This is a genomic window from Dietzia sp. NPDC055343 (assembly GCF_053645265.1).
The window spans coordinates 1-55338 of the sequence record NZ_JBSHMJ010000015.1 but is presented as its reverse complement, the minus strand read 5'-3'; the positions used below and the strand labels follow the sequence as shown (position 1 = coordinate 55338).

General features: G+C 69.7%; 58 protein-coding genes (1 of these 58 only partly in view). 23 read left to right on the top strand and 35 right to left on the bottom strand.

Translation table 11 applies throughout. From position 1 onward, the window contains the following. Positions 1 to 601, top strand: the end of a protein-coding gene (locus ACWIE7_RS09300) for a M13 family metallopeptidase (RefSeq protein WP_452100439.1). The gene continues 1406 nt to the left of window position 1, outside the view; the window shows 601 of its 2007 coding nt (coding positions 1407-2007); its start codon lies beyond the left edge, outside the window; its stop codon occupies positions 599 to 601. A gap of 44 nt (positions 602 to 645) precedes the next feature. Here the strand turns inward: ACWIE7_RS09300 and ACWIE7_RS09295 are convergent, their stop codons facing one another. Continuing rightward, a complete protein-coding gene (locus tag ACWIE7_RS09295) occupies positions 646 to 1323 on the bottom strand; it encodes a Crp/Fnr family transcriptional regulator (RefSeq protein ID WP_454057746.1) in 678 nt (225 codons plus the stop codon). A gap of 117 nt (positions 1324 to 1440) precedes the next feature. Here ACWIE7_RS09295 and ctaD point away from each other — a divergent pair, with 117 nt between their 5' ends. The 5 genes from ctaD to ACWIE7_RS09270 are packed head-to-tail and all read left to right on the top strand — an operon-like array spanning position 1441 to position 7321. Further along, the gene (gene ctaD, locus ACWIE7_RS09290; protein WP_454057745.1) at positions 1441 to 3195 is read left to right on the top strand and encodes an aa3-type cytochrome oxidase subunit I; all 1755 of its coding nucleotides are present in this window, start codon (positions 1441 to 1443) and stop codon (positions 3193 to 3195) included. A gap of 41 nt (positions 3196 to 3236) precedes the next feature. Next, positions 3237 to 4313, top strand: a complete 1077-nt coding sequence (locus tag ACWIE7_RS09285) for an NAD(P)H-dependent amine dehydrogenase family protein (protein ID WP_454069094.1) — start codon at positions 3237 to 3239, stop codon at positions 4311 to 4313. Beyond that, on the top strand, positions 4310 to 5296 hold the full coding sequence (locus ACWIE7_RS09280) for an esterase/lipase family protein (protein WP_452100443.1): 987 nt from the start codon (positions 4310 to 4312) through the stop codon (positions 5294 to 5296). The genes ACWIE7_RS09285 and ACWIE7_RS09280 overlap by 4 nt, the downstream gene beginning before the upstream one ends. Positions 5297 to 5348: 52 nt before the next feature. Beyond that, positions 5349 to 6359: an esterase/lipase family protein gene (locus ACWIE7_RS09275; protein ID WP_454069093.1), complete on the top strand. Its 1011-nt coding sequence runs from the start codon at positions 5349 to 5351 to the stop codon at positions 6357 to 6359. Next, positions 6356 to 7321, top strand: coding sequence for an esterase/lipase family protein (locus tag ACWIE7_RS09270; RefSeq protein ID WP_454069092.1), 966 nt, complete (start codon positions 6356 to 6358; stop codon positions 7319 to 7321). Before ACWIE7_RS09275 ends, ACWIE7_RS09270 begins: the two co-directional genes overlap by 4 nt. A gap of 17 nt (positions 7322 to 7338) precedes the next feature. On the opposite strand, the gene ACWIE7_RS09265 is transcribed toward ACWIE7_RS09270, so the two are convergent. From ACWIE7_RS09265 to ACWIE7_RS09255, 3 genes are all read right to left on the bottom strand, one after another. After that, positions 7339 to 8259, bottom strand: a complete 921-nt coding sequence (locus ACWIE7_RS09265) for a L,D-transpeptidase (protein WP_452100446.1) — start codon at positions 8257 to 8259, stop codon at positions 7339 to 7341. 593 nt (positions 8260 to 8852) lie between these two features. After that, on the bottom strand, positions 8853 to 9620 hold the full coding sequence (locus ACWIE7_RS09260; RefSeq protein WP_454057740.1) for a TSUP family transporter: 768 nt from the start codon (positions 9618 to 9620) through the stop codon (positions 8853 to 8855). A 52-nt stretch (positions 9621 to 9672) separates the two neighbouring features. Beyond that, a complete protein-coding gene (locus tag ACWIE7_RS09255; RefSeq protein ID WP_454069091.1) occupies positions 9673 to 10584 on the bottom strand; it encodes a hypothetical protein in 912 nt (303 codons plus the stop codon). A 153-nt stretch (positions 10585 to 10737) separates the two neighbouring features. On the opposite strand from ACWIE7_RS09255, the gene ACWIE7_RS09250 reads away from it, so the two are divergent. Next, a complete protein-coding gene (locus ACWIE7_RS09250) occupies positions 10738 to 11316 on the top strand; it encodes a DUF1990 family protein (protein ID WP_454057738.1) in 579 nt (192 codons plus the stop codon). On the opposite strand, the gene ACWIE7_RS09245 is transcribed toward ACWIE7_RS09250, so the two are convergent. Next, complete coding sequence (locus tag ACWIE7_RS09245; protein WP_452100450.1) at positions 11296 to 11910, bottom strand: TetR family transcriptional regulator; 615 nt, start codon at positions 11908 to 11910, stop codon at positions 11296 to 11298. The genes ACWIE7_RS09250 and ACWIE7_RS09245 overlap by 21 nt on opposite strands. A gap of 78 nt (positions 11911 to 11988) precedes the next feature. Here ACWIE7_RS09245 and ACWIE7_RS09240 point away from each other — a divergent pair, with 78 nt between their 5' ends. Next, on the top strand, positions 11989 to 12120 hold the full coding sequence (locus ACWIE7_RS09240; RefSeq protein ID WP_454069090.1) for a hypothetical protein: 132 nt from the start codon (positions 11989 to 11991) through the stop codon (positions 12118 to 12120). 6 nt (positions 12121 to 12126) lie between these two features. After that, positions 12127 to 12534, top strand: a complete 408-nt coding sequence (locus ACWIE7_RS09235) for a DUF2020 domain-containing protein (RefSeq protein WP_454069113.1) — start codon at positions 12127 to 12129, stop codon at positions 12532 to 12534. 10 nt (positions 12535 to 12544) lie between these two features. On the opposite strand, the gene ACWIE7_RS09230 is transcribed toward ACWIE7_RS09235, so the two are convergent. The 5 genes from ACWIE7_RS09230 to ACWIE7_RS09210 all read right to left on the bottom strand — a co-directional run bounded on the left by ACWIE7_RS09230 (position 12545) and on the right by ACWIE7_RS09210 (position 15276). Then, a complete protein-coding gene (locus tag ACWIE7_RS09230; protein WP_452100452.1) occupies positions 12545 to 13147 on the bottom strand; it encodes a TetR/AcrR family transcriptional regulator in 603 nt (200 codons plus the stop codon). 114 nt (positions 13148 to 13261) lie between these two features. After that, positions 13262 to 13528: an antitoxin gene (locus ACWIE7_RS09225; protein WP_452100453.1), complete on the bottom strand. Its 267-nt coding sequence runs from the start codon at positions 13526 to 13528 to the stop codon at positions 13262 to 13264. Between the two features lie 101 nt (positions 13529 to 13629). Then, a complete protein-coding gene (locus tag ACWIE7_RS09220; protein WP_230930571.1) occupies positions 13630 to 13908 on the bottom strand; it encodes a GlsB/YeaQ/YmgE family stress response membrane protein in 279 nt (92 codons plus the stop codon). A 157-nt stretch (positions 13909 to 14065) separates the two neighbouring features. Next, positions 14066 to 14383, bottom strand: coding sequence for a GNAT family N-acetyltransferase (locus ACWIE7_RS09215; RefSeq protein ID WP_452100454.1), 318 nt, complete (start codon positions 14381 to 14383; stop codon positions 14066 to 14068). Further along, positions 14380 to 15276, bottom strand: a complete 897-nt coding sequence (locus ACWIE7_RS09210; protein WP_452100455.1) for a universal stress protein — start codon at positions 15274 to 15276, stop codon at positions 14380 to 14382. The genes ACWIE7_RS09215 and ACWIE7_RS09210 overlap by 4 nt, the downstream gene beginning before the upstream one ends. Positions 15277 to 15528: 252 nt before the next feature. Here ACWIE7_RS09210 and ACWIE7_RS09205 point away from each other — a divergent pair, with 252 nt between their 5' ends. The 3 genes from ACWIE7_RS09205 to ACWIE7_RS09195 are packed head-to-tail and all read left to right on the top strand — an operon-like array spanning position 15529 to position 19927. Further along, positions 15529 to 16506 carry a pseudouridine synthase gene (locus tag ACWIE7_RS09205; RefSeq protein WP_454069089.1) on the top strand — a complete coding sequence of 326 codons (978 nt, stop codon included), beginning with the start codon at positions 15529 to 15531 and terminating at the stop codon, positions 16504 to 16506. A gap of 59 nt (positions 16507 to 16565) precedes the next feature. Then, a complete protein-coding gene (locus ACWIE7_RS09200) occupies positions 16566 to 17336 on the top strand; it encodes an ABC transporter ATP-binding protein (RefSeq protein WP_454069088.1) in 771 nt (256 codons plus the stop codon). Beyond that, positions 17336 to 19927: an ABC transporter permease gene (locus tag ACWIE7_RS09195; protein WP_454069087.1), complete on the top strand. Its 2592-nt coding sequence runs from the start codon at positions 17336 to 17338 to the stop codon at positions 19925 to 19927. The genes ACWIE7_RS09200 and ACWIE7_RS09195 overlap by 1 nt, the downstream gene beginning before the upstream one ends. Here ACWIE7_RS09195 and ACWIE7_RS09190 read toward each other — a convergent pair. The 5 genes from ACWIE7_RS09190 to ACWIE7_RS09170 all read right to left on the bottom strand — a co-directional run bounded on the left by ACWIE7_RS09190 (position 19917) and on the right by ACWIE7_RS09170 (position 24515). Beyond that, positions 19917 to 20420 carry a nucleoside deaminase gene (locus ACWIE7_RS09190; protein ID WP_454069086.1) on the bottom strand — a complete coding sequence of 168 codons (504 nt, stop codon included), beginning with the start codon at positions 20418 to 20420 and terminating at the stop codon, positions 19917 to 19919. The genes ACWIE7_RS09195 and ACWIE7_RS09190 overlap by 11 nt on opposite strands. Positions 20421 to 20431: 11 nt before the next feature. Continuing rightward, complete coding sequence (locus ACWIE7_RS09185; RefSeq protein ID WP_454069085.1) at positions 20432 to 21751, bottom strand: ankyrin repeat domain-containing protein; 1320 nt, start codon at positions 21749 to 21751, stop codon at positions 20432 to 20434. Continuing rightward, a complete protein-coding gene (locus ACWIE7_RS09180; RefSeq protein WP_454069084.1) occupies positions 21748 to 22383 on the bottom strand; it encodes a GntR family transcriptional regulator in 636 nt (211 codons plus the stop codon). The genes ACWIE7_RS09185 and ACWIE7_RS09180 overlap by 4 nt, the downstream gene beginning before the upstream one ends. 135 nt (positions 22384 to 22518) lie before the next feature. Further along, positions 22519 to 23118 carry a TetR/AcrR family transcriptional regulator gene (locus tag ACWIE7_RS09175; protein ID WP_452100462.1) on the bottom strand — a complete coding sequence of 200 codons (600 nt, stop codon included), beginning with the start codon at positions 23116 to 23118 and terminating at the stop codon, positions 22519 to 22521. Between the two features lie 152 nt (positions 23119 to 23270). After that, positions 23271 to 24515, bottom strand: coding sequence for a fatty acid desaturase family protein (locus ACWIE7_RS09170; RefSeq protein ID WP_454069083.1), 1245 nt, complete (start codon positions 24513 to 24515; stop codon positions 23271 to 23273). A gap of 234 nt (positions 24516 to 24749) precedes the next feature. Here ACWIE7_RS09170 and ACWIE7_RS09165 point away from each other — a divergent pair, with 234 nt between their 5' ends. Further along, complete coding sequence (locus ACWIE7_RS09165) at positions 24750 to 24875, top strand: hypothetical protein (protein WP_269075136.1); 126 nt, start codon at positions 24750 to 24752, stop codon at positions 24873 to 24875. Between the two features lie 108 nt (positions 24876 to 24983). On the opposite strand, the gene ACWIE7_RS09160 is transcribed toward ACWIE7_RS09165, so the two are convergent. After that, complete coding sequence (locus tag ACWIE7_RS09160; protein ID WP_454057728.1) at positions 24984 to 25844, bottom strand: mycofactocin-coupled SDR family oxidoreductase; 861 nt, start codon at positions 25842 to 25844, stop codon at positions 24984 to 24986. Positions 25845 to 25946: 102 nt separating this feature from the next. On the opposite strand from ACWIE7_RS09160, the gene ACWIE7_RS09155 reads away from it, so the two are divergent. Continuing rightward, positions 25947 to 27278, top strand: coding sequence for an NYN domain-containing protein (locus ACWIE7_RS09155; RefSeq protein ID WP_454069082.1), 1332 nt, complete (start codon positions 25947 to 25949; stop codon positions 27276 to 27278). A gap of 18 nt (positions 27279 to 27296) precedes the next feature. On the opposite strand, the gene ACWIE7_RS09150 is transcribed toward ACWIE7_RS09155, so the two are convergent. The 5 genes from ACWIE7_RS09150 to ACWIE7_RS09130 all read right to left on the bottom strand — a co-directional run bounded on the left by ACWIE7_RS09150 (position 27297) and on the right by ACWIE7_RS09130 (position 33302). After that, entirely contained in the window at positions 27297 to 28868 is a 1572-nt protein-coding gene (locus ACWIE7_RS09150; protein WP_454069081.1) for a DUF222 domain-containing protein, read from the bottom strand. A 91-nt stretch (positions 28869 to 28959) separates the two neighbouring features. Then, the gene (locus ACWIE7_RS09145; protein WP_454069080.1) at positions 28960 to 29460 is read right to left on the bottom strand and encodes an SRPBCC domain-containing protein; all 501 of its coding nucleotides are present in this window, start codon (positions 29458 to 29460) and stop codon (positions 28960 to 28962) included. 44 nt (positions 29461 to 29504) lie between these two features. After that, positions 29505 to 30749, bottom strand: coding sequence for an alpha/beta hydrolase (locus ACWIE7_RS09140; RefSeq protein WP_454069079.1), 1245 nt, complete (start codon positions 30747 to 30749; stop codon positions 29505 to 29507). Between the two features lie 168 nt (positions 30750 to 30917). After that, on the bottom strand, positions 30918 to 31814 hold the full coding sequence (locus ACWIE7_RS09135) for a PspA/IM30 family protein (protein ID WP_454057723.1): 897 nt from the start codon (positions 31812 to 31814) through the stop codon (positions 30918 to 30920). A 33-nt stretch (positions 31815 to 31847) separates the two neighbouring features. Next, the gene (locus tag ACWIE7_RS09130; RefSeq protein WP_454057722.1) at positions 31848 to 33302 is read right to left on the bottom strand and encodes a hypothetical protein; all 1455 of its coding nucleotides are present in this window, start codon (positions 33300 to 33302) and stop codon (positions 31848 to 31850) included. 371 nt (positions 33303 to 33673) lie between these two features. Between ACWIE7_RS09130 and ACWIE7_RS09125 the strand changes: the two genes are divergently transcribed. The 5 genes from ACWIE7_RS09125 to ACWIE7_RS09105 all read left to right on the top strand — a co-directional run bounded on the left by ACWIE7_RS09125 (position 33674) and on the right by ACWIE7_RS09105 (position 37903). Beyond that, positions 33674 to 34711 carry a hypothetical protein gene (locus ACWIE7_RS09125; protein ID WP_454069078.1) on the top strand — a complete coding sequence of 346 codons (1038 nt, stop codon included), beginning with the start codon at positions 33674 to 33676 and terminating at the stop codon, positions 34709 to 34711. A 116-nt stretch (positions 34712 to 34827) separates the two neighbouring features. After that, positions 34828 to 35316, top strand: coding sequence for an NUDIX hydrolase (locus tag ACWIE7_RS09120; protein ID WP_454057720.1), 489 nt, complete (start codon positions 34828 to 34830; stop codon positions 35314 to 35316). Positions 35317 to 35325: 9 nt separating this feature from the next. Continuing rightward, positions 35326 to 35982 carry a hypothetical protein gene (locus ACWIE7_RS09115; protein ID WP_454069077.1) on the top strand — a complete coding sequence of 219 codons (657 nt, stop codon included), beginning with the start codon at positions 35326 to 35328 and terminating at the stop codon, positions 35980 to 35982. 63 nt (positions 35983 to 36045) lie between these two features. Next, on the top strand, positions 36046 to 36654 hold the full coding sequence (locus tag ACWIE7_RS09110; RefSeq protein ID WP_454069076.1) for a copper chaperone PCu(A)C: 609 nt from the start codon (positions 36046 to 36048) through the stop codon (positions 36652 to 36654). After that, complete coding sequence (locus tag ACWIE7_RS09105; RefSeq protein ID WP_454069075.1) at positions 36647 to 37903, top strand: Dyp-type peroxidase; 1257 nt, start codon at positions 36647 to 36649, stop codon at positions 37901 to 37903. The genes ACWIE7_RS09110 and ACWIE7_RS09105 overlap by 8 nt, the downstream gene beginning before the upstream one ends. 41 nt (positions 37904 to 37944) lie before the next feature. Here the strand turns inward: ACWIE7_RS09105 and ACWIE7_RS09100 are convergent, their stop codons facing one another. The 4 genes from ACWIE7_RS09100 to ACWIE7_RS09085 form a co-directional block, all read right to left on the bottom strand. Continuing rightward, a complete protein-coding gene (locus ACWIE7_RS09100) occupies positions 37945 to 38955 on the bottom strand; it encodes an SGNH/GDSL hydrolase family protein (protein ID WP_454057716.1) in 1011 nt (336 codons plus the stop codon). 160 nt (positions 38956 to 39115) lie between these two features. Next, a complete protein-coding gene (locus tag ACWIE7_RS09095) occupies positions 39116 to 40207 on the bottom strand; it encodes an SGNH/GDSL hydrolase family protein (RefSeq protein ID WP_454069074.1) in 1092 nt (363 codons plus the stop codon). Between the two features lie 144 nt (positions 40208 to 40351). After that, on the bottom strand, positions 40352 to 41401 hold the full coding sequence (locus ACWIE7_RS09090; RefSeq protein WP_454057714.1) for a beta-ketoacyl-ACP synthase III: 1050 nt from the start codon (positions 41399 to 41401) through the stop codon (positions 40352 to 40354). 69 nt (positions 41402 to 41470) lie between these two features. Beyond that, positions 41471 to 42415 (bottom strand): SRPBCC family protein, encoded by a 945-nt coding sequence (locus ACWIE7_RS09085; RefSeq protein WP_454069073.1) that lies wholly within the window; start codon positions 42413 to 42415, stop codon positions 41471 to 41473. Between the two features lie 186 nt (positions 42416 to 42601). Here ACWIE7_RS09085 and ACWIE7_RS09080 point away from each other — a divergent pair, with 186 nt between their 5' ends. Further along, the gene (locus ACWIE7_RS09080; protein ID WP_454069072.1) at positions 42602 to 44005 is read left to right on the top strand and encodes an MFS transporter; all 1404 of its coding nucleotides are present in this window, start codon (positions 42602 to 42604) and stop codon (positions 44003 to 44005) included. Then, positions 44002 to 44784, top strand: a complete 783-nt coding sequence (locus ACWIE7_RS09075) for a fructosamine kinase family protein (protein ID WP_454057711.1) — start codon at positions 44002 to 44004, stop codon at positions 44782 to 44784. The genes ACWIE7_RS09080 and ACWIE7_RS09075 overlap by 4 nt, the downstream gene beginning before the upstream one ends. 11 nt (positions 44785 to 44795) lie before the next feature. Here the strand turns inward: ACWIE7_RS09075 and ACWIE7_RS09070 are convergent, their stop codons facing one another. From ACWIE7_RS09070 to merA, 10 genes are all read right to left on the bottom strand, one after another. After that, positions 44796 to 46058, bottom strand: coding sequence for a PQQ-dependent sugar dehydrogenase (locus ACWIE7_RS09070; protein WP_454057710.1), 1263 nt, complete (start codon positions 46056 to 46058; stop codon positions 44796 to 44798). A gap of 57 nt (positions 46059 to 46115) precedes the next feature. Further along, positions 46116 to 46346, bottom strand: a complete 231-nt coding sequence (locus ACWIE7_RS09065) for a hypothetical protein (RefSeq protein ID WP_454069071.1) — start codon at positions 46344 to 46346, stop codon at positions 46116 to 46118. Positions 46347 to 46519: 173 nt separating this feature from the next. Further along, the gene (locus ACWIE7_RS09060; RefSeq protein WP_452100484.1) at positions 46520 to 46804 is read right to left on the bottom strand and encodes a PrsW family glutamic-type intramembrane protease; all 285 of its coding nucleotides are present in this window, start codon (positions 46802 to 46804) and stop codon (positions 46520 to 46522) included. An 871-nt stretch (positions 46805 to 47675) separates the two neighbouring features. Beyond that, complete coding sequence (locus ACWIE7_RS09055) at positions 47676 to 48431, bottom strand: phosphoribosyltransferase (RefSeq protein WP_454057708.1); 756 nt, start codon at positions 48429 to 48431, stop codon at positions 47676 to 47678. 41 nt (positions 48432 to 48472) lie between these two features. After that, entirely contained in the window at positions 48473 to 49363 is an 891-nt protein-coding gene (locus ACWIE7_RS09050; RefSeq protein ID WP_454057707.1) for a DNA-processing protein DprA, read from the bottom strand. Further along, positions 49360 to 49977: a recombinase family protein gene (locus ACWIE7_RS09045; protein ID WP_454069070.1), complete on the bottom strand. Its 618-nt coding sequence runs from the start codon at positions 49975 to 49977 to the stop codon at positions 49360 to 49362. The genes ACWIE7_RS09050 and ACWIE7_RS09045 overlap by 4 nt, the downstream gene beginning before the upstream one ends. A gap of 216 nt (positions 49978 to 50193) precedes the next feature. Beyond that, positions 50194 to 50793, bottom strand: coding sequence for a cadmium resistance transporter (locus ACWIE7_RS09040; RefSeq protein WP_253002698.1), 600 nt, complete (start codon positions 50791 to 50793; stop codon positions 50194 to 50196). After that, complete coding sequence (cmtR, locus tag ACWIE7_RS09035; protein ID WP_006550697.1) at positions 50790 to 51149, bottom strand: Cd(II)/Pb(II)-sensing metalloregulatory transcriptional regulator CmtR; 360 nt, start codon at positions 51147 to 51149, stop codon at positions 50790 to 50792. The genes ACWIE7_RS09040 and cmtR overlap by 4 nt, the downstream gene beginning before the upstream one ends. A gap of 165 nt (positions 51150 to 51314) precedes the next feature. Next, positions 51315 to 51911: a recombinase family protein gene (locus ACWIE7_RS09030; protein ID WP_454069112.1), complete on the bottom strand. Its 597-nt coding sequence runs from the start codon at positions 51909 to 51911 to the stop codon at positions 51315 to 51317. A 232-nt stretch (positions 51912 to 52143) separates the two neighbouring features. Further along, a complete protein-coding gene (merA, locus tag ACWIE7_RS09025; protein ID WP_454069069.1) occupies positions 52144 to 53544 on the bottom strand; it encodes a mercury(II) reductase in 1401 nt (466 codons plus the stop codon). Between the two features lie 105 nt (positions 53545 to 53649). Between merA and ACWIE7_RS09020 the strand changes: the two genes are divergently transcribed. Next, entirely contained in the window at positions 53650 to 54039 is a 390-nt protein-coding gene (locus ACWIE7_RS09020; protein ID WP_454069068.1) for a heavy metal-responsive transcriptional regulator, read from the top strand. Between the two features lie 166 nt (positions 54040 to 54205). Next, complete coding sequence (locus tag ACWIE7_RS09015; protein WP_454069067.1) at positions 54206 to 54997, top strand: recombinase family protein; 792 nt, start codon at positions 54206 to 54208, stop codon at positions 54995 to 54997. Positions 54998 to 55338: the final 341 nt, after the last annotated feature.

Below are 55338 nucleotides of genomic sequence, written 5' to 3'. Positions count from 1 at the left end.
GCAGCCGCCGTTCTTCGACGCCGACGCCGACGACGCCGCCAACTACGGGGCGATCGGTGCGGTGATCGGGCACGAGATCGGCCACGGCTTCGACGACCAGGGATCGAAGTACGACGGCGAGGGGAACCTCGTCGACTGGTGGACCGACGCGGACCGGTCCGCCTTCAGCATCCGCGTGGACAAGCTGATCGCCCAGTACGAGGGCCTCACCCCCGACGGCCTGGACCCGGAGAAGGACCACGTCAACGGTGCCTTCACGGTGGGCGAGAACATCGGTGACCTCGGCGGGCTGACGATCGCCCTGCTGGCCTACCGGCTGGCACAGAGCGTCGACGGCGAGCCCGTGCAGGGCACCGACGTGGGCCCGGAGATCGACGGCCTCACCGGGATCCAGCGGCTCATCGCCTCGTGGGCGATCGTGTGGCGCACCAAGACCCGAGCCGAGGAGGCCGCCCGCCGGCTGGCGGTGGACCCCCACTCGCCGCCGGAGTTCCGCTGCAACCAGGTCGTCAAGAATCTCGACGACTTCCACGAGTCCTTCGGCGTGGTCGAGGGCGACGGCATGTGGATGGCCCCGGAGGAGCGCGTCAGCATCTGGTGATCCGGTGATCTGGTGAGGCGGGCGCCACGCGGTGGCCGGGCCGGTCAGTAGCGCGCGAGGAGTTCCTCGTCGAGCGTGAACTCCCGGTGCGCCCCGCGGCTGATCGCCCCGGAGTCCATGAGTTCGCGCAGGCGTCGGCTCAGCGTCTCCGGGGTGGTGCCCAGGTACGAGGCGAGGTCGATCTGCGTCAGCGGCAGCTGCACCGCGGTGCGGCCGTCCCCGCCCCGGCGCCGCGGCAGGGACAGCAGGTAGGACACCACCCGGGTCGCCACGTCCTCCGACGTGAGCGAGACCAACAGGTGCTCGCTCTCGGCGGTCTTCCGGGCCAGCGCCATGGTGATGGCGCGCTGGAGGGCCGGGTGGCGGTCGGCGATCGTCCGCAGGTCATCGAAGCGGATCTCGGTCAGCGTCGAGTCCTCGCCGGCTTCGACGAGGTAACGCGCGGCGCTGTCCAGGGCGAGCTCCACCAACCCGTAGTGATCACCCGGCCCGATGATCCGCACGATCCGGCGGCGGCCGGCCCTGTCGCTGCGCACCACGTGCAGGGAGCCGGCGGTGACGAGGAGCAGTCGGGTCGCCGGCCCGCCGACTGTCTGCAGTACCGTCCCGGCCTCGACCTCGACGGTGTGCGCGACGGCCGCCAGTTGCTGGCGGCCCTCCGCGTCGAGGGCCGCGACGAGGTCGAACTGGCCGGTGAGGCCGTCGCGGCGGGAGCTGGGCATGTGTCGAGTATCGCCGCCGGCATGAGGTCTGGCCAGTAGTAGAGAAATTGACGTCGGTCAATGCGGAGACGCAGGCGTGCGCCTAGCGTCGGCAGCAGGTCGTCTCAAGGGAGTGCCATGTCATCAACGCTTGCCCCGTCGAGTCGAGCAGTCGGCGGGGGTGGTGCACCTGTCGCCGCTCCGCGCCAGGGGCAGACGCCCTGGCAGATGCTCACCACCACCGATCACAAGCAGATCGGCGTGATGTACGTCGTGGTGTGCTTCATCTTCTTCTTCATCGGCGGTCTGATGGCGCTGCTCCTCCGCGCCGAGCTCTTCTTCCCGGGAATGCAGTTCCTGGCGAACGAGCAGTACAACCAGCTGTTCACCATGCACGGCACGGTGATGCTGCTGTTCTATGCCACCCCGATCGTGATCGGCATCGGCAACTACGTGATGCCGCTGCAGATCGGTGCCCCGGACGTGGCGTTCCCGCGGTTGAACGCCTTCGGTTTCTGGCTGTTCACGTTCGGCGGGATCATCGCGCTCTCCGGGTTCCTCACGCCCGGTGGCGCGGCCGCGTTCGGCTGGACCATGTATATGCCGCTGGCGGACAAGATCCACTCGCCGAACGTCGGTGCGGAGCTCTGGATCCTCGGGGTGGCGATCGGCGGGATCGGCACCATCCTCGGCGCCGTCAACTTCATCACCACTATCGTCTGCCTGCGCGCGCCGGGCATGACGATGTTCCGGATGCCGATCTTCACGTGGAACCTGCTCATCACCTCGGTGCTGATCCTGCTCATCTTCCCGTTGCTCACCGCCGCCGCGATGGGCGTCTTCTACGACCGGACATTCGGCGGGCGCATCTACTCGGCAGGCAACGGCGGGGCCATCCTGTGGCAGCACCTGTTCTGGTTCTTCGGCCACCCCGAGGTGTACGTGGTGGCGTTGCCGTTCTTCGGCATCGTCTCCGAGGTTTTCCCCGTGTTCTCGCGTAAGCCGCTGTTCGGCTACGCCGGCCTGGTGTTCGCGACCCTCGCGATCGCCGCGCTGTCGATGGCGGTGTGGGCGCACCACATGTTCGCCACCGGGGCCGTTCTGCTGCCGTTCTTCTCGTTCATGTCGTATCTCATCGCCGTGCCGACGGGCGTGAAGTTCTTCAACTGGATCGGCACCATGTGGAAGGGCAAGCTCACCTTCGAGACGCCGATGCTGTTCGCGCTGGGCTTCCTGGTGACGTTCTTGTTCGGCGGCCTGACCGGCATCATGATGGCCTCCGCGCCGATCGACTTCCACATCCACGACTCGTACTTCATCGTGGCGCACTTCCACTACACGCTGTTCGGGACGATCGTGTTCGCCACCTTCTCCGGCGTCTACTTCTGGTTCCCCAAGGTCACCGGGCGGATGTACGACGAACGGCTGGGCAAGCTGCACTTCTGGCTGATGTTCATCGGCTTCCACACCACGTTCCTGGTCCAGCACTGGCTGGGGAACCAGGGCATGCCGCGGCGCTACGCCGACTACCTGGCGAGCGACAACTTCACCGTCCTCAACCAGATCTCGACCGTCGGCTCGTTCATCCTGGGTATCGCGATGCTGCCGTTCATCTGGAACATGATCAAGAGCTGGCGGTACGGCGAGATCGTGACCGTCGACGATCCGTGGGGCGCGGGCAACTCGCTCGAGTGGGCCACCTCCTGCCCGCCGCCGCGTCACAACTTCGAGACGCTGCCCCGCATCCGCTCGGAGCGCCCCGCCTTCGAGTTGCACTACCCGGAGATGTCGGAGCGGATGCGCGCCGAATCCCATGTCGGCGGCCGGCGGAAGTCCCACGATCCGCACTCGTCCAAGGACGTGGCCGAGCGCGGGCCGTCGCCCAACAGGTGAAACAGGTTCTACCGGCGGCGGTGCGCGGTTAGGGTCCACCCATGACGATTCGCGTTGTGGAGTGGTCGACCGGATACCTGGGGCGGATGGCGGTCGAGGCGATCCACGCCCGGCCCGAACTCGAGTTGGTGGGCGTGTTCGTCTCCGACCCGGCCAAGGTCGGGGTCGACGCCGGACGGCTGGCCGGGCTGGACCGCGACCTGGGCGTGACCGCCACCGACGACCGCGCCGCACTCCTCGCGCTGGAGCCCGACGTGGTGCTCTACACGGCCGAGACCGAGACCCGGTTCATGGGCGGGATCGAGGACTTCACCGAATTCCTGCGTGCCGGCATCAACGTGGTGGCCTCCGGCCCGGTATTGCTGCAGTACCCGCACGGGACCATTCCCGAGGAGATGATCACCGCGCTGGCCGACGCTGGCCGCGAAGGCGGGTCGACGCTGCACGTGAACGGCATCGACCCGGGCTTCGCCAACGACGTCCTGCCACTTGTCATGACGAGCCTGTCCCGCCGGATCGATCTCATCCGGGTAGGGGAGATCGCCGACTACTCCGTCTACCACCAGGGCGAGACCATGCGGCGTCTGTTCGGATTCGGACAGTCCATGGAGACCCTGCCACCGCTGCTGCGGCCGGGCATGCTCGCCGCGGGCTGGGGTTCGGTGGTCCGTCAGCTCGCAGCCGCGCTGGAGGTGACCCTGGACGAGCCGCTGGTCGAGCGGCACGAGCGGCTCGCGGCCGATCGTGACCTGTCGCTGCTGGCGTGTGAGGTGCCCGCCGGGTCGCAGGCGGCCCTGCGGTTCGAGGTGGTGGGGCAGGTCGACGGCGAGGACCGCATCATCCTCGAGCATGTCACCCGCACCGCGCACGATCAGGCGCCCGACTGGCCGCGGCCCGACCACGGCGACGGTTGCTACCGCGTGGAGATCTCCGGCCAGCCGGAGATGCGGGTGGAGTTCACCCACCACGATGCCCACGGCGACCACAACGTCTCCGGCATGCTCATCACCGCCATGCGACTGGTCAACTCGATCGAGGCCGTGGCCGCGGCGGAGCCTGGCCTGGTCTACGCAAAGGACCTGCCGGTGATCACCGGCCGTGGCTTAATGGCCAGATGAAGATCCTCTCCAGCGCAGGGGCGGTAGTGGCCGCCGCGCTCCTCGTGCTCGCCGGCGCGGCAGCCGCCCCCGCGGCCCCGGCCCCGACCCCCGCGGCTGCCCCGGCTACGGATCCGGCGGCGCGGGCCCCGATCCCGGTGCCGACTTCGTTCGCCGAGGGTGTCGCGGGTGCGCTGAATTCGCCGGGCGGTCAGCTGCCCGGCGCCAACGACTGGTCCTGCCGGCCCTCGGCGGACAAGCCTCGTCCCGTGGTGCTGGTGCACGGCACCGCGGGTGGGGCCGTGACCAACTGGGGGACCTACGGCCCGCTGTTGCACAACGAGGGCTACTGCGTGTTCGCGCTGACCTACGGGGCCCTGCCGGGGCAGCCGTGGCCGATCAGCGAACTCGGTGGGCTGGCGGACATCCTCGAGGTGTCGGTTCCGCAGGTCGGCGGGTTCGTGGATCGCGTGCTCGAGGCCACGGGGGCCGAGCAGGTGGACCTGGTGGGCCACTCGCAGGGCACCCTCGTCTCCGGTCTGGTGGCCAAGGTCGGCCGCCCGGGGCGCGTGCACGCGGTGGCCTCGCTCGCGCCCCTCTGGGACAACTCGGAATCGGAGGCACTGGAGGGATTGGAGTCCGTGCCCGGGCTCCTGGACCAGGTCAACCGGGTCCTGCCGCCCGCGTTGAGCCAGATGGGCCCGGACTCGGCGGCGTCCCAGGCGCTGTGGGAGGGCGGCACTCCGTACGCGCCCGGCGTGCGTTACCTCAACGTGGTGACGCGCTACGACCAGTTGGTCACCCCGTACACCGCCGGGATCGTCGAGGGGCCGCTGGCCACGAACGTGGTCCTGCAGGACGGCTGCGAGGAGAACCGGTCCGAACACACGGCGATCGTCGCTGACGGTCGTGCGGCAGACCTGGTCCTCGCTTCGCTCGATCCGGCGACGCCCCGCGAACCCCGCTGTGAGTCGACAGTGGAACGGGCGCCGGGCGGTTCGTGAGCTGTCCCGGTTATCCAGGTCAGATGTCGTACGGCCGTGGCTTAATAGGCGCATGACAATCCTGCGCGCCGCTTGCACTCTCCTCGCCGCCGTGACGCTCGCAGTGTCCGGGGCGGGCGCCGCCACTGCCCAGCCTGCCACTGCCCAGCCTGCCGCAGCCCAGCCCGCCACCGACCCATCGATGCGGGCCCCGCTGCCCGTTCCGTACTCGTTCTTCACCGGCGCCGCCCAGGCGCTCACCGCCCCGGGGTCCGAACTGCCGGGGGCCAACGACTGGTCGTGCCGCCCCACCCCGGACAAACCCAGGCCGGTCGTGCTGGTGCACGGTACCTCCGGCGGGGCGGTGACAAACTGGGCCACCTACGGTCCGCTGCTGCACAACGAGGGGTATTGCGTCTACACCCTGACTTACGGCGCCCTGCCCGGTCAGCCGTGGCCGGTGAGCCTGCTCGGCGGGCTGGCGGACATCACCGAGGTCTCGGTGCCCCAGGTCAGTGAGTTCCTCGACCGAGTCCTGGAATCGACCGGAGCCGAGCAAGTGGATCTGATCGGTCATTCGCAGGGCACTCTCGTCTCGGGTCTGGTGGCCAAGGTCGGTCGGCCGGGCAAGATCAACACGGTCGCGTCGATCGCACCGTTGTGGGAGGGCTCCCGCGGGACCGGATCCGGGGCGATCGGCACCGCGCTGGCCAGCGGGGATCGCGGACGGGCGGAGGAGATCGCGCCGTCGCTCGGTCAGATGGCCGCGGGTTCGGACATGCTCGAGACCCTGTGGGCCGGTGGCAGTCCGTACGCCTCGGGCGTGAACTACCTCAACCTGGTGACCGTCCACGAGCAGGTGGTTCAGCCGTTCACCTCAGGGATCGTGGAGGGGTCGAACGCCGCCAACGTGATCATCCAGGAGGGTTGCGAGCAGAACCACGCCGAGCATCTGGGCATCGCGGCGGACGGCCGCACCGCCGACTTCATTCTCAACGCCCTCGACCCGGCCAATCCGCGTGAACCCCGTTGCGAGGCAGTGGCTCCGTACGTGGGACCGATCCCATCGCTGCCGGGCTCGTGAACCGCTCTGCGATCGCTGACCTGCTCGCGGCGGCAGCCCTCGTCGTCGTCACCCCCGGGCTCGCGGCGGCTGCCCCCACATCCCCGACACCCTCACCGCCGACACCCACCGCCGACCATGTCCCGTGGCGGTGGTGGGACGGCGCGGCGTATCAACTCACGCACGGCCTGGCCGACCCGCCCGCCCTGAACCGCGACGACTGCCGCCCGACCGCAGAGCGCCCGCACCCGGTGATCCTCGTCCACGGCACCGGGCTCAACGGCGGCAACTCGTGGGCGACCATCGGCACGGCGCTGACCGCGGAGGGTTTCTGCGTGTGGGCGCCCACCGTCGGGGCGCCAGAGGGGATGGGCTCGACGGGAGGACTCGACTCGTTGACGGGGGCGTCGGCGCCGCAGCTGGCCTCCGAGATCGACCGCGTGCGGGGGCTCACCGGCGCCGACCGGGTCGACCTCGTGGGGCACTCGCAGGGGGCGATCGTGGCGTCGTTCGTCGCGGCGACCGTCCGTGCGGACGCGGTGCGCACCGTGGTCACGCTCGGCGCGGACCCGGCACGATCGGGGGAGGGGCCGCCGGAGTTCGTCACCGCGATGCTCGGGGTGCTGTCCGCGGAGACCACGCGACGCGACGCCGAGGCGACCCTGGCGTGGCTGGGCGATGAGGGCGTGCCGTTCGCGCGCGGGGTGCGGTACGTGGCGGTGTCCTCGGACTACGACGATCTCACCGGGCCCGTCGTGGCGCCGATCGTCCCGGACTGGGTGGACCTGCAGGTCGTGCGCCTGCAGGACGGGTGCGAGGCCGACCGCTCGGGGCACCTGACCGTGCTCGCCTCACCGCGCGCCGCGGACCTGGTGGCCGACGCGCTCGCCCCGGCGGAAGGTGCGCCCGCCGAAGCGCACCCACCGCGATGTGTGGCCGCCGACCAGGTGCTGGGGGTCCTGGCGCCGGTGCCACCGCGGTAGCGGTCGCCCGGTGCTCGTCAGTAGTTCCAGTCGCCCTGCCCGTCGAAGGCGCCGAACTGCTTGCCCGGGCCATTGATGACGATGAACGGATCCCCGTTGCCGGTGTTCTCGTAGTACCAGGCCGCGTCCTCGGGGCTGATGTTGATGCAACCGTGCGAGACGTTGCGCGCGCCCTGGTCCGCGACGGACCACGGGGCGGAGTGGATGAAGATACCGTCGTAGCTCAGTCGCACCCCGTCGTTGACCACGGTGTCGTAGCCGCCGGCATCCTGGGCCAGGCCCCACGTCGCGGAGTCCATGTGGACCTCGCGGGCGCGCCAGCCGTTGTAGTAGATGCCGTTGTGCGTGGGGTAGGCGTCGCGGCCGGCGGAGGCCTTCATGACGCGCTCGACCACGCCGTTGCGGGTGACGGTGACCTCGTGGGTGTTGTCGTCGTAGGTGGACACCACGGCGTCGCCGGTACGGAAGGTGTGTTCCGCGCCGCCCGCCCAGACGGTGACGGCGGTGGCGGCCGGCCAGAACTCGTGCGGCCGCCAGCGCAGCTCCGTGTCGCCGACCCAGTAGAACTTGCCCTCGACGCCGGGCGTGGTGCGGATCCCCACCGCCGCCTCGGCGGCCGCGCGGTCCGCGACGGGGCGGTCGAAGGTGATCATGACCGGTTGCGCCACGCCGACGGTCTCGTCGCGGGTGGGGTAGACCGAGGCGACCTGCGCCTCGATCGACGGCCGCTGGGGGGCCAGGGCGGGAACCGTCAGGACGGGCAGTCCGGGCATGAGGAAGGTGGGTAGGGGCGCTGTCTCCATGCCGACCGCGCCGGCCGAGCCGGAGGAGCCGAAGCCGCCGGCGAGTGACTGTGCGGAGGCGGCGGGGGAGAGTCCGACGACGACGAGACCGGCGGCGGCAAGGACGGCGGCGGTCGAACGGGTGCGGCGGTGCATCGATCTCCTCGGGGCGCGTGCCGCGGGCGGGCGGCGGTGTTCGGGGAAGGCGATCCGAGACGGCCGGCGTTCAGTACTTAGAAACACTAATCACACCAGTCACTCAGATAACTTGCGTAACACTACCGCGAATCCGGGTGCCGTGTACATCCCGCGGGCGCTGCGGCGATACGGGCGCGGTGGCGCCCGGTCCGGCGCGGCGCGAAACCCTGCCATCGTTTGTTGGCATCGACGCGGAGGGAAGTGCAGGTAGATGCCGCGAGAGGTGTTACTGACCAAAAGTCAGTAGAATAATCGCAGTTCACCGGCTTGATCGCGCTGTGGGCGCAACATATAGTCCAATCAGTCACCAACCGAGGGAGGTGGCGAGGTGAAGGACTGGTTGAGGGACCACGACTTCACGCTGAGGGGCCGGTCATACGGACCGGAGCACCTGGGGGGGTGCTGGCCCGCGGCCGGACAGGCATGCGAGGCGGCGTGAGCGCGCGATGCGCGATCCGCCGAATACGGGAACGGCGTCGGAAGCTGAGGGGCTCCGACGCCGTTTCTCTAGTTGGCCTCCAGCCCGCCTCTAACTCTCGAGAGACGCGAAGCTAGATGATCCCGGCAGCATGCCCGAGCCCCCGCCCGAGGAGCAGGACAGCGCCGGCGGTGACCACCACGACGGCAACCCTGCGGCCCGCCTCTGCGGAGACCCGCCGGGCCAGGACTCCTCCCAGGAGGACGCCGAGCGGCACCATCGCCACGATGAGGCCGATGACGATCATCGGTGGGAGTTCGGAAATGGGCGCGGCGCCGACGCCGATCTTGGTGATCACGGACGTGGCGCCCATGGTGCAGAAAATCGGTTGAAGGGTCGCGGCAAAGGACCGCTGTCTCCAACCAGTCGCCTGCGCGTAGACCAGCATCGCGGGAGCGGCCACCCCCACCGCGGTGTTGAGGAACCCTCCGGCGGTGCCGGCCACCGCAGCAGGGAAAGGGCCGCTGACCTGCGGGATGCGCGCGATCGCCGTCATGAGAAGCGTGCCCAGCAACGCCGCCCCGATGATGATCTCGAGCCAGCTGCGATCGACGGCGCCGACCAGGAGCGCGCCGGGCACGGACCCCACGACGATCAGGGGCGCGAGACGGCGATACCGACGCCAGTCGATGTCGCGACGCAGCATGATCGCGATGAAAGCAGCGGAAAAAGTGGTGGTCACGTTGGTCAGCAGGACTCCGGCGACGGGCCCGAGGATCAGCGACAGGGTCGGCGCCACCACGAGCCCGACCCCCATCCCGCTGACCCGCTGCAGCACCGTGCCGAGGACGACGGACACCGCCGCGACGATCAGGAGGGGTGGACCGATGTCGCCGAGCATGGAATACAGCATTCCAGGTGCGTTGGTCCGTGCTGCCGGCGGTGCGCGCCGCTCAGGCCAGGATCTGACGGGCGACCCGGTGTAGGCCGGCCAGCGCCTCGGCCTCCGCCTCCGGGCTGCGAGCGGTCTCCGGCTGGACCAACGTGATGTGCCACAGGTAGTCGCCGGTGACGAGGATCGTGTGCACCTCCACGCCGCCGCCGGTCGGCGCGGCGAGGCAATCGATAAAGGCGGTCGCCAGCGGCGGCGAGACGGGGCCCGGTGCGCCGGGTGCGGCGGGTGGCGCCCCCTCGACGGTGGCGGCCAGTGTGCCGCGGACCTCCGAGCACGCGTAGCGCGCGCCGAGCATCAGCGGCTGTCCGGCGAGCGCCGCCTCCGCTCCGCCCTGCGGCTCGACGACGCCGGCGGCGAAGGTGTCCGGCACGATGCCCGGCTCGAAGGCTGGCGGGGCGGGGGCTTCCGTGGTGGCGGTCGTGGTGGTCGCGCCGAGGTTCCAGGGGTCGGTCTCGTCGGCACCGTCGGCACCGTCGGTGCCGTCCAGGTCGTCGGTGCCATCAAGGCCGTCGGAGTCGTCCGGGTCGTCGAGATTGTCGTCGGAACCTGTGCCCGTCGCGGCCTCGGCCCGATCGGGCGAGCCCGGGCCACCGTAGGTACAGATCAGGCCCAGGTCGCCGGAGCCGGTCGGCTCCACGTCGGGCATCTCGGCATCGGTGAGCGTGATGACCTCGGCGGTCGTCAGGTCGAGCATCTCGCAGGCGTTGAGTCGCTCGTTGGCGGAACCGCTGCTCGCGATCATCGCCTCGGCGGCGTCCATCTGCAGGTTCGGGGTGAGTCGCGGCGGGCCGGACTCCGCCTCGTCGCCGAGACCCGAGCAGCCGGCGAGCGTCAGCGCGGCCACGGCGGCCAGCGCTCCGGTGACGCCGCGGGACGGGGACGGCGAAGTCGAACGCAGCGAGGAACGCATGGCCCCGATCCTACGGCGCGGGGTCGCGGGTCCCGCCTCCGCTCCTGCCCGCCACCCGGACGAGCCGACTCTGTGATCGGCGTCACCGTCTTGACGTCCGACGTTCACCGAGAGTGTGCCGTCCGCTCAACTGGTCTGGTGAGACTGCATGTCGTGGAGCCGATTTCTGACACCGTCACCGGGCGAGACCGCCGACCGGCGCAGCTGGGTGGCCGGGCGCTCGGCTATCAGCGTTCGATCCTCGCCGGTCCCGGTCGATGTCACGCCCCCGAGGGCTGGGCGGAGATCTCCCTGACGTCCCGGCTCGGCGAGGGGACGGCCCTGTTCGACGTCACCTCCGACGACCTCCTCGGCCTGGACGCCCACTGCCGTGCCGGGTTCCGGCTGGTCGGGGCAGACCCGGGCCTGCCGTCGGACGTCGACCTGCTGGACGGGCCCATGCGTGGCCCCTGCCGGGTGGTCGACAGGACCGACGAGTCGCTGCGGCAGGGGCTCGTCGTCGGCACCCTCGAGGGCAACCCCGCGGTGGCCGAGCACCGCTGCCACGTCGATCTGGATCCGGACACCGGCGCCGTGACGGCGACGGTCCGCACCACGTGGCGCCCCGGTTCGGCCTACGTCCTGCCCGGCGCCGGACGTCGCGAGGCGCGGGCGTACCGGCGGATGGGGCAGCGGCTCGTGCGCGCGCTCGGGGCCTGCCGGGCGCCGGGATCAGGAGTCGTCGGGCCGTAGGATCACCGCATCGGTGACGGCGTCGAACGACTCGTCGATCAGGTTCTCCAGCAGCGCCCCGGATTCGTCGGTGCGCCACCGCTCCACGGCGACCCGCAGGATCGCGATGGAGGCCGCCGCCACCGTGGCCGCCTCGACCGAGTCGGGGGCCAGACCCTCCCGCTGGCACACCAGCTGGGCGAGCCGGCCCTCCAGCCGCGCGAACAGCGCGTGCATCTCGGTCTGGATGCCCGGTTCGTGCCGCCAGAGGTCGTGGAAGCGGTCGAACTCGGGGGACTCGCGCCGGGCCGTCGACACCTGGTTCCACATCAACCGCGACAGCGCCGTCATGGTGGGCACCGACCGGTCCGACAGAAACAGCTGCACCGCCTCGGGTTCGGCGGGCGGCACGTAGGGGATGCACGCGGCGACCTTGGACGGGAAGTAGTTGAAGAACGTACGCCGGGAGACGTTCGCGGCGCGCGCGATCTCGTCGACGGTGACGTCGTCGAGCCCGCGCTCGAGCACCAGGTCGAGCGCCACGCCGCTGATGCGGACCCGCACCGCGCGGCGGCGGCTCATGCCCGGCGGGCCGGAGGACTCGGTGCTGCTCATCTCGGCCCTCCTGTCCGTACCTCGTGTGATCGACTGCCGTCGATGTTACGGAGCGGCCTCCGCCCTATCCTGGCTGGCATGACCACTCGCACCGCCGCCGCCCTCGCGTCAGCCTCCGTGGCGCTCCTCGCCGTGCTCGCCGGATGCGGTGGGACGGGCTCCGATCAGGAGACCGGCACCATCAGGACCGAACCGCTGCCGGCCCCGTAGCGGGAACTGCCGCCGGTCCAGCCGGCTGCTGCCGCGGACTGCCCGTACCTGTCGGTGGCCGAGGCGGCGGAGACGGGCGCCGCCCCGGTCACCGAGGTGCGGATCGACGAGAGTATCGACCCGGCCGCCTGCTTCTTCTACGGGACGGACGGCTCCGTGGTCCTCACGACCACCGTCTATACGGTCGACTCCGCCGAGCGGGCGCGCGAGCTGGTGGCCGAGTCCGCGCCTGAGGACACGGCCGAGGAGGCCACCGCCGACGGTGGCTGGGCCGGCGCCCGCACCGGGGGCGCGGCCGGCGCGCTGGTCGTGCTGTCCCGGGGCGACCAGCTGCTGGCGGTGCAGACGGTCAACGAGGAGGCCGGCCCGGCGCAGCAGGTGGCCGAGCTGGTCGGCCCCCGCCTCGCGCAGTGACCGGCCCGGGTCAGATGGGGTCGGTGATCATGCCCAGGATCAGCTCGGCCATGCTTCGGGCGGTCATGGACGTGGTCTGGACCTCGCCCAGCATCGCGGCGGTGACGGCACCGTCGTGGAGCAGCGCCAACCGGTCCGCGAGGTCGGCGATGTTGTCCGGGTCCTGCAGGCCCATCCCGGCCAGCTCGGCGCGCAGGGTCTCGGCGACCCAGGCGCGCTGGTCGGCGACCGCGGCACGGATCGAGCGCTCGCCGTCGGTGTCGGGGCTGGGGAACTCGATCGCGGCCGCGATGTGGCAGGAGCCGGGGGTGGCGGGCTCGACCCGCTCGCGGATGATGTCGAACAGGGCCAGGACGCGGCCCCGGGCATCGGGCGAGCGGTCGGCGCGGCGTCGCCACAGCACCCGGTCCCGCTCGGCCACCGATCGTAGGTAGGCCACCACGAGCTCGTCCTTGGACCCGTACGTGTTGTAGAGGCTGGCCTTGGCTACGCCCGCCTCGCGCAGGATCCGGTCGATGCCCACGGCCCGGATCCCGTCGGTGGAGAACAGACGGGTCGCCGTGGCCAGGAGCCGCTCCCGCGGCCCGGGCTTGGTCGACCGTGTACTCGTCACGGGTTACAGACTATCGGCTGTGACCACCGACACCGCAGGGCCGGTGCCGCGTGGAGCGGGCGCCGGCCCCGAAGATCTGGCAACGGGTGCTCGAAGGGTGTCGAGCCGTGCCGGTCAGGCCGGCGGGCGACCCCCCTGCTCGGGGCCGGGATCGGGGGTGGGGGTGCCGTCCGGCGCGTCGGGCACCTCGGGGGCGTCGGCAGTGCGTCCGGTGAGGAACTCGCCGGCCTTCTCCTGCACGCGGTCCGTGTGCTGGGCGTGCTTACCGCCGGTCTTCCTGTCGAACATGTCGCCGGCCTTGTCGATGACCGAGTCCACCTTGTCCGGGTTCTTGCCTGCGAGTTCCTTGGCCTTGGCCAGGCCCTTGTCGAGAAATCCCATGTCGGAGTCCTTCCTGCCTTCCTGCCTGGTGGCCAGCGGCCCGGCTCCGCGTGGGAGGCCGGGCCGCTGGATCGTACGGGTTCGTGAGGGTTGTGGTGGGGTCAGACCTTGGTGCGCCCGCGGCCCTTGACGGCCGCGACCACCCAGATCAGCAGACACGCGCCGATGATCGCCGCGATGAAGCCCCACAGCGAGAAGGCCTCCGGCATGCCGCCACCCCCGGTGATCAGCGAGACGATAAGGCCTACGACGAACGCGCCGACGATTCCGGCTACAACGTTGGCGACGAATCCCATCTGGGCGTTCCGGCCCATGATCATGGACGCGATCCAGCCGGCGATTCCACCGACGATGATCCAGGAGATGATGCTCCACAGCATGGTGGTTGTCCTTTCCGAGAGTCGTTCTCGGCCCAGGGGTGGGCCGCTCACTCAGGAGAACACGATCCGGCCACGGACGCTTCCGGTCCACTCCACTGTGCGGTTAAACGTCGCTCATCCGTTACCGCGCCGTGTCCGGCTGTGGGCCCGGCGCTGCTCAGGCGAGGTCGGCCGAGTCCGGGTGTTTCTCGATGTACCGGGCGACGAACGAGCAGGCGGGATTCACGCGGAGCCCCTTGCCCCTCGTCTGCTGTAGGGCCTCGCCGATCATCCGGCCGGCCAGACCGCGACCGCCGAACTCGGTGGCCACGACGGTGTGCGGGAAGGTGCGCACCCCGGAGGCCGTGCCGGTCCCGGGCGCGTCCTGATAGTCGGCGAACCCGGCCACCACGTCGTCGACCAGGATCTCGAAGCGGCCGGCGACCTCGTCCTCACGGACCCGGATGTCCTCGGCGCTGCCGGGGTCCCCGCTCATTCGTGGGCCTCCGGACGGACGACCATCACGGGACACGGCGCGGCCTGGAGCAGCGCGCGGGACGTCGAGCCCAGGACCATGCCGGCGAAGCCGCCACGCCCGTGGGATCCGACGACGACGAGCTGTGCCCCTTCGGACTGCTCGACCAGGGCGCGGACCGCGCGGTCCCGGGTCACGTAGCGGGTGACGTTCACGTCCGGGAAGCGGTCGGCGAAGCCGGCCAGCCGTTCGGCCAGCGTCTGGTGCTGCTGCTCCTCGAGTTGGCTCCAGTCGTCGTCCGTGAGGGCGATCCCGGCGGCCGCGGCCTGGACCTGCGGGTCCATCCAGGTGTGGACGGCGATCAACTCGGCGCCGCGGGCCGAGGCCTCGGCGAACGCCCAGTCGGTGGCCCGGGCACTGATCTCGGAGCCGTCGATACCCACCACGACGGGGCCGGTGCTGTCCGGCTGATCGGTGTCCGTGCGGGTCACCACCACCGGGCAGAACGCGTGGCTGGCGACGGCCGCGGAGACCGAGCCCAGGACCATGCCCTTGATGCCGCCCAGGCCGCGGGAGCCCAGGACGATGAGCTTGGCCTTGCGCGAGTAGTCGATGAGCACCTGTGCGGGGTTGCCCTCGACCACGGCGTGGCCGATCTGGATCTCCGGAGCGATCTTCTGTGCGGTGGCCCTGGCGCTCTCGATGATCGGGTGGCACTCGCGCTCGAGCTCGTCGTAGACGGGCTGGGGCGGCACCATGCCCTCGGCGAACATGGCCGCCGGCATGGTGTAACTCGTGACGAGCAGCAGCGGGATGCCACGGGTGGCGGCGGTGTTGGCGGCGTAGGCGACTGCGCCGGTGGACGCAGCAGAGCCGTCGACACCGACTACAACGGTGTTCTCGAGGGAAGCCATGCCGTCAGCGTACCGCCGGGATCGGCCTGCGGAAGCGGCTTGGCGAAGGGTGGGCGAACGGGGTTACGCCGCCTCGGGGAACGGGGCGTTCGACGGGTAGGCGAGGTTGAAGCTGCCCTGGAACGCGGGCAGGATCGCGCGGCCCGGGCCGAACAGGAAGAAGTCGACGACGGCGTCGATCATGGTTGCTCCTGGTGCTGAAGTGATAGATGAGGCGCAGGTGAGTGTAACGCACGGATTAGGCTCGGGGGTATGGCCAGTTCTGGTTCCCGGCGCAGCCGCCGGCCGCTGCCGCTGCGCGACGGCGTCGACCCGGTCCGCATCCGGCTCGCCGACCCCGGCCAGGGGCCCCGCAGCATCCCCGAGGAACTGCGGCGCCGCTTCCCCGACCGGCTCGCCGAGCTCGAGGCCGCACTGGCCGCGGGTGAGGTCGTCACCGCCGACGGCAGCCCCGTCACCGGCGAGACCAGGCGCCACCGGGGGATGGACGTGTGGATGTACCGGACCCCCGGGCCCGAGACCGAGGTGCCCTTCGACCTCGTGGTGCTGCACCGGGATGACCGCCTCGTCGTCGTCGACAAGCCGCATTTCCTCGCCACCACGCCGCGCGCCGGGCACGTCACCGAGACCGCACTGGTGCGGCTCCGCCGCGACCATCACGGACTCGGCGACCTGGCGCCCGCGCACCGCCTCGACCGGCTCACCGCCGGCGTGCTGGTGTTCACCGCCGACCCCGCGCACCGCGGCGCCTACCAGGAACTCTTCGCCGCCCGCCGCGTCGACAAGACCTACCTCGCCGTGGCGCCGGCGCCGGGCGGCACGCCCGAGGTGCGCGAGCGGTCCAGCCGGATCGTCAAGACGCGCGGCATCCTCCAGGCCGCCGAGGTCGACGGCGAGGCCGACGCACACACGCGCATCACGCTGCTGGACGCCCGTGACGGACTGGGCCTCTACCGCCTCGAGCCCACCACCGGCCGCACCCACCAGCTCCGCGTGCACATGAACGCCCTGGGTACGCCGATCCTCGGCGACGACCTGTACCCCGACGTGCTCGAGGTGACCCCCGGGGACTTCACCCGCCCGCTGCAGCTGCTGGCGGAATCGATCGCGTTCACCGATCCCGTCTCCGGCGAGCGGCGCAGGTTCACCACCCGTCGCACACTGGAGCAGTGGCCGACCGCGCCCGATGAGCCCGAGCCCGATCAGGGTGGAAACCAGGGCCATCCCTGATCCGTCCCGGTCCCCGGATGCTGCATGCTTTAGTCGACCACCACCTTGCGAGGGAGCACATGACCACCCAGGCCGAGACCCACCAGCAGCCCGGCGCCGCGGAGCCCGTGGCCGCCATCGCCACCGACCTCGTCATGACCTACGGCGAGGGCGAGACCGAGGTGCGCGCCCTGGACCACGTCAGCGCCACCTTCGCCAAGGGCCGGTTCACCGCCATCATGGGGCCGTCCGGCTCCGGCAAATCCACCCTCATGCACTGCATGGCCGGGCTCGACCGGCCCACCTACGGGTCCGTACGCATCGGCGACACCGAGATCGTGGGCCTTCCGGACAAGCAGCTCACCGCACTGCGGCGCGACCGGATCGGCTTCGTGTTCCAGTCCTTCAATCTCGTGCCCACCCTCACGGCCGAGGAGAACATCACGCTGCCGCAAGACATCGCCGGCCACCGCATCGACCGCGCGTGGTTCGACGAGGTCGTGGGGCGCCTGGGCATCGGCGACCGGCTCTCGCACCGGCCGTCCGAGCTGTCGGGAGGGCAGCAGCAGCGCGTCGCCTGCGCCCGCGCCCTCGTCGGCCGTCCCGACATCCTGTTCGGCGACGAGCCCACCGGCAACCTGGACTCCACCTCCTCCGCCGAGGTGCTGTCCATCCTGCGCAGCGCGGCCGACGACTTCGGGCAGACCGTCGTCATCGTCACCCACGACCCGCGCGCCGCCACCTACGCCGACCGCGTCCTGCTGCTCGCCGACGGGCGGCTCGTGCGCGAACTCGAGAGCCCCACGGCCGACGAGATCCTCGCCGCCATGGGCGACCTCGAGGAGCGGTGATGACCCCCGCGAAACACCAGGCCCGCCACTCCCGACCCGACGAGCACGCACCGCGGCATGCGCGGCCGATGCTGCGGGTCTCCCTGCGCAACATCGCCGCGCACAAGCTGAGGCTGCTGCTGTCGGTGTTGGCCGTGGTGCTGGGGACCGCGTTCGTCACCGGCTCGCTCGTGTTCACCTCCACGCTCAAGAGCACCTTCGACGGGCTGCTCGAGCAGGGCACCGCCGACCTGTCGGTGATGATCGAGCCCGAGGATCCGCGCGGTGCCGGGGTGCCGTTCGAGGTGGCCGACCGGCTCGGGGAGATGCCCGGCGTCGCCGCGGCCATGCCCGAGGTGTCCGGGACGGTCGTGCTGTTCAACGCCGACGGCACCCCGTACCAGTCCGGCGGGGCCCCGTCCGAGGGCCTGGCCTGGATCGATCCCGAGCAGGCGGTCGGCAGCAGCAACGAGATGGTCGACGGGCGCACGCCCGCCGCCGACGGCGAGGTCGTTCTGCCCGAGGGCGTGCTCGAGGGGGCCGGCCTGGCGATCGGCGACACCGCGCAGGTGTACACCACCTCGAACGGGATGATCGACGTCACCGTCGTCGGCGCCTACACCAGCGACACCGACGTCGGCGGCTACGTCGGCGTCGGCTTCACCTCCGAGCAGGCCCGCGCGCTGTTCAGCGACGGCGAGAACGCCAGCAGCGTCTCCGTCCGCGCCGAGGAGGGCGTGGGCCAGGGCGAGCTGCGGGACGCCATCGCGGCCGAGTACCCCGACTTCTCCGTCAGCACGGGCGAGGAGGTCAAGGAGCGGCTCTCGGACCAGCTGGGCACGATGCTGGACTTCATCAACTACTTCTTTGTGGCGTTCGGCCTGATCGCGCTACTCGTGGGCACGTTCATCATCTACAACACCTTCTCCATGCTGGTCGCGCAGCGGCTGCGGGAGCTCGCACTGCTGCGGGCGATCGGCGCCTCCCGGGGTCAGATCACCCGGTCGGTGCTGGCCGAGGCCGCCGTCACAGGGATCGTCGGATCCGCGATCGGTGTGGTGGCCGGGTTCGGGCTGGCGCAGGCGATCTTCATGGTGCTCGACGCCCTGGACCTGGGCATCCCGGCCGGCGACCTGGCGCTCGCCACCTCGTCGGTGGTCACGCCGCTGGTGCTGGGTTTCGTCGTCACCCTGTTCTCCGCCTGGGCCCCCGCCCGGCGGGCCGGACGCGTCGCCCCCGTGCAGGGTATGCGCGTCGGCTCCGTCGCCACCGAGGCCGGCGGCGGCATGCGCACGTACGTCGGCGTCCTCGCGGTCGTCGCGGGTGTCGCGCTCGCGCTCATCGGCACGTGGCAGGACACCACGAAGTCCGGCGCGATCACCGTCGGCGTCGGCGCTGCGGCCCTGATTGTCGGCAGCTTCCTGGTGATGCCCGCCCTCGCGCGGCCCATCGCCGGCGGTATCGGCCGAATCATCGGCGCGCCCTTCGGTGCGGTCGGTCGGCTGGCCGCGACCAACGCCGGGCGCAACACCCGCCGCACCGCGGCGACCGCGTTCGCGCTCACCCTCGGGCTCACCCTGGTCGCGGCGTTCGGCACCCTCGGCGCCACCACCAAGGAGAGCATCAGCGGCATCATCGACCAGGACATCAAGGCGGACGTCGTCGTCCAGGGCGTCGCCTCGCAGGGGCCGCCGGTGCCGCTGCCCGGCGCCATCGAGGAGCGGATCTCCGCCGTCGACGAGGTCGGCGAGGTCGCGTACCTGGCGTTCGGGTTCGGCGTACTCGGCGGGGAGCAGCAACTCATCTCCGCCGCGGGCGGCCCGGTCGAGGAGATGATCGACGCGACCGTCGTGGACGGCTCGCTCCAGCCGGCCGAGGACTCGCTCGTCGTCTCCCGCTCCGTGGCCCGCGACAAGGGCTGGACGTACGGCAGCACCGTGCCGCTCGTCGGGCCCGACGGCAGCGAATCCACCCTGCGCGTCACCGGCGTCTACGAGGACTCGCAGGTGCTGGGCCAGTTCTACACCGGTAGGGACGTGTATGAGCGCCTGGTGCCGGAGAACCTGCGGACCACGTTCAACGTGCTGGTCTCTCCGGCGGAGGGATTCACCTCGGACCAGGCCCGGGAGGCGGTCACCGCGGAACTGGCCGACACCCCCATCGCGATGGTGCAGAGCAAGCAGGAGTATATCGACCAGCAGACCGGTGGGGTCGACCAGTTGCTCACGATCATCTACGCCCTGCTGGGGCTGGCCCTGGTGGTCGCGGTGCTGGGCATCGTCAACACGCTGGCGCTGTCGGTGATCGAGCGGCGCACCGAGATCGGGATGCTCCGCGCTGTCGGCATGCAACGGTCGCAGGTGCGGCGAACGGTCAATCTCGAGTCCACGCAGATCGCCGTGTTCGGCGCGCTGATCGGTGCTGCGGTGGGCGTCTACCTGGGCTGGGCGTTCGTGACCGTGCTGGCGTCCAGCGGGCTGCAGATGACCACCATCCCGTGGGGGATGATCGGCATCGTGCTGGTGTGCTCGGCGTTCGTCGGTGTGCTGGCCTCACTGTGGCCGGCGCACCGGGCGGCCAAGACCGGGCCGCTCGAGGCGATCACGGACTAGCAGTACCCCGTGCAGCGCGCTCGTGGAGCCGGCGTACCTCGTCGGCCAGCTCAGGCACAGGGCCGGCAACGGGGACGTCCGGCGCGACCTGCGTGATCGGCAGACCGGCCACCGGTCCCGGGTTCACGCCGAGCTCGGCCATCCACGCCGCGTACTGCGCACCGCTGGAGGCGAACACGATGCGACCGAGCCCCACGAGGGCGTGCGCTGCGCTGCACATCGGGCAGTGCTCGCCCGAGGTGTAGACGGTCGCCGCCGCGCGCTCGTCGGGGGTGAGGTTGTCGGCCGCCCACCGCGCGATCGCGAACTCCGGGTGCCGGGTGGCGTCGCCGCCGGAGATGCGATTGCGGTCGGAGAACCGGACCCGCCCGGCGGCGTCGACCAGGAGCGACCCGAACGGTTCGTCCCCGGCGTCGACCGCCTCCGCCGCCAACTCCACACAGCGGCGCAGGTGGGCGAGGTCGTCGTCGTCGTGAAGATCGTGTCCTGTCACGGTGTCTCCTGTCACAGCGCCTCCTCGAGCAGGGCGACGACCTGCCCCTGGCCGCGCCCGGCGGCCAGGTCGCGCGGCGAGGTGCCGTCGCCGTCGGGCAGGGTCGGATCCGCGCCGCCGTCCAGCAGGATGCGGATCGTCTCGAGATGGCCGCCGGTGCCGTCACCGTAGATGATCGCCTCGTGCAGGGCGGTCCAACCGAGGTCGTTGACGTGGTTCACGGGCACCCCGGCATCCACCAGGATCTGTGCGGTGCTCGCGTAGCCGCCCTCGCCGGCGGGGATGAGCGCGGTGCCGCCGAAGCGGTTGGTGCTGGTCACGTCCGCGCCGTGCGCCAGGGTCATGGTGAGGATCTCGTCCAGGCCCTCGGCGCCGGCGTACAGGAACGCCGAGTCCTGGATGTCGTCCTGCGCGTCCGGGTCGGCGCCCAGGTAGAGCAGCAGTGCGGCGACCCGCGGGTCATTGTTCCTGGTGGCAACGACCAGCGGGGTCTGGCCCTGGGCGTTGCGGGTGTCGAGGTCCGCGCCGCGGCGCAGCGCGAGCGCGGCGGCGTCGGGGTCGCCGCTCGCTGCGGCCTGCAGCAGTTCGGCGTCGGCGTCGCGGCCGGGCGCGTCGGCGCGGTCGGCGGCCACGGCCTGCTCGATCAGGCTCGCCTGCGACGTCAGCCCGTGGCGGCGCGCCAGTTCGAGAGGGGTGGCGCCGTCCTGCTGCGCGGGGATCGTGAGGTCACCCCCGGCGGCCACGATCACGCGCACGCTGTCCATGAAGTCGGTGCTGTCGCCCCGCGCGGGGCGTCCGGCCTGGTCGGCGAAGATGAGCGCCTCGTGTAGGCCGGTCCAGCCGAGGTTGTTGACGTGGTCGATGTCCACGTCATGTCGGATGAGCCGGCCGATGATGTCGGCGTGCCCGCGCTCGGCCGCGCGGATGAGACCGGTGCCGTCGTAGGAGTCCAGCGAGGTCATGTCGGCACCGTTGGCGAGGGTCAGGTCGAGCAGTTCGGTGTACCCCTCCGAGGTGGCGATGAGGTAGGCGCTCTGCACGGTGTCGTCGGTGGCGTTGACATCGGCACCGCGGGCGATGAGCTCACGCGCGGCGGGCACATCGTCGGCCCACGCGGCGGCGATGAGCTCGGTGTCGAGCCGCTGCTGTTCCTCGGGGCTGAGGGTGGGCGCGGTGGTGGGCGTCGCGGTCTCGGTGACGACCGTGGTGGGGGCCGCCTCGGGCGTGGGGGCGGCATCGGTCGAGGTATCGGTGGCGCAGGCGGTGAGGAGCAGGGCCAGGGCGGTCACGCCGACGGTGGTTCCAGCTCCTCGCGGGCGGTGACGGGTCATGTGGGGTCCTTCAGGTCGTGGACTGCCTGCCGGCTGGAGGCGGAGTGGGAGTGGATGAGCGCGGACGCCGCGGTGGTATCGCCGGCGGCGATCGCGTTGACGATCGCGACGTGCTCGGCGTGGAGCATCGCGGCGTCGCCGTGTTGTCGGTGCACCCAGGCCAGGCGTGGCCGGATGGTGCTGAGGAGTTCGTGGGTGATGCTCCCGTGCGCCTGCTCCAGCAGGACGTCGTGGAAGCGGGCGTTGAGGGTGATCGCGCGGGTGGTGTCCCCGGCCGCGATCGCCGCGCCGGCCTCCGAGGTGGCCGCGTGGAGGGCGACGACGACGAGTTCGTCCGCTTCTTCCGCGAGCCGGACGACCAGCACCGTCTCGAGGACTTCGTTCAGGACGATCAGCTCGTCGATCTCGGCCTCGGAGTAGTGCCGTACCTCCATCCCGCCGGCCGGTCGCTCGCGGGTGAGTCCCTCGGCGAGGAGGTCGCGCAGGGCGTCCCGGACGGGGACCCGCGATACCTCGAGTTGGGCGGCGATCCGCTGCTCTATCAGGCGGGATCCCGGCGCGTATTCGCCGGAGAGGATGCGGTTGCGGATCGCGTCGCGAACGGTCGGGGTGGTGAAGGAGGGCCGTGGCACTCGTTTAGTATACAAAAACACGGGGTCGGCGCAGGGCGCCGCGACGAGGCTCACGTGCAGACAGGCGAGCCCCCGACGGCCTGGGGGCAGGGCGTCGGGGGCTCGGGATGGTGCTGTGGGGCTGGCGGCGCCTGGCTAGCGGCGCAGGCCGAACAGGTTGCGGGGGCCGCGGTGCTCGTGGCGTGCGAGCGCGGCGCTGAGCAGCTCGGAGTCGTGCGCGCGGTCGACGGCCTGGCCGGCGAGGCGGCCGACGGTGCGCTCCCAGATCAGGCCCTCGAAGACGGCGAGGAGGTCCATCGCGGCGACCGCCGGCTCACGCATCCCGGTGGCGTCGAGCGCGTTGGTCAGGTCGCTGGGGTCCAGCAGTGAGGACACGAGATCGGTGGTGTCCTCCTTGCCGGAGAGCTCGATGATGAGCGCGGACCGCGCGGCCAGCTCGCCGCGGTAGTCGGCGAGCAGGGCCTCGATCATGCGGGAGAGCACCCCCAGCACGTCGTCGGCGTTCGTGGACGCCAGCTCCTGGATTCCCGAGACCTCGACGAATCCCCGCAGCAGCGAGGTGACCCGGTCGACGGTGAGACCGACCAATTGTGCCCGGGTGCGGCAGTAGTACGAGGTCGAGCCGGAGGGGAGGCCCGCCTCGGAGTCGACGGCCCGGTGTGTGAGCGCCCGGATGCCGTCCCTCGCCACGACCTCGATCGCCGAGTCGGCGATCAGCATTCGCCGGTCCTCCATGGGTACTCCCGTCGTCATGTGTGACTGGTGCTGGACTGGTACGGCCGACTTCCGGGGTCAGCCTATCGCCGGTTCTACAACTGGGGCGTCGAAATCACGGACGCCCTCGACACCTGATCAGGTGTCGAGGGCGTGGCGGCGTGCGATTCAGGTCAGGAGACCGGCACGTACTTCTTCGCGCGACGGCGGGCGCGCTGCTGGCGTAGCGCCGTCTTGAGTCCGGCGCGCTTGCCGTTCCCGGCGGTCGGCTTCGGCTCGGGGAGCCCCTCGAACATCCGCTCCGAGTGGGTCTCGGGGGCGTCGTCGGCGGTGTCCTTGAGCAGGTGGTTGGGCAGGGACATCTTGGCGATGGTGCGCCACGCCTTGAGGTATTGCACCGGAAGCGAGCCGGCTACGTACGGCAGGTCGTACTTGTCGCACACCTCGCGCACCCGTACGGACGCCTCCGCCAGGCGGTTGGACGACATGTCCGGGTAGAGGTGGTGCTCGATCTGGTACGACAGGTTGCCGGACATGAAGTCGATGACCGGGCCGCCGGTGAGGTTCGCGGAGCCGAGCATCTGGCGCAGGTACCACTCGGCCCGCGTCTCGTTCGCGAGGTCCTTCTTGGTGAACTTCTCGGCGCCGTCGGGGAAGTGGCCGCAGAAGATCACGGCGTTGGTCCACACGTTGCGGATGCCGTTGGCCACCAGGTTGGCGGTCATGGTGGACTTCCAGCCCTTGCCCGACAGTGCCGGGTAGAACACGTAGTCCTTCGCGAGCTGGCGGCCGGCCTTGCGCAGGAACAGGGCGACGTTGCGCTTGGTCTCCTCGCGGTCGTCGCGGCCCTTGACTACCTTGCCCAGCTCCAGGTATTGGATCCCCACACCCCACTGGAACAGCAGTGCCAGGGCGGTGTTGTACGCCAGGTTGCCGTAGTAGAAGGGGTGCCAGCGCTGGTCGCGGGTCACGCGGAGGAGTCCGTACCCCACATCGTCGTCCATGCCGATGATGTTCGTGTACTTGTGGTGCATGTAGTTGTGGGTCTGCTTCCAGTGCTCGGACGTGCCCACGTTGTCCCACTCCCAGCTGGTGGAGTGGATCTCGGGATCGTTCATCCAATCCCACTGTCCGTGCATGATGTTGTGCCCGAGTTCCATGTTCTCGACGATCTTGGCCACGCCGAGCGCGCCCGCGCCGATCGCCCACGCGGTCTTGTTGCGTGAGCCCACCATCAGCAGCGCCCGGGCGCCGACCTCGAGGCCGCGCTGGAAGCGGATGGTGTTGCGGATGTAGGTGGCATCTCGCTCACCCAGGGAGCCGATGATGTCCTGACGGATCTGCTCCAGCTCCGCGCCGAGCGCCTCGATGTCATCCTCGCTGAGATGTGCGAACTCTGGGATGTCGGTGATTGCCATGAAGCTACGGTACCGTAAGTTACGGTCCCGTAGGTTAGCTTTGTCGGGTGAGTCACACTCTGCGGCGATAGTCCACCGCAGGGTGAGGGCGGGGCGGCACAGCCGTGACCAGTGCGAAAAGTGTGGGAGTCGCCACGGATATCACGGTTGTGTAACGTCGGGCGGGTTGGCGGCGACATACCGGACGTACTCGGTTGCACGCCGCCGGGAAGAGACACTGACGAGGGGACCAACATGAGCAACGCGAACGACATTTTCCTGCAGGCCATCCAGCCCGTGGTGGACATCTTCTGGACCATGGTGTGGAGCGCCACGGGATCGACCATCAGCGTCCCGCGGCCGACGACCCCGCAGGGCTGATAGCCCGCACAGCACAAGGCAGCACGGCGCAAAACAACGCAGCGCAGGCGGCCCGGCTCCCTCGATTGAGGGTGCCGGGCCGTTCTCGTGTCTGGCAAGCGCGGTCGGTCAGCGCCCGAACTTCTCGCTTCCGCCCAGGTCGACGGGGATAGAGGCGCCGGTGATGCCGGCGCCGGCATCACTGCACAGGTACAGGGCCATGGAGGCGATCGACTCGGGCCCGACCCACGGCTGCGGCATCTGGTTCATGCCGGCGAAGGTCTCGGTGGTGTCCTCGAGCGTCGTGCCCTGTCCGCCGGACATCATGGCGATCATCGACGGGTTCTCGATCATCGGCGTGCGTACGTTGCCGGGGTGGATGGAGTTGCACCGCACATTGGAGAAGCCCAGCTCCCCGGCGAGGGCCTTGGCCAGGCCCCGGACGCCCCACTTCGAGGTCGCGTAGCTGGCGGTGAAGGAGCCGCCGCGCAGCGCGACCATCGAGCTGATGAGGATGACCGCTCCGCCCCGGCCGGTGGCCAGGATGTGGGGAATCGCCACGGTGGTGGTGACCCAGGTGCCCTTGAGGTTGATGTCGAGGGTGGAGTCCCACTCCTCCTCGGTCCGCTCCCACGACGGGATGGGCTGAGGCGAGACCCCGGCGTTGGCGACCACGAAGTCCAGGCCCCCCAACTCGGCGACACCGGCGTCGACGGCCTCGCGCATCCCCGGCATGTCCCGCACGTCGACCTCGCCCGTTACGCAGCGCCGCCCGAGCGCACGCACGGCCTCGGCGGTGGCCTCCAGGTCCGCCGGGTTCGCCATCGGGTAGGGCACGGACTCGATGTCGCGGCACAGGTCGAGGGCGATCACGTCGCAGCCGGCAGCGGCGAAGGCCTCGCAGTGGGCGCGGCCCTGTCCGCGGGCGGCGCCGGTGACCAGCACGACCCTTCCACTGAGGTCGGTCGGCGTGGCGAAGGGTTGTGACATCGAGAGACTCCTGACGTTGTTCGGTAGCGACCCCTGCGGGTCCGTGCGCCCTGCGGCATGCTGGAAGTCAACGAATGACAACCAGAACAGGTCGTGATCATCATGCTTCAACGAACTCTGATCCTCGTCGATACGTCTTACCTACTGGCGAGTTTCTATAACTCGTGGGAGGAGGGGGCGCGCGGTCAGCTGGAGATCTCTCTGGCCACGGTCGTGCACCGTTTAGATCAGGTCGCGCACGGTCTGGTGGATCAGCCGGTCCAGCGCCAGAACTGGTACGACGGCATCCCGGATTCAGGACCACACCGCTATCAACGGACACTGCGCGTCATCGAGGGCGTGCAGTTGCGGGCCGGTCAGCTGATCGAGTGGGGTGAGCGCCGGACGCAGAAGGCCGTCGACACCCTGCTGGTCGCGGATATGATCCAGGCCGCGTACAAGGGGCACTGTTCCGACATGGTCCTGGTCACCGGCGACGCCGACATGATCCCGGGCGTCCGGGTGGCCGTCGACGCGGGCGTGCGCATGCACCTCGTCGGATTCGGCTGGGATTCCATCTCGTCCGCGCTGCGTCATGCCTGCGACACCACGACGGTGCTCGATCCCCGCACCGAATTCCACGACGCCATGCAGATCCGGGTCCTCGAGGGGCCGATCCCGCCGAAGGTGCGCACCGCGGCCCCGCGCCCGGCGCATCCCGGCGAGGAGACCCGCGATCCGGAGGCGGAGGAGACCGTGGACATGGTCGACGTGCAGTTGCGGTCCGACCGCGCCGCCGCGACCACCGTGGCGGACGAGACGCGCCAGACCGTGGCCGACGAGGAGCTCGCGGCCGAGGCCGAGGAGCTCGCGGCCGACGGGGAGGAGTGCGCGGCCATTGTTGATGACGCCCACCGCGAGGACCCTGCCGGCCCTGCCGGCCCTGCCGGCCCTGCCGGCCCTGCCGGCCCTGCCAGCCCTGCCAGCCCTGCCGGTCTGGCCGATCCGGCCGACCGGCCGGCAGTGCCGAAGCCCGGCCAGGTCCCCCCGGCGCCCCGGGCCGAGCCCCCGGCCGCGGCTGCGCCCGCGTCGGACGAGCCGGCGGCCAACGGCTCCGCGCGGCCGAGCCCGTCGATGATGGCCCCGCATCGTCGTCCGCTGCGGTCGAAGTTCGTACCTCTGCCCGAGGAGGTGTGGACCTCCTCCGGTGAGCAGACCCCCTTCGACGTGGGACAGCAGTACGCCACCTGGTGGTACGAGCAGGCCGCCACCGAGGAGCAGCGCGACGACGCGCATCTCCTGTCGGGCGGGGTGCTTCCGCCGGCGATCGACAGGCCATTGCTGCAGTTCGCCTGCCAGATGCTCAACGAGTTCACGCTCACCGAGGCCCAGCGCGTGCGTCTGCGTGACGGATTCCACGAGGGCATCCGGGCGGTCCTTCTCAAGCACCGCTGAGCCGGCGGCCCGCCTCGGTCAGAACGGTGGCGGGTCGTAGCCGGGGTCGCCGGGCTCGGGGACACGCCTGGCGGCGATGTTCTCTCGACGTGCCGCGACCTGGCGTTGCATGCGCTGGAACCAGTAGGTCGGTTTCGGCTCAGGGCTGAGCCACGGCCGCGGTGGCCCGGCGTCAGAGGAGGCCCCCTCGTCCGGCCGTTGGCGCCATCGCGCCAGCGGCCCGTCCGGCTCGGTGGTGAGGGTGTGACCAGTGCTGGTGGTGACGGTCAGTGTGCCGTCGCGCGCCAGTTGGTACCTCCACCCGTGGAAGGTTTTGAAGCGGTGGTGCCGCCGACACAGGCACATGAGATTGAACTCGACGGTCAACCCGCCGGAGCCGGAATCAGAGTGATTGAAGGGACGGACGTGGTCAACATCGCAGTCGTCGGCCGGCACCGAGCACCCGGGGTGCCGACAGGTACCGTCCCGTAGCCGGATGCGGCGGGCCAGTTCGGCACTGATCCGATAGCGCCGGGCGGTCGTCGACGAGTCAGCCGACCCGGGCGAGGGGTCCGGGACCGAGATGGTGGCGCCGACACAGCGCGACAGCAGCTCCATGAGGGCATCGATCGTGGCCGGACCGCCCCGGGGCATGTAGACGGCAGGCTCACCGCCCGGGCCGAGTTCGGTGAGCACGGTGATGTGTGGCCGGAGCTGGGCGCGGGGAGTCTCGCCCGCGAGGCGCTGGCCCGCGAGGCGCTCCGGCTCAGGGGCAGAGCCGGGATCGGCGCCTTGTCCGGGCCCGAGGATCGCGTCGACCAAGGCGTCGGCGCGGCGTTCGCCGATGCGCCGGCCGGACGAGTTGTCGCATACCCCCGCGTCCACGTACCGGGTCGACTCGCCGCGGGAGTCCTTCTCCTTCTTGATCTGATCGCGCGCCGACATCTGCAGCGCCTCGTACAGTGCCGCCGCCTCCGCCGACGTCAGATAGGCATGGAGTTGGGCCATGCCGTCACTGCTGCGACGGACCTGAACGTTCCGCTCGGTGATCGCGCGCCGGCGTCTGGCGAGGACGCCGTCCGGGTCGGACTCCTCGATGATGCGATCCGTCTGGCTGAGAATCCGATCTCGGCCGGGCCGCTGCCCCGCGTCGATCGCGCCCAGGAGCCAGTCGGCCACGGCCTTCTGCACGGCGGACCTGAACCTCGGTTCCACGACCCGCATCTGGCGCGCGAGCATCTTGGCCGTGTCCTCGTCGAGGCGGCCGCTCTCCATGGCCTCCAGTAGGGCGGGGAAGTTGTCGACGAGCGTGATCGACAGCCTGATCAGCGCCCGCGCCCTGTGGGTATGTACGCCGTACGCGGCCACGATCTCGGCGCAGGCGATGTCAAAGGGATCGATCAGTGCATAGTCCTGCGGCTCCTCGCCCATCGGGTCGTAGCCGGCGTCGATAGCCCGCTGGAACTCCACATCGTCACAGATGTCGAGTAGCGCGTAACACGCACGCAAGCGGGCGGCGGCGGCACGATTCTCCGCCCGGAGGGCCTCGAGAACCGCCTTGCTCGCCTCCGGGATCCTGGTGTCCGAACCGGGTTCCGACGTCTGGTCCATTCCCGCCATCGCCATCCACGCCACCCCCTCCACGCTCTGATTCAGTCGCTTCTGTGTTCGACTGGAATCAAGGTAGCAAGGGGGTACGACATCAACCTCGGCCGCTGAACAACTCCCTGTAGTAGCCGGCCAGACCTGGGTAATAGTCGGGGTCGAATCCGAGCGCATCCGGATCCCGGCCCGCCTCGGCCTCGACCAGCCGGTCCAGGTAGAAGTCCCACCCGGGACCGATCGAGGCGGCGGACTCGGCGTCCGGAATATCCTGTTCCAGGGAGATGACGGCCTCGTCGTCGTCGCCCTCGACGCGCACCGTGAGCACCCACCCGCCGGGACCGGTGGTGACGACGAGGACCACCGGTTCCTCACACCGCCGCACCTCCACGGTCGACGTGGGGGAGCCCCCCTCGACGGTCATCGTCAACTCGACGGTACCGCTGGCCGGATCGCCCGACCACGGGCCGATCCACCGGGCAGTGCGGGCCGGGTCGGTGACGGCCGCCCACGCCTGCTCGCGCGAGATCGGCAGTCGGCGCGTGAACACGACGGCCCCCGACTCGGTGAGGGAGCCGGAGGCCGTGGGTGGGGTGGACATGGCGTCTCCTCGCGGTGAGAGCGACGCCGCGTCGGCCGGATGCTCTAGCGCAGCGCCGGCATCACCGTATCGCGCATGGGCGCGAGGAAGCGGCTGAAGTTATCCCAGTTGTGCATCCCGGTCGGCAGGTAGTCGACGCGCGCACCGATTCCCAGCTCCTTCAGGCGCTCGTCCATGTCGACGGTGCAGGCGTGGGTGGCGATCTCCAAGCCGGCGCCCTGGCTGAAGCGCAGCAAGTCGTGGTCGTTGCGCTGCCACTCGGTGGCGTCGGGCATGCCGGTCGCTGTCGCGAAGTAGAGCGCCTTGTCGCGGAGCTTCTCGGCGTGGAGCAGGCCGTCGTTCTCCAGGTAGGCGGGGTCGTTGCGCTGGCCCCACATGTTGGCGATGGTGCCGCCCCGGGACTCGGTCACGATCTTGGCGAGCAGGAAGCCCAGGTCGTCGCGGGCGGTGTAGCAGCCGGCGATCGCGCCGACCGCCTCGTACATCCCGGGGCTGCGCTCCGCGGTGGTGACCGCACTGGCGGCGCCCATCGACAGGCCGGCCACGCCGCGCTTGCCCGTGAACGGGATGGCGTGTGCGCCGGACTCCAGCAGCGGCGGCAGCTCCTGGGTGAGGAACGTCTGCCACTTGTTGCGGCTCAGTACCGGGTCGTCGTGCTGCCAATCCGCGTGCAGCGAGCCGTCTGCCCGTGCCGGCATGACCAGGGTGACGTGCTCCCCCGCGAACACCTCCTGGATCTGTCCGGGCAGCAGCCAGCCGCTCGGCGAGGGCGAGTCCACGCCATCGAGGAGGTAGAGCATCGGCGCCGGAGCGTCCGAGGCGGCGCGCCAGATCTCGACCGGCAGGACGCGGTTCATGGACTTGGAGGCGACCCACCAGCGCTCGAAGCGTGGATCGCCGCCGGCGACCATCTGGTCGCCGACCTCGACATCGCGCACCTCGGTGACCTCGACTGGTTCGGACTCCATGCCGATCGGCGGGGTGGCCGTGGTGTTCTGCGAGCCGGTGCCCATCGGGGGCAGGGTGCCGAGGCCGACGAGCGAGTCGGTGCCGGTCGAGCCGGTGGAGCCGACGGTCGCGGAACCGGCGGCGGCGCTGGACGGGTCGACGCTGCCGCCCAGGTTGTTGACCGAACCGATGTTGCCGATCGAGCCCGGGTCGAGCGATGCGGGATCGCCGGAGCCCGCCTGTGCCGCCGCGGGCGCCGCCGCGCCGCAGACCAGGGTCAGTGCGACCGCGGGGACGAGTGCGCGGCGTGCTGCGGAGGCCGGAAGGGATCTCAAGTTCACGGGGTCACCTTGGTTGCGCGGGAAGGGAAGCGACCCCGCTCAACGACCCGCTGAGCCACCACGCGGAGGCCACTGGCTGATGATAAACCACTGAGCGTGCCAAGTGAATGTCCTGAAACTCCCTGGGCATGGCCCTCAACCGCATCCGCACGAGCGACGCGCGAGCGACTACTGGCGCGTGTCGCGGGGCAGCGTCGGGCCCGACTGCCCGCCCTCGGCGCTGTCGGTGCCTCCGGCGCCGCCGGTGTCGGCCGGCCGGGCGTCGCCGGGGGCGGAGCTGGCGGCGTTGTCGTCGTCGCCCTCCGTCAGTTGGCGGCCCGCGCCCGCCGCACCGCCCGACTCGAGGCCCATCGACGCGCGGATCTGGTCAAGCTTGGAGCGGCCCTCCGATTCCCGGGTGAGGGCGGCGGCGTCGAGCTGCGCGGTGGACGGGCCGCCGGTGGCCTCGGCGAGCTCCTGCTTGCCGAGCGCGGTGGTGTACCGGCTCTCGATCTTGTTGCGGATCTCGTCGAACGTCGGCGAGTTACCGCCGCCGACGCCCTCCATCGAGGTGAGCGACTCGGTGGTGCGATGCTGCATCTCGGCCTGCGTGGCCTGCAGCAGCAGCTGGTCCTCCTGCGCCAGGGTCTCCCGCAGCTTCCGCTCGGACTCGCCGACCGCCTGCTTGGCCTGCTCGGCCGCATGAGTCGCCTGACCGTGCAACTGCCGCGTGTGCTCCAGGTCCGACTCCAGCGTCACGAGCCGCCCGGCCATCTGCTCGGCCTGCGTCTCCAGCTGGCCGGCCCGCGCCTGGTCGCCCTCCGCGCGCGCCTTCTCGGCCATCTGCAGCATCTGCCGGATCTGCCCCTGCACCTCGTCGAGCTGCCGGGCTTTGGTGCCCATCGCGATCTCGAGCTGCTTGGCGTTGCCGATCACCGCGGCGGCCTGGTCGGCCACGGCCTTGTGCTGGTCCCGGGCGCCCTGCATCGCCTGGCGGACGAGCACCTTGGGGTCGGCGTTGTCGTCGACCGTCTTGTCGAGCGAGGCCTTGAGGTAGTTCCAGCCCTTGGAGAACGGGTTCGGCATGGCTGCGTCCTTACTGTCGGCGAGTGGCGAGCGCTACCTCTTCACGGTACCGAGCAGCGCCGCGACCGGGAGGGCGGTCCGGGGCAGGTACGGCTGCCGCCACAGTCCGCCCGAGGCGGCGCCGGACGACTCGTGCTGCCACTGCACGTCGACCTCGGGTCGGTCCACGTTGAGGTCGTGGACCATGAGCGCCGCGAGCATCGCCGAGGAGGTGTCGGGCTCGAAGATCTCGATGCCGAACGCGCCCGCGCCCTTGTAGGTGCTGGCGAGGATCTTGTTCTTGGTCACGGAGTAGGTGTCGGTGGCGGGGGCGACGTTGACGGAGACGGTGTGGCCGTCGGCGAAGGCGGTGGTGGCACGCCAGCGCTGGACGCGCTTGGCGAGCGTGTAGTTGGGGCCCTGCTGGGGGACGAGCGCGTCGTGGACGGCCGGTCCGCGGCCGGCGGCGTAGTTGCGGTGGAACAGGCGGCCACGGGTGAGGGCGCCGACGATCTTCTTGACGTCGATGGCCCTACGGTCGGCGAGTGCGGCGTCGGAGGCCTCCCGCACGTCGGCGGGTACGACGAAGGTGTCCATCGGGGTGGCGAGGTAGGCCAGCGCGGTGGCGGTGGAATCGGACAAGAGGTCGACGACGAGGGCGTCCGCCGCCGAGGACAGTTGCACGTGGGTCCCGCCGTCCGCGTAGAAGTAGCTGCCCACCGTCAGCGGGGCGGGGGCGGCGTCGCGGGCCCAGGCGGCGAGCTCGGGCAGCTCGGTGAGCAGGTTGATCCCGGGTCGGCCGTCAGCGTCGGTGGGGATGTGGAGGCGTCCCGCGAACTGGTCGGCCCCACTGCGGAAGCGCTCCCACGCGGGGCTGGAGGGCAGGTCGACGCCCATCACGTCGGCGCCCCAGCGAAGCAGTTGGCGGGCGGGGCCCATCTCGGAGCCGAGGCCCAGGACGAGCATGGCGCGGCCGGGCAGGGACAACCAGTCGGGGTTGTCCTGAACCAGGCGCAGGGCGGCCGCGCAGCTGGGTTCCACGACGCCGTCGGCGATCCATCGGTCGAGCAGGTCGCTCAGCGCGGCGCCGGAGAGGTTCTCACCGCGGTAGGGGATCGACAGGGTTCGTTCGGGCTCGGCGGTGCCGGTGATCGTCTCGGTGCCCGGGGTGGAGGTGGCGGCGACGACGGCGAGGTAGTCCGCCATCGGGGTCTCGACGGTCTCCCCGTTGACGTCATGGGCGCCGACCATGCGGGACTGCAGTGAGTCGAGGGCGGCCCTGGCGACCCCGTCCCAGGTGTCGGCGTCATGGACGCCCGCCGCGACGAGCTCGGTGAACGGCTCGATGTAGCCCTTGCGCCAGTCCTTGATGCGGTGGACGCGTTCGGCGGCCGACGGGTCCACGGTGGCGAGCGCGTCGGCCACCACCTGCTTGGCCAGTGTGCCCGTCGACCGGGACCCGGAAGGGTCGGCGGGGAACTGGACTCCGGACGTGGCTTTCGCTGGCATGACGCTCCTGACTGTCGGCTGCAATGCGAGGTTATCCTCAACTTCGCGCGAGGCGCACTCGGCCTGCCGCCGGATGGCGGTTGTCGCATTGATTTCTCAGGCGCGGAGCCCGGGATCTGGGTTTCGCTCAGCACTTGATTGGTTAATTGACACTTATCTATCAGGTTTGCTAATCGACGGCTGGATCAGCGAAAGGCGCAGTTGGACTGCGTAATTCATCCATCTTTCTCGTCATGTCCGGGTCTATGCGGCTGGGCTCCGCATATGTGTGAGCCATTTCGGACGTAACGCGTTGCGAAATTCGCTCGATGAGAAAGCCGACACGATTCCGGTCGCCGGGTCGTCTCCCAACGTCAAGGAAGGCAATTCCTATGAAGAACTCCAAGCGGATGATCGCCGTCATCGCGGCCTCCGGACTCGCGCTCGGGTCGCTGCCGGGTGTCGCCAACGCGCAGAGCGCCGAGCTGGGCCTCGGGGTCGCTGCGAACCTCGGTTCGGCGGACCTCGGCGTTGACCTGGGTCTGGCACTCGGCTCGATCGAGCCGAGTGACCTGCCGGATCTGAAGCCGGACACCGGATCGCTGGGTTCGCTGGGTGACGTCACGGGTTCGGCGGATGACATCGAAACGCTCCCGGCGCCGGGCACCAGCTCGCTCGGTGATCTGACCGAGGATTCCGGCTCGAGTGAGGGCTCGAACGGCGAGGGCTCGAACGGTGGTGAGACCGGTGGCGACGCGGGCACCGACGGCACGGGCTCGCTGGGTAGCCTCACGGATTCACTTGAGCCCGAGAACGGCACCGAGTTCGATCTCCTCGGTTCGCTCGAGGAGATGTTCGCGGGTTCTTCTGACGCGACCGATACGGAGAACCCGAACACCGGCTCGGGCGAGGGGTCGAACGGCAGCTCTGACGAGGGGGCCGGGGACGATAACGACTCCGGCGATATCGACTCCGGCTCGCTGGGCAGCTCAGCCCCCGAGGATGACGACAACACCGACGAGAACGACTTCTTCGGCTCGCTGACCGACACGCTGGGCAGCCTGTCCTCGGGTTCGGATGGCGGCGAGGAGAACGAGGAGGACAGCCTCTTCGGCTCGCTCGAGGACATCTTCTCCGGTTCCTCGGAGGGCAGCAACGGCGAGGAAACCCCGGATCCCGGCGCGAACAATCAGGAGACCCCCGGCAGCGGTGGCGAAATCGACGCCGGGACGCTCCTGGCCCTCGGCTCGCTGGCCGGCGCCGGCATCGCGATCGGCATCGCCGTCAACGGTGGCGTCAACCTGCCGCCCCTTCCGGGCGTTGACGTCGGGGCCGTCTGCAACCTGCCGCAGGAGGGCATCGACTTCCTCAAGAACAATGGCTCCATGGAGCAGGACGAGTGCGAGCCCGAGCAGCAGCCGGTTCGCTGAGCTCCCGGTTCGCAGGTCGGTCTGACCGGCCGATGAACTGATCAAGATTCACGCGATCCCCCGTCGACCACATGGTCGGCGGGGGATCTGTCGTACCTCCGGCCTACCCTCAGGGCATGTCGACCCCCGACTTCGTCCTGAAGCTCCGCGAGCACGTGGGCACCGCGCCGCTCTGGCTGTCTGGCGCGACCGCCGTCATCCGCAGCGCCGATCACCGGCGGGTCCTGTTGGTCCGGCGCAGCGACAACGGCTGGTGGACCCCCGTCACCGGAATCGTCGACCCGGGCGAGCATCCCGCGGACACCGCGGTGCGTGAAGCGCGGGAGGAAGCCGACGTCACCATCCGCGTGGACAGGGTCGCCTCGATCGGCGTCTCCCGCATGGTCACCTACGCCAACGGCGACCGGGCCCAGTACATCGATCACACCTTCGCCTGCACCTATTTCTCCGGCGATCCCCACCCGGCAGATGGTGAGAACACCGACGTCCGATGGTTCGCGGTCGACGACCTGCCCGAGATGCGCCCCCACATGCTCGAACGCGTCGAGGCCGGCCTCTCGACCGAGGAACGCGCGCGAATCGTCACCACCACCGAGTCGCATTAGAATCAGGTCATGTCCGCCGATCGCCTGCGCACCGAGGTCCCCCCTGTGGTGACCGCGGTCGTGGGGATCATCGTCGCCGTGGTCAGCGGAGTCTTCGGCATCAGCGCCCACGGACTGGCCGCCGGGGCCGCGGCGATCCCTCCCACCTCGGGCGACGTGCTCATGGTGGGGGCCGCCAGCGCCGGCATCGGAGCCGTCACCGCTGCCCTCGCCCGTCGACGGCCGCCGCTGCTCACCGCGGCCGGCGGCCTGCTGGCCGGGCAGGCGCTCGTCCACCTCGTGTTGTCCTCGGGGCACTCGCACTCGCACCCGGGCGGGCAGACGGAAACGCTCGGCCACCACGTCACCGACCCGGCCGCGATCCGCGCCGCGATGGACGGCGGCGTCGTTGGCGGTGCGGCCGGCTCGGCGGAGCCGATCACGTGGGCGACACTGCTCACCCCGCAGATGCTCGGCGCCCACGCGGCCGCCGTGCTCCTGACGCTCGCCGTGGTGGCGGCCCTGTCCGGGACGCTCGCGTGGGTCGCGGCCCGGGTGCGGCCGATGCTGGCGGGTGTCCGCCTTGTCGTCGTCGTACCCCTGTTGTCCTCCTACGACGCCTACGTCCCGCGCGGGCGGTACCTCCTGACAGGCGGGGGAACCCGGGCGCCGCCCGCCTTCGTGTGATCCGACGCCACCACGCCCGCCCACATGCGGCCGGGCGATCACCCCTGTCACCAAAGGACACACATGCGTACCAACCGCACCACCCGTACCGTGGCCGCCGCGGCCGCCCTCGCGCTCGCCCTGGGCCTCGCCGCCTGCTCGGAGGACACCGGAACCACCGGCGCCACCGCCACCGACTCGGCCACCAACGAGCCCGCCGCCACCAGCCAGCCCAACGACGGCGGTGAGTCCGAGGCCGCCGTCGTGATCTTCGAGAACGGCTGGGCCAAGGCCACCGACACCGAGATGAGCGGCGCGTTCGGCACGCTCCGCAACACCGGGGACGTCGAGATCCGCATCACTGGCGTCACCTCACCCGTCAGCGAACGCGTCGAGATGCACGAGACGGTCCCCGGCGGCAGCGGCATGATGATGCAAGAGAAGGAGGGCGGATTCGTCCTGCCCGCCGGCGGGGAGCTGTTCCTCGAGCCCGGCAAGGACCACTTCATGTTCATGGACCTCACCGGGCCCATCACCACCGGCCAGGAGATCCCGATGGTCCTGACGTTCGACGACGGCACCGAGCAGGACATCACCCTCACCGCCCGCGACTTCAAGGGCGGCGAAGAGGAGTACGTCGGCGACGACCACGGCAGCCACGGCGGCGGGGAGGGCGCGAACCACGATGGCTGACCGCACCTCTCGCGGTCTGTCCAGGCGGTCGGTGCTCACCGGCGGCGTCGCGGCGGTCGTGGGGGGTGGCGCCGCCGGCGCCCTCGCCGGATACACGGGGCGCGGTGTCGTCGACGACGACGAGGCGGTCACCTGGAAGACGGTGGCCGACTCCCGCGTGGTCGGCTCGGCCTCGGAACCGTTCTACGGTCCGCGGCAGGCGGGCATCACCACGGCACCGCAATCGCACGCTGCCTTCGTGGGGTTCGACATCGTCCCCAGGGCGACGCGTACCGAGGTCCAGGGCGTCCTGCGCGCCTGGTCCCAGGACGCGGCGCGGCTCACCCAGGGGCACGCCGGACTGGCCGACCTCGAACCCGAACTGGCCGCGGACCCGGCACGGCTCACCGTGACCATCGGGCTCGGGCCCGGCTTCTTCGACGCGATCGGGATGCCGGACAAGCGACCCGAGTGGCTGCAACAGTTGCCGGCGTTCCCGCAGATCGACCAGCTCGAGGACCGCTGGTCGGAAGGCGATCTGCTGCTGCAGATCTGCGCCGACGACCCGCTGATCGTCGCGCACGCCGCCCGCATCCTGGCCTCCGGGGTGCGGGGGGTGGCGCGGCAGAAGTGGGCCCAGCGGGGGTTCCGCAAGGCCGTGGGCACCGACCCGTCCGGGCGGACGCAGCGCAACCTGTTCGGGCAGATCGACGGCACCGTCAACCCGACGCCGGAGGGGGACATGGACTTCGACCAGATCCTCTACTCCGACGGCAGCGATCAGCGGTGGATGCGGGGCGGTTCGGCACTCGTGCTGCGGCGTATCCGCATGACGATGGACACCTGGGAGGAGATCGACCGCAACTCCCGCGAACTGTCCGTCGGCCGCACGCTCGACACCGGGGCGCCGCTCACCGGCACCGCCGAGCACGACCCCGCCGATTTCGAGGCCATCGACGACGTGGGACTGCCCGTGATCCCGCCCGAGTCACACATGGCCCGGGCCCGGCAGTTGAACCGGGGCGAGGCCATGCTCCGGCGGCCGTACAACTACGACGACCCGCCGGAAGGCGGCGAGATCAGCAACACCGGACTGCTGTTCACCGCCTACATGGCCGATCCGGTGCGCACCTATATCCCGGTGCAGCAGCGGCTCGCCGAGCAGGACGCCCTCAACACGTGGACGATCCCCATCGGGTCGGCGGTGTTCGCGATCCCACCCGGGGCGCCCGCGGGCGGGTACGTGGGGCAGGGGCTCTTCGAGGGCTGATGTCCCGGCCGTTAGCGGCTGCGCTCTGACGCCAGCTGGAGTCAGAGCGCAGCGGCGATCGCTGCCGCCATGGCCTCCTGGCCCAGGGCTGTGGGATGGAAAGGCGCGGCGTTGGTCGGCTCCCCGCCGGCGAAGTCGGTCCAGCGCTCGTCCGCGTCGGCGCAGCCCGAGCGGTCGATGTCCGAGGTGGGCAGGACCGAGACGTGGCCGTTGCGCTCGGCGGCCGCGTCGACCGCGTCGTTGATCTCCTTGGTGATCTCGCGGGCCCAGTCGAGATTGGCCTGGCCGATCAGCGTGGTCAGCGGGCACTGAGCCGGGCCCGGGTCCTCGGCGGGCATCAGCGGCAGGTACTGGGTCGCGATGACGGTGGCGCCGGGAGCCTTCTGGGCAATCGCGTCGTAGATGTCATCCACCGGGCCGTCCTCGCCGAACACCGCATTGATATCGCCGGTGACCTGATCGCCCATCACTGCCTCACAATCCACAGGAGTTCCTACCGTGCCGGACATGATGCACTGGACAATGTCTCCGAAGTGGACGTCGTTGCCCCCGATCGACAGGGTCACCAGGTCGGTGTCTTCGGTAAGCGCGTCGAGCTGCGGGGCCACACCCTCGTGCCGCTCGGTGAACATGTCGGTTGTGATGGCCCCGCCGCAGGTCACGTCCGTCAGATCGCCTACGGCGGGATTGGCGTCGAGCTGGTGGGGGTAGTTTGCTGAGCTCTGGCTGCACGGGGCTGGAGTGGTAAGCGATTCCTGGTCCCCGAACGCCGCATAGGAGTCACCCAACGCGACGTATTCGGCGTACGCGGGCGCGGCCAGCGAGCCGAACGGTCCGAGCGAGCCCGTGGAGCTGCCGGGTGCCCCGGTGGTCGAGCCGAGCGAGCTGACGGCGATCGTGCCATCCGCCTCGGCGGTGGACTGCGCGGCCGAGATCGGTGCGACGGCCAGCGTGAGGGCCGCGCCCACGGCGAGCGCGCCTGTCAGGCGAGACGCGGTGCGGCGGGAGGAGGTAGAGGGCGTTAGGGAGGGACGACGACGAGGTGTGAGCATGCCCACAGTGTGCTCCCGCCGGAGCCCCGTCAAAGGCGAAACGCTTCGCCCCGGGACTGGTGTGGCAGGTGGGGCGGATAATGGCCGTGCTAACCGGAATCGTCTACCTCGTCGTCGTCGTTGTCGTCGGGGTTCGTCGGGCTCGTCGCTCCCCCGACGGCTACGCCTCCAGCGCCGCCAGGACCCGGTCGGCGACGTGGGCGTGCCCGACGGTCGTCGGATGCACGGGCGCGGCGCCGGTCTCGACACCGAGCAGGGCGACGCGGCGGGTGTCGGCCGGCGCGCACATGGAGTGGCCGGGCTCGTCCGGGATGACCACGGTCGCGCCGTTGCGTTCGGCGGCGGCCTGAACCACGTCGTTGAGATCGTTCTGGAACGTGCGCACCTTGTCGCGCTCGTCCCGGGTCGCGGCCATGAGCGGCTCGCACGCCGGCGACGAGGCGATGGTCGCGTCGTCCTCCGGGATGGCCGCCAGGTAACCGGTCGTCACGACCCGGGCGTCGGGGGAGCGGCGCGCGATCTCCGCATAGACCTCGTCCAGGTGGGTGTCGAGCTCGGCGAGGGCCGCGGTGGCCTGCCGGTCGATCACGTCCGCGCAGCCGGTGGTGGTGTCGAAGTCCTCGGCGACGGGACCCGTCACGGCGTCGATCACCGGCAGGAACGGCGCGGCCGTGTTGGTGCGGACCGCGCACGCCACGAGCACCGCGCCGAAGCCCACGTCGTTGCCGCCGATCGACAGCGAGACCAGGTCGGTGTCCTCGGTCAGCGCGTCGAACTGCGCCGGGACACCCTTGTCCGGGGCCCACAGATCGTCGGTCACCGCCCCGCCGCACGAGGCGTTGACGAACGTGCCGACCCCCAGCTCGCGGGCCACGACGTTCGGGTAGGCGTCGTCGGTCCGGACGCAGGTGACCGGGCCGGCGCTCCACGCGCCCGGGGCGATGCGGCCGACCGCCGCGTACGAGTCGCCGAGCGCCACGTAGCGGGCCGGGCCCGAGCCGTCCCCCGAGGTCACGGCCGGCCCGAGGTCGGAGCTGCTGACCTGGCCCATGATGTTCTCACCGAGCGTCTGCGAGGAGCCGCCGAACTGCTCGGCCGTCGAGCCCGTCGCCGGCGGTGCCGCCGGGATCGGGGGAGCGGCGGCGACGGTGGGGGCCATCGCGACCATCGACACGGTCAGGGCGGATACGGCGACGGCAGCGGCACCGGACGCCAGTAGGCGAGCCGACCGCGGTGAGGGAGATGTGAACATAGCCACACTTTCGCACGAATGCCCACTGGACGGGTGGGGCAACTTTGTCCATGTCGGGGCGAAAGCGAAGGCCCCGGTTCACCACTGGGAACCGGGGCCGACAGCCGGAGGGCTGCAAGGGGCCGCGAGGGGCCGGGCTGCGCGTCAGTTGGCGGGCGGCTTCGCGGGCAGACGCACGACCTGACCCGCGTAGGACAGGCCTGCGCCGAAGCCGATCAGCAGCGCGATCTGGCCGGGCTCGGCCTGACCCTCGCGGAGCATGGTCTCCATCGCGAGCGGAACCGAGGCGGCCGAGGTGTTGCCCGTCTGCTCGATGTCATTGGCGATCGCCACCGACTCCGGCAGGCCGAGATGCTTGGCCATGGCCGAGTTGATGCGGCCGTTGGCCTGGTGGGGGATGAACGCCTGGATCTGCTCGGCCGTCACGCCGGACGCCTCGAGCGTGCGGGCCGAGGCCTTGGCGATCTGCACCGCGGCCCACCGGAAGACCCGCGAGCCGTCCATCGTGACGTACGGCTGATCGGTGGCGCCCTGCTTGGCGTCGGCGATGAGGGTCTTCCAGTCCTTGGTCTGGGTGATCGCGTCGGCCTGCTCGCCGTCCGAGCCCCAGACCACCGGGCCGACGTCGTTGCCCTCGTCGGACGGGCCCACCACGACGGCACCCGCGCCGTCGCCGAAGATGAACGCCGTATTGCGATCGGTCAAGTCGAGACCATCACTCATCCGCTCCACGCCCACGACCACCGCGTAGCGGGCGCCGCCGCCGCGGATGACGTTGGTGGCCACAGCCAGGCCGTAGCCGAAACCCGCGCAGCCGGCCGTGATGTCGAACGCCGGGATGCCGTTACGGCCGATCGCCATGGCGACCTTGGGGGCCGCGTGCGGGACCTGGGCCTCGTACGTCGACGTGCACAGGATCACCAGGTCGATCAGCTCGGGATCGACTCCCGCGGACTCCACGGCCTTCTTGGCGGCCTCGCCGGACATGTAGATGACGGACTCATCGGGACCCGCGAACCGCCGGTTGAGGATGCCCGAGCGCTCGTAGATCCACTCGGAGGTCGAGTCGATGTGCTCGCAGATCTCCTCGTTGCTCACCACCCGCTCCGGGCGGTAGGCGCCGATACCCAGCAGCCTGGAGCCGGACGCGCCCTCGCCTGTCGCGATGGTCACGGTGTCGTTGGAATCCGCCATGGGCGATCTCACTTCTCGTAGATGTACGTCGATCGTGCTCCCCGCCACGATACTGACCCCGCCCGGGAATTACCCATCGATGAGCGCCTCGAGCCAGGTCCGCCAGCGCGTCGCGTCCCACGTCGGCTCCACGTCGACGGCCGCCGCACCCAGCGGGGCGCCGTCGCCGCCGGGGGCGTCGACGTACTCGTACAGCCGGACCGCCAGCGCCGCCCGGCCCGCCGCGTCCTCATGCGTCTCGCCCGCGGGGAACGCGAACAGCTCCAGCATCCCGTCAACCGGAGCGGACAGGATCAACGCCATCGACGCAGCCGCTTCCGACGCCACGATGCCGCCGACCTCGCCCGACCGGGCCACGGCGCCGGTGCTCGCCGAACCTCCGCCGCCGGCCCCCGCCGCAGGCGTCACGAGCTGCGCACTCACCCGGGCCCACAACTCCGGCACCGTCATCGCGACCGGATCGGTGGCCGCATCGACGGTCGCCACCCCGTCGGCGGGGCGATGGGTCAGGCGATGCGCCAGGACGGTCAGTGACTGGGACCAGCCGGCGACGCTGCCGTCGACCGACTCCACCGCGAGCTGGCCGTCCGAATCGAATCCCGACCGCAGCGTCAGCACCGAGCCGCCCTCGCCGTCGGAGGTGACCTCGCACGAGGTCTCCCACGGCGGCACCGGCACCCCCTCGCCCATCCAGTCGCGCTCGGCGTACGCGAACCGGCCGGGCACGCTGCCGGCGGGCGGCGTGTAGTCGGTGATCTCGCCGACGGTCGCGGTGAGCATGGCCTCGGCGGCCGCCTCCGGCCCGGCTGTGGGGTCGGGCGCGCCGGGGTCGGCGAACTGGACGATCCGGCCGCCCGCCTGCGGCTCGAGCGCGCACGGGACGAACCACGAGCTGATGCCCTCGCCGGTGGCCACGGCGTCGAACACGACCGGGGGCGGGACCGGCAGCGGCACACTGCACACCACGCGGCGCCCGTCGTAGTCGACCTCTACCCCCGCCGTGACCTGGTACATGTCCATTCCTGCCCGCCCTTCGCCCGATACCCGCCCAACGCTACCGGCGCCGCCCGCCAGGCTCCCGCCCGACCGCCCGCGGTGTGCCCCGGTGATCGCCGGCGACAGGCCCCACGGGATCGGTCGGGGATCAGCGCGGTGCCGGGGCGAGCGCCGCGGTGCGCGATGCGGATTAGGGTGGCGGGCGTGACCTCGACGAGCCCGCCGGGAGACCGCGGAGCCGGCAGCGCCGCCGGAGCCGACCACGACCACGACTACGACGACGCCGTCTCCACCGACACCGCCCACCGCCCGATCGCGGCCACCGCGCTGCTGTTCGCTGCCAACGGCGCGATTTTCGGCGCCATCGTGCCCCGGCTGCCCGATCTCAAGGACGCCCTCGAGCTCAGCCCGGCGCTGTTCGGGTTGGCCATGGCCTGCTACCCGGCCGGCGCGTTGTTCGGTGGGCTGTTGACGCCCGTGCTCATGCGGAGACGCTCGGACGGAGCGGTGGCCGTGGGCACCATGATCGCCGCTTCGGTTGTGGCGGCGCTGGTCGGGTTCTCGCCTGTCGTTGCAGTGTTTGCGGGGCTGTTGTTGCTGTTCGGGGTGTGCGATGCCATCACCGACGTGTCGATGAATGCGCACGGCATCCGGGTGCAACTGCGGCACGGGCGGTCGCTGATCAACCGGTTTCATGCGGTGTGGTCGCTGGGCGCGGTGCTCGGGGCGGCCGGCGGTTCTCTGTCGGCCGGTGTCGGCGCGCCCGTGCAGGTGCAGATGATCGGCGCCGCGATCGTGTGCGCGGCCGCGGCTGCCGCGGCGTATCCGCTACGGCTGGGCCCGCCCGTCGCGGAGGACGAGTACGGTCGCGACCTCGACCAGGCTCACGAGGTCGATACCGCCCCCACCAGGCATGATGCGGCAGCGCATGGGGCGACGCCCTCACCCGCCCAGTCGGTAGACCCCGTCGTGCGGCGGCGGCTGCCGGGCGGCCGCGCGCTGGTGTTGCTCGTGGCGCTGGGGCTCTTCGCGTGCTGCGCCGAGATCGTCGAGGACTTCGCCCAGACCTGGTCGGCGCTGTACCTGCGGGACGTCGCCGCGGTCGGTGCGGGCGTGGCCGGTCTCGGCTTCATCGCGGTGCAGGGCGCGCAGCTGATCGGTCGGCTCACCGGCGACAGGCTCGTCGAGGGCTTCGGCGCCGTCCGCGTGGGCCGGATGGGTGGCGTCTGCGTGGTACTGGGCGCGGGCGCGGCGCTGACCGGCTCGTTCCTACTGGACGGCCCCGCAATGGTGGCCGTGCTGCTGGCCGGGTTCGCCGTGGCCGGCTGGGGCATCGCGACGATCATCCCCGGTGCGATGGTCGGCGCCGATTCGGTTCCCGGTCTGCCCGACGGCGCCGGACTCGCCGTCCTCAACTGGGTCATGCGCCTCGGCTTCCTGCTGGCCCCGCCCTTTGTCGGGCAGATCGCCGAGCACGTCGGCATGCGCTGGGCCGTCGCCCCGATGGTCGTGGGCGGCCTGCTCATCGCCCTGCTCGCCGGTCCACTTCTCGGCCGCTCGGCGGACCCTGATCGCGCCCCGCGCCCCGACCGCGAGGCGGCGGCATGAGCGGCCGCGCATCGCAGTCGTTCGTCAAACGCGGCTCAGATCACGGCCCCGACTTCTTCCGCTACGAGGCCGCGGGACTGCGGTGGCTCGCCGCGGCGCCCGGCGGGCCCCGCGTGGTCGAGGTGCGGGGAGTCGACGACGACGAGATCGTGCTCGAGCGGATCCCCGACGGCCGCGCGAGTTCGGACGGAGCCCTGCGGTTCGGCCGGTCACTGGCGGCGATGCATGATGCCGGCGCCGCCGGATGGGGCGCACCGGCCGGAGACTGGGCGGGCCGGTGTTTCATCGGCAACCGACCCCAGGAATGCGTGCCCACAGACTCGTGGGGTGAGTTCTACGCCGAGCAGCGGGTCCGCCCGTTCGTCCGGATCGCCGTGGATCTCGGAGTGCTCGGCGGCGCCGAGCTGGCGGTGGTGGAGCGGGCCTGCGACCGCGTGGCCTCCGGCGAGCTCGACGACCCGGCCGACCGTCCCGCCCGCCTCCACGGCGACCTGTGGACGGGAAACGTGCTGTGGACGCCGGACGGGGAGGCGGTGCTCATCGACCCCGCCGCCCACGGCGGCCATCGCGAAACCGATCTGGCGATGCTCGCCCTGTTCGGCGCGCCGCACCTGGACCGGATACTGCACGGATATGACCAGGCACGCCCCTTGACGGAGGGCTGGCGCGACCGCGTGCCGCTGCACCAGCTGCATCCGCTGGCCACCCACTCGGCGGGGCACGGCGCCGGCTACGCGGTCGCGTTGGCCGACGCCGCCCGCGAGGTCCTACGGCTGTAGGCCTGCCGCGGTTACTCGGCGGCGGCGGGGCTGATCCGCAGGACCTCGTCGTTGCCGCCGCCGTTGGAGGTGGTCACCAGCAGCGAGCCGCCCGGTTCCGGGGTGATGGACCGCATCCGGCCGTGGACGTCGCGCAGGAGCGTCGCCATCTCGGTGACCGAGTTGCCGTCCGGGGACAGCTTCATCAGGACGATCTGGCTGGTCTTGAGCATCGCTACCGCGATCGCGCCGTTCCACTCGCCCCACGCGGGGTCGTCGAGGAACGTCATCCCGCCCGGCGCCAGCGTCGGGGCGCCCGAGCTCCAGACCGCCGACACCGCATCCGGGAATGCGCCGGTGTCGGTCATGGGGACGTCCTGGTTGTATTCGCCGCCGCGGTTCGGGTTCCACCCGTAGTTGCCGCGTGGCTGCACAAGATTGACCTCGTCGTCGACATTCGGGCCGTGCTCCGCGGAGTAGATGCGATCGGTGCCGGGCTGTGCGGCGAGTCCCTGCACGTTGCGGTGGCCGATCGTCAGAACGGGGGAGTCGTCACTGATGGTGTCCGCGGCGGGCGAGCCGTCGCCGTTGACGTGCAGGATCTTCCCGGCGAGCGAGTCCGGATCCTGCGGGCCCGGGCCGGAGAACGTGTCGCCCGTGCCGATGTACAGCGAGCCGTCGGCCATGGGCAGGATGCGGCAGCCGGAATGGAATCCGCCCTCGCTGAGCGGGATGCCGTCGACGACCACCCGCGGCGACTCGATCGCAGACCAGTCGCTCGTCGCGGTCCAGGCGGTGACCCGGTTGTCGTTGTGGTCGGCCGAGGAGTGACACGTGTAGAGCTCGCGGCTGGTCTCGAAGTCCGCAGCCAACGCGATCCCCATCAGCCCGCTCTCGGCCTCGTTGAACACCGGACCGAGGTCGGCCTGGATGGCCGACTTATCGCCGCCGGGACGGATCGCGTACAGCGCGCCCGAGCCACGCTCTCCGGTGACGACGACGCCACTCGGATCGCGGGCCACGTCCCACGGGATCGTGAATCCGTCGGCCAGCACATCGACCTCGACCTCCGGGCCGGGGGACAGGGGGCGCTCCGGGGCCAGGGATCCGAGAGAGTCGGTGCTGGACCCGACGGGTCCACCGCCCGGGATCATGCTCTGCGCACACGCGGTGAGTGGCAGCGCGACGGTCACCGCGGCAGCGGCGGCCACCGCGGAGAGTGTCCGCGGGAGTGCGGTGGGTTTGGCGGCGATCGTGCGGAGAGAGGGCTTGCGGTGGTCGGTGGCGAGGGACACGAGCACTCCTGTGGGACGGATTCGGGGGAGGGCGCGTGAGTCGCCCTGCGCCCGAACCTATTCGATCCGGGACGGAGACGACACCGGATTCTCAGACGCCCACCGCTCGCGGGTCGCCGCGGGCACACCCCAAGGCGCGAGCCGGGGACGCCACGACCGCGGGGCGGTGTCGACGGCGGTCGGCGGCGTGAGCTCCCGCAGGTCACGGCGGAGGACGAGGAAGGTGATCACCGCGGTGACGAGGCTGATGATGTTCCCGCCCACGGCGCCCTCGACGACGTCGGTCATCGACAGATCATGATCGGTGGTGTCGTTCTGGGTGCCCCCTTGTTCCAGGAGAAGAGGCCGTCGTGCAGCGAATGCAGTCCCGCGGCGACGAGCCACCCGACCAGCCCGGCCCAGGTCAACACCCGGCCCGACCGATGGGCTGCCAACCAGATCGCGCCGGCGGCGATGGCGGCCTACAACGGATGGGAGATCTCCGCGAGCGGGCGGACAAGCGACTGCAGCAGGTGACTGTTGGCGCCGCTGCCCCCGCTGACGTACTGCAGACCCTCGCCGACCCCGAACACCGCTGCGCTGACCAATACCATCAGCACGCCGGCGCGGGGATCTCCGAACCGCGTGCGGGCGAACACCAACAGCAGCACGGGGACGGCGATCTTGCAGGTCTCCTCGATGGGCCCCGAGAGCCACAGATCGAGCGCGAACGGCATCCGCAGATGTGGTTCGAGTCTGCCCCTCAAGTAGGAACGCCACCGCCAGCCCGATGAGCCCGGAGACCACGTCGGCCCCGATGATCACGGGAAGGTCCGCCACCTCGGCGAACCGCAGCCGCGGGCGGAACAGGAGCACGATCCCCGAGAGGGCCAGGATGAGACCGACCGCTACCGGGGCGATCCACCACGCGGATTCGCCGGAGTTCCACATCGCCCCGGCGGCCGCCGTGATCACGACGCCCGCGACGATCAGCCAGAACCACGGCCGGGTGAGGAACTCCAGCGGCCGGCGGTGGGCCGGGAGGAAGGAACCGCCGGGTCCGCCACGTGGTGACCGGTCCAGGCCCGACCGTCCCACTCCGCCGCACTCTCGGCCGGGCCGTACGGATACCAGCCAGGGGCCGGCGCAGTCGTGGTCAATTCCTCGCTCCATCCCGGTCTTTGCAGGTCAGGCGCCTACTCAGGTGATGAAGCGGATGTTACTCGGCCGCCGAGCGAAAATGCTGGAACTGTCGGTTGCTTAACAGTGTGTCTATCTCGTGCTGATCCAGCAGGGCGTTGTCACGAGAGTGTCAGTTGCGAGTTGTCGCGAGGTCGGCAGGATCCGAGCCAAGGGGATGATCCAAGAAGCGCTGGTGCTGAGAGGGCTCACGCATCCGAGACTATTTTGGACTGCCCCTACGGCCAGGATTCAAGCGATCCCCACCGACGTTCTTACTGGGCTGAGTCTGGTGCGGCTCCTCGTTCTCTCAGAGAATCCGTTCGCTTCAGATAAGTACACCCGTGTGGGATGGCCCGACAAACCTCGATCTGGATGTTTCACAGGGTCATATGCGGTGTTGTGACACGTAGTCCCCGTAGGGTTTGCGAGCTCAGATGGACTCCGAACAGACTGCGGTCAGTTGCCATCCGGACACTCGGGGGAGCGGGTGATCGGGCAGAAGGTTGGATCGTAGGAGAGCAGGGGGCTGTTCGTCTTTAGCCATGCTTCTGTAGGTGGATGATGGGTGTTGAGGTAGCGGGCGATAGTCAGGACGCTCACCTGCGATGCGCCGGCTTGCTTGAGGCTGGTGGCCAGAGAAAGGGCGCTGAATCCTCTGGTCCATGTGTCTTCTAGGACTAGTACGTGGCGACCGGTGACGTCAGAGTCGATGTGGTTGATCGACGGGTCAATCAGCATCTGGCGGCCTCCATTGCGAGCTGCTGCGACTCGAGTGACTGCAACTCGTTCAAGCGTGGAGGGAAAGAGCGGGAGAAGCTCGGTCTCGAGAGGATGGTCTTTTCGTCCTCGACCTGATGGGACGACCGCAATATGGCTGACAGACGCTCCTGTGCTCAATCGAAGGCAGCCGCTGTGGTAGTTAACGAAAAAATACAGCAGGAGTTTCAGGCGATCGAGTGCGGCCCCGCCGATGTCTTTGTACTGATATGCGTCTTGGCCTGATTGCTCGCCCGTGATCGCGTATGTCAGGAAGGCATAGCGATCTGGGAGGTCAGACCTGAGCTTGCTGCCCAAGATGTCGTATCTACAGACGTAGCAGTACTGGTGCCCCTCCGTTGGTGTTCCGCAGAGGCGGCACAGTGAACTCCCTGGCAGGGTGAACAGCTCGTTGTTCGAGGTGACGCGGAACGCGTTGTGCATCGTCGGGGCCACTTGGGCTAGGTACTGCCCGTCGTCTGGGTTGAACGGGATGTTCAAAAGAGAGTGGCCTCGGCAGGTACGGGTGACCGACGGTTGAGGACGCTTCGCGCGAGCTCGATGGCGTCGTCAGGGGTGCGGGCTACGTGCGCATCGACGAATGGGTCGTCGGCGAGCTTTCTTCCCCAGGTCGTTTCCCGCGCCACGGGCTCGGCGAGGATAAGTGGTCGACCATGCCGGATTGCCTGTCGTGCCTGGTGACGCGTACCGGACTTTTCGTCTGCAGCCACGATTATTGTCGCGTTGCCGTATGCGGACATCACACCATTGCGCATGGGAAATGATGATCGAGTGGGGGAGCTGCCTGGTGGGAATTGCGAGAGCACCATTCCGTGGCCGGCCGCCAGATGCTGCTGGAGCTGACAGGAGGACGAGGGGTAGCAGCGGTCTATACCGGTGCCGACTACGCCCACGGTCCGTGCTCCCATCTGTACTGCTGCGCTATGGGCTGCGTAGTCGATACCTGCGGCGAGTCCCGAGACGATCGTGGTGCCTTCCTCGGCCAGTGATCGAGCGATGTAGCTAGCCACGGCCACTGCTTCGCTCGAAGCAGATCGGGACCCCACAATGCAGATGCCTTTGTCTCCACGCGGGGAGTGCAGCGGGGTCTCATCGCCCTGGAGGAAGACGAATGGCGGGAAGTCCCACACTTCGCGTAGCTGGGCTGGGTAGCCAGAGTCGAGGTAGGAGTAGAAGTTCGCACCCGCCGCAGTATCGAGCCACCTGCTCAGCGTCGCTTCCCCACGCTGGCGTTCCGCAGCGTCTGTGACGAGGCCACTGGGAAGGGCGTCGATGGCGAGGTCATCCCGGTACTGGGCCCACCGCATCGTCGGCTCTCTGGTCAACAGCGCGACCAAAGCGACGTTCTCGGGACTCAGTGCGGTCATTGGGTCACCTTATTCTCGGCGTGCTTCTGAGTCGAGGAGCTGGCCGGGGCGTCGAGGTGGCGATAGATCGTGGAGCGTGCAACTCCGAACTCGGCGGCGATCTCCGCCACTGTGTGAAGCGGGACTCCCTCGTCGTCTGTGCTGTCATACATCTGGCGGGCGAGGGCCAGCTGGCGAGGGCCCAGAGCGGCCGGCCGTCCCCCGGTGCGACCACGAGCGCGGGCCGCAGCCAGCCCATCTCTTGTGCGTTCAGAGAGTAGAGCGTGTTCGAACTCGGCAATAGCTCCGAGGATGTGGAAGAACATCCGGCCCACCGGAGTGGATGTGTCGATGCCTTGGTCGAGAACGACAAGGCCGACGCCGGCGGCCTCGAGCTCCTTGGCGATCTCCATGAGGTGCTCCAGGGATCTGCCGAGGCGATCGAGCTTGGTGACCACAAGTAGGTCCCCGGGTCGGCAAGCCACCTCAAGGGCCCGGTCTAACTGTGGTCGGCGAGAAAGCTTGCCTGAGGCGTGGTCGACGAAGACCTTCTCGCAACCCGCGGCCGAGAGGGCGTCGAGCTGAGCCTCAGGGTGCTGATCTCGGGTCGACACACGCCCATAGCCCACCTTCATGACTCACAGCGTAGTGGAAACTACCCTTGGTCGGACACTAGTGTCGACACGAGTTTTCGGACATATGCGTCCTGGGACAACTTGTGGACTTGATCGCTCTGTGGCGGTCTTCTGTGGTTACTTCTTGGCGGCGCCGTACCAATCGGGCGTTCTGGCCGGAAGAATTAGAGCGAGTCGGCGGCTCACGGGTGCGTGGTGGGGTTTGCGTCGGTTTTGTCAGAGTCCGAATGCTCCGCCGCTGATCAGGATGAAGGCGCCCAGGCCGATCAGGACAGTTGGGAACAGGATATGTTCCCAGCGCTCTAGGACTTCGGCGATCGGTCGGCGGGTGGCGACGAACTTGGCCAGGCCCACCAGTCCCGCCACCAGCACCAGGAACACGATGCAGTAGGCAACTACGGCTCCCGTGCCCACGTTGAGAAAGACGGGGACGTAGACGCCGATGTTGTCGCCGCCGTTGGCGAAGGTTACGCCGGCCACGGTCCACACGGCGACGTTCTTGCCCTCGACCTTTGCATCGTCGTCGTCATCATCGTCCCCGCGCCAGGCCTGCCACGCGGCCCACAGTCCCAAGCCCAGTGGGATCAGCCCGAAGTAAGGGATGGCCCCCGGGGGCAGGAAGGCTCCCGCGCCCAGGGAGACGAGCACTGCGGCGCCGAGGATGCCGACGAAGCCAAGATACTGGCCGGCCAGAATGCGTGCGGTGGTGCCGCGTTGGCCTGCTCCGCGGGCGAAAAACAGCGACAGGACGATGATGTCGTCGATATTGGTGGCAATGAACAGGCCGATCGCCTGCAGGGCCGAGGACAGGATCACGCCTGCACCTCCGTGGCGTGACAACCCGGCACTGAGCAGTCGGGCTCCAAGCAGGGGGCGTTTTCGTTGACCGCGAGGGTGACCTCGACCAAGGAGGACAGCGACCGCGCCAAGTGCGGGTCTGCGATCTCGTACCGGGTCTGGCGACCTTCGGGCACGGCGACAACGATCCCGCAGTCGCGCAGGCATGCCAGATGGTTCGACACGTTCGACCGTGTCAGCTCCAAATCGCGGGCCAGCTCCGCCGGGTAGGCCGGCTGCTGCAGCAAGGTCAGCAGTATCCGGGACCGCGTCGGGTCGGCCATCGCCCGCCCTAACCGGTTCATCACATCCACACGAGAAACAATAGTCAGCACTTACTGAACTATACAGCGCCTGCTGAACTGTTGGGACAACGCCTTAAAAACCTAAAGGTTTTCAAGACACCCGACACCGTCCAGGACAGCGACCACTTTTGAGCTGTGAGTCGCACCGATAAGTGGCGGCGTTTTGGCGGCGATGTTTGGCGGTAACCGCTTGCGTCAGTTCCGGAGTGTCTCGCCTGCTCGTGCGGCCTGTTGGTGACGGTAGAGCGTAGCGCGGGACCATCCGACCAAGCTGGCGGCTTCGGCGGCGGTGCGACCCTTCTTTCGAGCACCTTGGGCGATGTCGAGCTTCTCTGCAATCACTGCGGGGTCGACCGGAGGCCGACCGAACCTAGTGCCGTTCTGCTTCGCCGCGGCGATGCCGGCGTTGACTCGCTCAGTGATCAACTCGCGCTCGTACTCGGCCAAGGTGGCGAGCATGCCCAGCATCAACCTCCCCGAGGTGGTCTCCGGGTCGATGCCATCCGAGAGCGATCGGATTTTCACGCCCTTGTCGCGAAGAAGATTCACAGTGTTGAGGACATCAATCAGTGAGCGGCCGAGGCGGTCAATACGCCACACCACGACCGTGTCACCGGGCTCGACATAGTCGAGCAGTCGCTTCATGCCTGGGCGCTCGATCGCAGTCCGGCTCCCCGAGGTGACATCCGCAAACACATCCCGCTTCTGAACCCCGGAATCCACGAGTGCATCCAGCTGCAACTGCGCGTCCTGACTCGCGGTACTCACGCGGGTGTACCCCAAATGCCTCATGTGTTGATTCTGCCCCATAAACCCCTACCGAAGCGGCTCCTGCGACAGAACCCGTCAAGACGACTTAGTGAGACGCGGGTAGGTGGCCGAAGGCCCAGGAAAACGACTCAAAACCGGCCACCGTCCTGGGCGGTGTCGAGTGTCTTAAAATACTGTAGGTTTTTAAGGCACATTCACGGCGCCAGGCGGGCCGCCGCGGGAGCCCTCGTCCACCCCGCTGGGGCCGCGGGTTTCAGGCGCAGCATGACGTCGGCATCTGGTTTCGGAAGAGGCCGGCCACGATGCGCAGGCTTTCGCTCATGGTCAGGTACGGCGCCCAGGTGTCGGCCAGATCGTCGACGGTCATGCCGCTTTTGATGGCGTAGGTGGCCGCCAGCATGATCTCCCCGGCCCCGTCCGCCAGAGCGTGCACGCCCAGAACCTTGCCGCTCACGGCGTCGGCGACGAGCTTCACCGCCCCGCGGGTGTCGTGCTGGACGAGCGCCCGGGGGACATCGGACAGGTCCAGGACGCGGCAGTCGCACGCGTGCCCTCGGGTGAGGGCCTCGTCCTCGGTCAACCCCGCCGAGGCCAGCTGGGGCCGGGTGAACACGACCGCAGGAAAGCCGGCGTAGTCGACCCGAGCTGCCGGCGGGTACCTGTCCTCGGTCAGGGCGTTGAGCGCGGCGGCCCGACCGCCGGCGGCGGCGGCGTAGACGTACTGGGGAGCCCCCGAGACGTCACCGGCGGCCCAGACGCGCGGGTTGGAGGTGCGCTGGGTCTGGTCGACCACGACGAAGCCGCGCTCGTCCACGTCCACACCGGCAGCGGCCAGGTTCAGGCCGTCGGTGCGGGGCAGGCGTCCGGTGGCCACCAGGACCTGCGCGCCGCGCACCTGTTCGCCCGAGTCCGTGGTCACCACCACCTCTCCTGCGGGGCCTGGTTCGCGGGCCACAGTGGTCGCGCGCTCTTCGACCACGGTGATGCCGTCGTCGGTGAAGACTTCCCGAAGTCTCTGGGCCAGCTCCGGCTCGGCGTGCGGCGCCAGACGCCCGACCACAGAGACCCGGGTGCCGAGGTGAGCGAACAGCTGGGCCTGCTCCATCCCGACGTACCCGCCACCGATAACGACCAGGGACTCAGGCAGCTCGGTCAGCTGCATCGCGGTGGTGGACGTCAGCCGGTCCACAGAGTCGAGACCGACCACCTCCGGGATGGCGGGGGTGGCACCGGTGGCGACCAGATAGGCCCGGGCCCGCAGCGCCTGGCCGTCGACGGCCAGGGTGTCCCCGTCCAGGAAGCTGGCCTGGCCTGGGCGGACCTGGAAGCCGTAGGCAGCGGCCACATCGGCGTACTTCGCATCACGCAGGCGCTCGATGAGTGCGTCCTTCTGGGCCTCCAGATCGCCGAGGTTCACCGGTGCGGCTGACGTTGGGGCACCTTTGAAGGGATTGGTGAGCGCGGCGTGCCGGGCCCCGGCGGCCGCCAGGAGCGTCTTGGACGGCACGCAGCCGATGTTCACGCACGTCCCGCCCAGAACACCGCGCTCAACCAGCACGACGCTCTTACCGGCCTGGCTGGCCGCGATGGCGGCGGACATCGCCGCGCCTCCTGAGCCGATCACGGCCAGATCGACGTCGTAGTCCACACCCATTTGCCCACCTTCCTTCGCGTGACCCCTCTTCAGCGTCCATAGTGGACGTTCCAGCGCAGGGGAAGGTCAAGGCGAACATGGACGAGAGCCGAGAAAGGGGCCACTGTGCGCATCGGTGAGTTGGCCGTGGCCAGCGGCACCACAACCAAGACGCTGCGCTTCTACGAAGAAGCCGGCCTACTACCTGCGCCTGAGCGCACCGCCAACGGATACCGCGACTACACCCCTGCGGCCCTGGCGCGCCTGGACTTCGTTCGCCGCGGCCGCGCCGCTGGGCTCACCCTGGCCCAGATTCGCGAGATCCTCGACATCCGCGACGCCGGAGTCGCACCCTGCCAGCACGTGCACGCCCTGCTCGAAGCCCACCTGGGCGACCTGGACCGCCAAATCGCCGACCTGCAAGCACTGCGACACACCGTCGCGCACCTTCACCACAGTGCCACCACCAGCGACCCCACCAAATGCGACACCACGACCGTCTGCCGCTATCTGTGACCAGACCGGTGCTCGCGTGTATCGCCATGAGCAGATGCCGCCACAGAGCGTCGACAGAACCCCGCCATATAACGGCGAAAGCCACAGTCTAGATCGGCATTTGTGACACGTCTTCCCGTGGGGTCTAAGATCTATTGATACAGATTCTTGGCGAAAGGGTCTCCTCGTGGCTGATCGGATCGGGACGTTGCTGAACCGTTCGGGTGATGGCGGCGAGGAGGTGCTCATCGTCAGCCGCGGGAGCGTGCGGACTCGATTCCGTCGTCGGGACGAGTTGGGTTGGAACTTTCGGGTGGAGTCGACGGACTCGGAGAATGTCATCGAGCGGACGTCCAAGCCCAAGCCCAAGCCCAAGCCGGATCCGAAGCCGACTCGCCGGGCCTCGCGTCCGCGTGGACAACGGGTGGCGTACGTGCGGGTGTCGGCCGCCGATCAGAACGAGGCCCGTCAGCTCGAGGCGGTGGGGGAGTGCGACCGCGTCTACGTCGAGAAGCAGTCCGCACGCTCGCGTTCCGATCGAGTGAAGCTAGAAGAGTGCATCAGGTATCTGCGAGACGGTGACGAGCTGATTGTCGCCTCGATGGACCGTCTCGCCCGCTCCCTTGTCGATCTCAAGCAGATCGTTGGAGAGATCACTGCGAAGGGCGCGAGCGTGGAGTTCATCCACGAACGGGCAATCTACGCCGCCGGCGCCCAGGACCCGCGCGCCGACCTCATGCTCTCTCTACTGGGGGCGTTTGCGGAGTTCGAGCGGGCCATCATCCGCGAACGCCAAGCCGAGGGCATCGCCATCGCCAAGGCGAAGGGCAAGTACAAGGGGCGCAAACGCGTCCTGACGGCCGAGCAAATCGACAAGGCCCGGGCCCGCGTCGAGGCGGGGGAGGGACCGTCGGCGATTGCTCGAGATCTCGGAGTGGGTCGATCCACTCTCTATCGAGCACTTCAGCGAGAGGAGTAGGCGGCGCCTGGTGCGTCGCGTCAACTGGTCCTTCGTGCCCGCAATGACCAGGTGGATTGGGTGTGATTCCGTGATTATCGACTTGCTTGCGCGTTGGCTGAGTTAGCCGATAGCTAGCCCTGCCCCGCAGTGGCGCATGACGCAGCCGCTGACGATCGACTGTTCACCAGGACGGGAACGGTCAAAGGAAGGCGTCTCACTACTGCTTCCCTCATGGGCACTCAACGATTCATCGCTCTTAAATAATGAATCGCCCCGGGTTTGATGGAGACATCGAATACCCGGGAAGGGATCATCAGAACCATGGGAGCACCGCGCAAGTACCCAGACGAGCTTCGTGA

Bases quoted from the DNA above. Each gene is read 5' to 3' on its own strand.
- ACWIE7_RS09295 (WP_454057746.1), bottom strand. From the start codon at position 1,323: ATGCCCAGCTCCCGCCGCGACGGCCTCACCGGCCAGTTCGACCTCGTC.
- ctaD (WP_454057745.1), top strand. From the start codon at position 1,441: ATGTCATCAACGCTTGCCCCGTCGAGTCGAGCAGTCGGCGGGGGTGGT.
- ACWIE7_RS09285 (WP_454069094.1), top strand. From the start codon at position 3,237: ATGACGATTCGCGTTGTGGAGTGGTCGACCGGATACCTGGGGCGGATG.
- ACWIE7_RS09280 (WP_452100443.1), top strand. From the start codon at position 4,310: ATGAAGATCCTCTCCAGCGCAGGGGCGGTAGTGGCCGCCGCGCTCCTC.
- ACWIE7_RS09275 (WP_454069093.1), top strand. From the start codon at position 5,349: ATGACAATCCTGCGCGCCGCTTGCACTCTCCTCGCCGCCGTGACGCTC.
- ACWIE7_RS09265 (WP_452100446.1), bottom strand. From the start codon at position 8,259: ATGCACCGCCGCACCCGTTCGACCGCCGCCGTCCTTGCCGCCGCCGGT.
- ACWIE7_RS09260 (WP_454057740.1), bottom strand. From the start codon at position 9,620: ATGCTCGGCGACATCGGTCCACCCCTCCTGATCGTCGCGGCGGTGTCC.
- ACWIE7_RS09255 (WP_454069091.1), bottom strand. From the start codon at position 10,584: ATGCGTTCCTCGCTGCGTTCGACTTCGCCGTCCCCGTCCCGCGGCGTC.
- ACWIE7_RS09245 (WP_452100450.1), bottom strand. From the start codon at position 11,910: ATGAGCAGCACCGAGTCCTCCGGCCCGCCGGGCATGAGCCGCCGCCGC.
- ACWIE7_RS09240 (WP_454069090.1), top strand. From the start codon at position 11,989: ATGACCACTCGCACCGCCGCCGCCCTCGCGTCAGCCTCCGTGGCGCTC.
- ACWIE7_RS09225 (WP_452100453.1), bottom strand. From the start codon at position 13,528: ATGGGATTTCTCGACAAGGGCCTGGCCAAGGCCAAGGAACTCGCAGGC.
- ACWIE7_RS09220 (WP_230930571.1), bottom strand. From the start codon at position 13,908: ATGCTGTGGAGCATCATCTCCTGGATCATCGTCGGTGGAATCGCCGGC.
- ACWIE7_RS09215 (WP_452100454.1), bottom strand. From the start codon at position 14,383: ATGAGCGGGGACCCCGGCAGCGCCGAGGACATCCGGGTCCGTGAGGAC.
- ACWIE7_RS09210 (WP_452100455.1), bottom strand. From the start codon at position 15,276: ATGGCTTCCCTCGAGAACACCGTTGTAGTCGGTGTCGACGGCTCTGCT.
- ACWIE7_RS09205 (WP_454069089.1), top strand. From the start codon at position 15,529: ATGGCCAGTTCTGGTTCCCGGCGCAGCCGCCGGCCGCTGCCGCTGCGC.
- ACWIE7_RS09200 (WP_454069088.1), top strand. From the start codon at position 16,566: ATGACCACCCAGGCCGAGACCCACCAGCAGCCCGGCGCCGCGGAGCCC.
- ACWIE7_RS09195 (WP_454069087.1), top strand. From the start codon at position 17,336: ATGACCCCCGCGAAACACCAGGCCCGCCACTCCCGACCCGACGAGCAC.
- ACWIE7_RS09185 (WP_454069085.1), bottom strand. From the start codon at position 21,751: ATGACCCGTCACCGCCCGCGAGGAGCTGGAACCACCGTCGGCGTGACC.
- ACWIE7_RS09175 (WP_452100462.1), bottom strand. From the start codon at position 23,118: ATGGAGGACCGGCGAATGCTGATCGCCGACTCGGCGATCGAGGTCGTG.
- ACWIE7_RS09170 (WP_454069083.1), bottom strand. From the start codon at position 24,515: ATGGCAATCACCGACATCCCAGAGTTCGCACATCTCAGCGAGGATGAC.
- ACWIE7_RS09165 (WP_269075136.1), top strand. From the start codon at position 24,750: ATGAGCAACGCGAACGACATTTTCCTGCAGGCCATCCAGCCCGTGGTG.
- ACWIE7_RS09160 (WP_454057728.1), bottom strand. From the start codon at position 25,844: ATGTCACAACCCTTCGCCACGCCGACCGACCTCAGTGGAAGGGTCGTG.
- ACWIE7_RS09155 (WP_454069082.1), top strand. From the start codon at position 25,947: ATGCTTCAACGAACTCTGATCCTCGTCGATACGTCTTACCTACTGGCG.
- ACWIE7_RS09150 (WP_454069081.1), bottom strand. From the start codon at position 28,868: ATGGACCAGACGTCGGAACCCGGTTCGGACACCAGGATCCCGGAGGCG.
- ACWIE7_RS09145 (WP_454069080.1), bottom strand. From the start codon at position 29,460: ATGTCCACCCCACCCACGGCCTCCGGCTCCCTCACCGAGTCGGGGGCC.
- ACWIE7_RS09135 (WP_454057723.1), bottom strand. From the start codon at position 31,814: ATGCCGAACCCGTTCTCCAAGGGCTGGAACTACCTCAAGGCCTCGCTC.
- ACWIE7_RS09130 (WP_454057722.1), bottom strand. From the start codon at position 33,302: ATGCCAGCGAAAGCCACGTCCGGAGTCCAGTTCCCCGCCGACCCTTCC.
- ACWIE7_RS09125 (WP_454069078.1), top strand. From the start codon at position 33,674: ATGAAGAACTCCAAGCGGATGATCGCCGTCATCGCGGCCTCCGGACTC.
- ACWIE7_RS09120 (WP_454057720.1), top strand. From the start codon at position 34,828: ATGTCGACCCCCGACTTCGTCCTGAAGCTCCGCGAGCACGTGGGCACC.
- ACWIE7_RS09115 (WP_454069077.1), top strand. From the start codon at position 35,326: ATGTCCGCCGATCGCCTGCGCACCGAGGTCCCCCCTGTGGTGACCGCG.
- ACWIE7_RS09110 (WP_454069076.1), top strand. From the start codon at position 36,046: ATGCGTACCAACCGCACCACCCGTACCGTGGCCGCCGCGGCCGCCCTC.
- ACWIE7_RS09105 (WP_454069075.1), top strand. From the start codon at position 36,647: ATGGCTGACCGCACCTCTCGCGGTCTGTCCAGGCGGTCGGTGCTCACC.
- ACWIE7_RS09100 (WP_454057716.1), bottom strand. From the start codon at position 38,955: ATGCTCACACCTCGTCGTCGTCCCTCCCTAACGCCCTCTACCTCCTCC.
- ACWIE7_RS09095 (WP_454069074.1), bottom strand. From the start codon at position 40,207: ATGTTCACATCTCCCTCACCGCGGTCGGCTCGCCTACTGGCGTCCGGT.
- ACWIE7_RS09090 (WP_454057714.1), bottom strand. From the start codon at position 41,401: ATGGCGGATTCCAACGACACCGTGACCATCGCGACAGGCGAGGGCGCG.
- ACWIE7_RS09085 (WP_454069073.1), bottom strand. From the start codon at position 42,415: ATGTACCAGGTCACGGCGGGGGTAGAGGTCGACTACGACGGGCGCCGC.
- ACWIE7_RS09075 (WP_454057711.1), top strand. From the start codon at position 44,002: ATGAGCGGCCGCGCATCGCAGTCGTTCGTCAAACGCGGCTCAGATCAC.
- ACWIE7_RS09065 (WP_454069071.1), bottom strand. From the start codon at position 46,346: ATGACCGACGTCGTCGAGGGCGCCGTGGGCGGGAACATCATCAGCCTC.
- ACWIE7_RS09050 (WP_454057707.1), bottom strand. From the start codon at position 49,363: ATGACCGCACTGAGTCCCGAGAACGTCGCTTTGGTCGCGCTGTTGACC.
- ACWIE7_RS09045 (WP_454069070.1), bottom strand. From the start codon at position 49,977: ATGAAGGTGGGCTATGGGCGTGTGTCGACCCGAGATCAGCACCCTGAG.
- ACWIE7_RS09030 (WP_454069112.1), bottom strand. From the start codon at position 51,911: ATGAGGCATTTGGGGTACACCCGCGTGAGTACCGCGAGTCAGGACGCG.
- merA (WP_454069069.1), bottom strand. From the start codon at position 53,544: ATGGGTGTGGACTACGACGTCGATCTGGCCGTGATCGGCTCAGGAGGC.